At 69.8% G+C, this 57,671-nt stretch carries 41 protein-coding genes and 3 rRNA genes (1 of these 44 only partly in view); 16 read left to right on the top strand and 28 right to left on the bottom strand.

Annotated features, from left to right (window positions below; genetic code table 11):
• The 3 genes from trmB to ACOKM3_RS20880 form a co-directional block, all read right to left on the bottom strand.
• A protein-coding gene (trmB, locus tag ACOKM3_RS20890) for a tRNA (guanosine(46)-N7)-methyltransferase TrmB (protein ID WP_426902544.1) crosses the window boundary here: on the bottom strand, positions 1 to 674 show its 5' portion. It extends 94 nt beyond the left edge of the window; the window shows 674 of its 768 coding nt (coding positions 1-674); its start codon is at positions 672 to 674; its stop codon lies beyond the left edge, outside the window.
• Positions 675 to 814: 140 nt separating this feature from the next.
• The gene (gene lhgO, locus ACOKM3_RS20885; protein ID WP_426906856.1) at positions 815 to 2,047 is read right to left on the bottom strand and encodes an L-2-hydroxyglutarate oxidase; all 1,233 of its coding nucleotides are present in this window, start codon (positions 2,045 to 2,047) and stop codon (positions 815 to 817) included.
• Positions 2,048 to 2,140: 93 nt separating this feature from the next.
• The gene (locus tag ACOKM3_RS20880; protein ID WP_426902542.1) at positions 2,141 to 3,562 is read right to left on the bottom strand and encodes an MFS transporter; all 1,422 of its coding nucleotides are present in this window, start codon (positions 3,560 to 3,562) and stop codon (positions 2,141 to 2,143) included.
• A 618-nt stretch (positions 3,563 to 4,180) separates the two neighbouring features.
• Here ACOKM3_RS20880 and ACOKM3_RS20875 point away from each other — a divergent pair.
• Complete coding sequence (locus tag ACOKM3_RS20875; RefSeq protein ID WP_426902540.1) at positions 4,181 to 6,274, top strand: asparagine synthase-related protein; 2,094 nt, start codon at positions 4,181 to 4,183, stop codon at positions 6,272 to 6,274.
• Positions 6,275 to 6,411: 137 nt separating this feature from the next.
• The gene (locus ACOKM3_RS20870) at positions 6,412 to 9,711 is read left to right on the top strand and encodes an ATP-binding protein (protein WP_426902538.1); all 3,300 of its coding nucleotides are present in this window, start codon (positions 6,412 to 6,414) and stop codon (positions 9,709 to 9,711) included.
• Between the two features lie 10 nt (positions 9,712 to 9,721).
• On the opposite strand, the gene ACOKM3_RS20865 is transcribed toward ACOKM3_RS20870, so the two are convergent.
• Both ACOKM3_RS20865 and ACOKM3_RS20860 read right to left on the bottom strand, forming a co-directional pair.
• Positions 9,722 to 11,635, bottom strand: coding sequence for a sigma-70 family RNA polymerase sigma factor (locus tag ACOKM3_RS20865; RefSeq protein WP_426902536.1), 1,914 nt, complete (start codon positions 11,633 to 11,635; stop codon positions 9,722 to 9,724).
• Between the two features lie 239 nt (positions 11,636 to 11,874).
• Positions 11,875 to 12,648, bottom strand: a complete 774-nt coding sequence (locus ACOKM3_RS20860; RefSeq protein WP_426902534.1) for a TetR/AcrR family transcriptional regulator — start codon at positions 12,646 to 12,648, stop codon at positions 11,875 to 11,877.
• 376 nt (positions 12,649 to 13,024) lie between these two features.
• Here ACOKM3_RS20860 and ACOKM3_RS20855 point away from each other — a divergent pair, with 376 nt between their 5' ends.
• Entirely contained in the window at positions 13,025 to 14,482 is a 1,458-nt protein-coding gene (locus ACOKM3_RS20855; RefSeq protein ID WP_371591149.1) for an NAD(P)/FAD-dependent oxidoreductase, read from the top strand.
• 157 nt (positions 14,483 to 14,639) lie between these two features.
• Positions 14,640 to 16,325: an ATP-binding SpoIIE family protein phosphatase gene (locus ACOKM3_RS20850; RefSeq protein WP_426902532.1), complete on the top strand. Its 1,686-nt coding sequence runs from the start codon at positions 14,640 to 14,642 to the stop codon at positions 16,323 to 16,325.
• A gap of 4 nt (positions 16,326 to 16,329) precedes the next feature.
• Here the strand turns inward: ACOKM3_RS20850 and ACOKM3_RS20845 are convergent, their stop codons facing one another.
• Positions 16,330 to 17,604: an MFS transporter gene (locus ACOKM3_RS20845; RefSeq protein ID WP_426906855.1), complete on the bottom strand. Its 1,275-nt coding sequence runs from the start codon at positions 17,602 to 17,604 to the stop codon at positions 16,330 to 16,332.
• Positions 17,605 to 17,739: 135 nt separating this feature from the next.
• On the opposite strand from ACOKM3_RS20845, the gene ACOKM3_RS20840 reads away from it, so the two are divergent.
• The 4 genes from ACOKM3_RS20840 (at position 17,740) to rrf (ending at position 24,120) form a co-directional block, all read left to right on the top strand.
• The gene (locus ACOKM3_RS20840) at positions 17,740 to 18,294 is read left to right on the top strand and encodes a MarR family winged helix-turn-helix transcriptional regulator (RefSeq protein ID WP_426902530.1); all 555 of its coding nucleotides are present in this window, start codon (positions 17,740 to 17,742) and stop codon (positions 18,292 to 18,294) included.
• 667 nt (positions 18,295 to 18,961) lie between these two features.
• Positions 18,962 to 20,487: ribosomal RNA gene (locus ACOKM3_RS20835) — 16S ribosomal RNA — on the top strand.
• A 303-nt stretch (positions 20,488 to 20,790) separates the two neighbouring features.
• Positions 20,791 to 23,914: ribosomal RNA gene (locus tag ACOKM3_RS20830) — 23S ribosomal RNA — on the top strand.
• Positions 23,915 to 24,003: 89 nt separating this feature from the next.
• Positions 24,004 to 24,120, top strand: a 5S ribosomal RNA gene (rrf, locus tag ACOKM3_RS20825).
• The 16S, 23S and 5S rRNA genes sit together here, the layout of an rRNA operon.
• Positions 24,121 to 24,185: 65 nt before the next feature.
• Here the strand turns inward: rrf and ACOKM3_RS20820 are convergent.
• Genes ACOKM3_RS20820 through ACOKM3_RS20805 form a run of 4 tightly spaced genes read right to left on the bottom strand, consistent with a single transcriptional unit; the run spans position 24,186 to position 27,909 of the window.
• A complete protein-coding gene (locus tag ACOKM3_RS20820) occupies positions 24,186 to 24,854 on the bottom strand; it encodes a response regulator (RefSeq protein ID WP_426902528.1) in 669 nt (222 codons plus the stop codon).
• Positions 24,851 to 26,134, bottom strand: coding sequence for a sensor histidine kinase (locus ACOKM3_RS20815; protein ID WP_426902526.1), 1,284 nt, complete (start codon positions 26,132 to 26,134; stop codon positions 24,851 to 24,853). The genes ACOKM3_RS20820 and ACOKM3_RS20815 overlap by 4 nt, the downstream gene beginning before the upstream one ends.
• Before the next feature lie 30 nt (positions 26,135 to 26,164).
• Positions 26,165 to 26,950, bottom strand: a complete 786-nt coding sequence (locus tag ACOKM3_RS20810; RefSeq protein WP_426902524.1) for an ABC transporter permease — start codon at positions 26,948 to 26,950, stop codon at positions 26,165 to 26,167.
• Positions 26,947 to 27,909 carry an ATP-binding cassette domain-containing protein gene (locus ACOKM3_RS20805; RefSeq protein ID WP_426902522.1) on the bottom strand — a complete coding sequence of 321 codons (963 nt, stop codon included), beginning with the start codon at positions 27,907 to 27,909 and terminating at the stop codon, positions 26,947 to 26,949. The genes ACOKM3_RS20810 and ACOKM3_RS20805 overlap by 4 nt, the downstream gene beginning before the upstream one ends.
• A gap of 105 nt (positions 27,910 to 28,014) precedes the next feature.
• On the opposite strand from ACOKM3_RS20805, the gene ACOKM3_RS20800 reads away from it, so the two are divergent.
• Positions 28,015 to 28,566, top strand: a complete 552-nt coding sequence (locus ACOKM3_RS20800) for a GNAT family N-acetyltransferase (protein WP_426902520.1) — start codon at positions 28,015 to 28,017, stop codon at positions 28,564 to 28,566.
• Here ACOKM3_RS20800 and ACOKM3_RS20795 read toward each other — a convergent pair.
• Positions 28,563 to 29,165: an NADPH-dependent FMN reductase gene (locus ACOKM3_RS20795; RefSeq protein ID WP_426902518.1), complete on the bottom strand. Its 603-nt coding sequence runs from the start codon at positions 29,163 to 29,165 to the stop codon at positions 28,563 to 28,565. The genes ACOKM3_RS20800 and ACOKM3_RS20795 overlap by 4 nt on opposite strands.
• Before the next feature lie 17 nt (positions 29,166 to 29,182).
• Positions 29,183 to 30,841 (bottom strand): MFS transporter, encoded by a 1,659-nt coding sequence (locus ACOKM3_RS20790; RefSeq protein WP_426902516.1) that lies wholly within the window; start codon positions 30,839 to 30,841, stop codon positions 29,183 to 29,185.
• Positions 30,842 to 30,938: 97 nt separating this feature from the next.
• On the opposite strand from ACOKM3_RS20790, the gene ACOKM3_RS20785 reads away from it, so the two are divergent.
• Positions 30,939 to 31,589, top strand: a complete 651-nt coding sequence (locus tag ACOKM3_RS20785) for a TetR/AcrR family transcriptional regulator (protein ID WP_426902514.1) — start codon at positions 30,939 to 30,941, stop codon at positions 31,587 to 31,589.
• 3 nt (positions 31,590 to 31,592) lie between these two features.
• On the opposite strand, the gene ACOKM3_RS20780 is transcribed toward ACOKM3_RS20785, so the two are convergent.
• The 6 genes from ACOKM3_RS20780 to ACOKM3_RS20755 form a co-directional block, all read right to left on the bottom strand.
• The gene (locus ACOKM3_RS20780) at positions 31,593 to 33,194 is read right to left on the bottom strand and encodes a type IV secretory system conjugative DNA transfer family protein (protein ID WP_426906854.1); all 1,602 of its coding nucleotides are present in this window, start codon (positions 33,192 to 33,194) and stop codon (positions 31,593 to 31,595) included.
• A 17-nt stretch (positions 33,195 to 33,211) separates the two neighbouring features.
• Positions 33,212 to 34,624: an ATP-binding protein gene (locus tag ACOKM3_RS20775; RefSeq protein WP_426902512.1), complete on the bottom strand. Its 1,413-nt coding sequence runs from the start codon at positions 34,622 to 34,624 to the stop codon at positions 33,212 to 33,214.
• A 105-nt stretch (positions 34,625 to 34,729) separates the two neighbouring features.
• Entirely contained in the window at positions 34,730 to 36,289 is a 1,560-nt protein-coding gene (locus ACOKM3_RS20770) for an SCO6880 family protein (protein ID WP_426902510.1), read from the bottom strand.
• Positions 36,286 to 37,644 carry an energy-coupling factor transporter transmembrane component T family protein gene (locus ACOKM3_RS20765; protein WP_426902508.1) on the bottom strand — a complete coding sequence of 453 codons (1,359 nt, stop codon included), beginning with the start codon at positions 37,642 to 37,644 and terminating at the stop codon, positions 36,286 to 36,288. The genes ACOKM3_RS20770 and ACOKM3_RS20765 overlap by 4 nt, the downstream gene beginning before the upstream one ends.
• Positions 37,634 to 38,428 carry a hypothetical protein gene (locus ACOKM3_RS20760; RefSeq protein ID WP_426902506.1) on the bottom strand — a complete coding sequence of 265 codons (795 nt, stop codon included), beginning with the start codon at positions 38,426 to 38,428 and terminating at the stop codon, positions 37,634 to 37,636. The genes ACOKM3_RS20765 and ACOKM3_RS20760 overlap by 11 nt, the downstream gene beginning before the upstream one ends.
• Positions 38,429 to 38,546: 118 nt before the next feature.
• Positions 38,547 to 38,855, bottom strand: a complete 309-nt coding sequence (locus tag ACOKM3_RS20755; protein WP_327662290.1) for a hypothetical protein — start codon at positions 38,853 to 38,855, stop codon at positions 38,547 to 38,549.
• Positions 38,856 to 39,195: 340 nt separating this feature from the next.
• On the opposite strand from ACOKM3_RS20755, the gene ACOKM3_RS20750 reads away from it, so the two are divergent.
• Positions 39,196 to 40,212 carry a C40 family peptidase gene (locus ACOKM3_RS20750; RefSeq protein ID WP_426902504.1) on the top strand — a complete coding sequence of 339 codons (1,017 nt, stop codon included), beginning with the start codon at positions 39,196 to 39,198 and terminating at the stop codon, positions 40,210 to 40,212.
• 197 nt (positions 40,213 to 40,409) lie between these two features.
• Positions 40,410 to 41,135: a phosphatase PAP2 family protein gene (locus ACOKM3_RS20745; RefSeq protein WP_426902502.1), complete on the top strand. Its 726-nt coding sequence runs from the start codon at positions 40,410 to 40,412 to the stop codon at positions 41,133 to 41,135.
• 731 nt (positions 41,136 to 41,866) lie between these two features.
• On the opposite strand, the gene ACOKM3_RS20740 is transcribed toward ACOKM3_RS20745, so the two are convergent.
• Positions 41,867 to 43,456, bottom strand: coding sequence for an FAD-binding oxidoreductase (locus tag ACOKM3_RS20740; RefSeq protein ID WP_426902500.1), 1,590 nt, complete (start codon positions 43,454 to 43,456; stop codon positions 41,867 to 41,869).
• A 361-nt stretch (positions 43,457 to 43,817) separates the two neighbouring features.
• Between ACOKM3_RS20740 and ACOKM3_RS20735 the strand changes: the two genes are divergently transcribed.
• The gene (locus tag ACOKM3_RS20735; protein ID WP_426906853.1) at positions 43,818 to 44,663 is read left to right on the top strand and encodes an SCO4651 family lipoprotein; all 846 of its coding nucleotides are present in this window, start codon (positions 43,818 to 43,820) and stop codon (positions 44,661 to 44,663) included.
• A 161-nt stretch (positions 44,664 to 44,824) separates the two neighbouring features.
• Positions 44,825 to 45,013, top strand: coding sequence for a hypothetical protein (locus ACOKM3_RS20730; protein WP_422408569.1), 189 nt, complete (start codon positions 44,825 to 44,827; stop codon positions 45,011 to 45,013).
• 105 nt (positions 45,014 to 45,118) lie between these two features.
• Here the strand turns inward: ACOKM3_RS20730 and ACOKM3_RS20725 are convergent, their stop codons facing one another.
• Positions 45,119 to 45,478, bottom strand: coding sequence for a metal-sensitive transcriptional regulator (locus ACOKM3_RS20725; protein WP_426902498.1), 360 nt, complete (start codon positions 45,476 to 45,478; stop codon positions 45,119 to 45,121).
• Between the two features lie 208 nt (positions 45,479 to 45,686).
• Here ACOKM3_RS20725 and ACOKM3_RS20720 point away from each other — a divergent pair, with 208 nt between their 5' ends.
• Both ACOKM3_RS20720 and ACOKM3_RS20715 read left to right on the top strand, forming a co-directional pair.
• Positions 45,687 to 46,307, top strand: coding sequence for a DUF47 domain-containing protein (locus tag ACOKM3_RS20720; RefSeq protein WP_266712456.1), 621 nt, complete (start codon positions 45,687 to 45,689; stop codon positions 46,305 to 46,307).
• 7 nt (positions 46,308 to 46,314) lie between these two features.
• Complete coding sequence (locus ACOKM3_RS20715) at positions 46,315 to 47,313, top strand: inorganic phosphate transporter (RefSeq protein WP_426902496.1); 999 nt, start codon at positions 46,315 to 46,317, stop codon at positions 47,311 to 47,313.
• A gap of 207 nt (positions 47,314 to 47,520) precedes the next feature.
• Here the strand turns inward: ACOKM3_RS20715 and pstB are convergent, their stop codons facing one another.
• From pstB to ACOKM3_RS20675, 8 genes are all read right to left on the bottom strand, one after another.
• A complete protein-coding gene (gene pstB / locus ACOKM3_RS20710) occupies positions 47,521 to 48,297 on the bottom strand; it encodes a phosphate ABC transporter ATP-binding protein PstB (RefSeq protein ID WP_426902494.1) in 777 nt (258 codons plus the stop codon).
• A 53-nt stretch (positions 48,298 to 48,350) separates the two neighbouring features.
• Positions 48,351 to 49,427, bottom strand: coding sequence for a phosphate ABC transporter permease PstA (gene pstA, locus ACOKM3_RS20705; protein WP_426902492.1), 1,077 nt, complete (start codon positions 49,425 to 49,427; stop codon positions 48,351 to 48,353).
• The gene (gene pstC / locus ACOKM3_RS20700; protein WP_426902490.1) at positions 49,424 to 50,434 is read right to left on the bottom strand and encodes a phosphate ABC transporter permease subunit PstC; all 1,011 of its coding nucleotides are present in this window, start codon (positions 50,432 to 50,434) and stop codon (positions 49,424 to 49,426) included. Before pstC ends, pstA begins: the two co-directional genes overlap by 4 nt.
• Before the next feature lie 126 nt (positions 50,435 to 50,560).
• On the bottom strand, positions 50,561 to 51,688 hold the full coding sequence (gene pstS / locus ACOKM3_RS20695) for a phosphate ABC transporter substrate-binding protein PstS (protein WP_426902488.1): 1,128 nt from the start codon (positions 51,686 to 51,688) through the stop codon (positions 50,561 to 50,563).
• Between the two features lie 246 nt (positions 51,689 to 51,934).
• Positions 51,935 to 52,384, bottom strand: a complete 450-nt coding sequence (locus ACOKM3_RS20690; RefSeq protein ID WP_426902486.1) for an NUDIX hydrolase — start codon at positions 52,382 to 52,384, stop codon at positions 51,935 to 51,937.
• Complete coding sequence (locus tag ACOKM3_RS20685; protein ID WP_426902484.1) at positions 52,381 to 53,544, bottom strand: CHAD domain-containing protein; 1,164 nt, start codon at positions 53,542 to 53,544, stop codon at positions 52,381 to 52,383. The genes ACOKM3_RS20690 and ACOKM3_RS20685 overlap by 4 nt, the downstream gene beginning before the upstream one ends.
• Positions 53,525 to 55,942, bottom strand: a complete 2,418-nt coding sequence (locus ACOKM3_RS20680; RefSeq protein WP_426902482.1) for an RNA degradosome polyphosphate kinase — start codon at positions 55,940 to 55,942, stop codon at positions 53,525 to 53,527. Before ACOKM3_RS20680 ends, ACOKM3_RS20685 begins: the two co-directional genes overlap by 20 nt.
• Positions 55,943 to 57,060: 1,118 nt before the next feature.
• Positions 57,061 to 57,549 carry a DinB family protein gene (locus tag ACOKM3_RS20675; RefSeq protein ID WP_426902480.1) on the bottom strand — a complete coding sequence of 163 codons (489 nt, stop codon included), beginning with the start codon at positions 57,547 to 57,549 and terminating at the stop codon, positions 57,061 to 57,063.
• Between the last annotated feature and the right edge of the window lie 122 nt (positions 57,550 to 57,671).

Genomic DNA, 57,671 nt, shown 5'->3' with positions numbered 1-57,671 from the left:
GCGTAGCCGCCGTCCTCGATGGTGTTCTCGTAATCGGGGTGGGCGGTGAGGACCTCGAGCATCTGCTCGGCGTAGTCCTCCCAGTCGGTCGCGCAGTGCACGAGGGCGCCCTGCTTGAGCGGCCCGGCCACCAGGGACAGAAATTCGGCCTGGATCAGTCGCCGCTTGTTGTGGCGCTTCTTGGGCCAGGGATCGGGGAAGTACACCCGCAGCCCGTCGAGGCAGTCGTCCGGGAGCATGTCGCGCAGCAGCACGATCGCGTCCCCGTTCGCCACCCGTACGTTGTCGATCCCGGCGCGCTCCGCCAGGTTCAGCAGATTGCCCTGGCCGGGCGTGTGCACGTCGACCGCGAGGATGCCGGTCGTCGGGTCGTCCTCTGCCATCTGCGCCGTGGCCTCGCCCATGCCGAAGCCGATCTCCAGGACGACGCGCTCGACGCCGGGGAACAGCTCCGCGAGGTCGAGCCTGCGCTGCCCGTCGATGTCCAGGCCCCACTTGGGCCACAGCCGGTGCAGGGCGTCACCCTGCGCGTCGGTGACCCGGCCGCGGCGGGGCTGAAAGCTGCGGATGCGGCGCTCGTAGTGCGACTGCGCGGGGTCGGGCCGGGGCCCGTCGGGAAACCGCGGCTCGTTGGGGCGGGCGGTGGACGCGGGGATTTCAGACGACTCAGACACAGTGGGCTCAATTTTACGGCCACTGTGAGCGCCTGCGATCGACGCTTGAGCAGCCGGTGCGGCAATTCAAGCCCCTGCGGCGTTTGAGCAGCGGGGTCCGGGGCGAAGCCCCGAGGCGTCGACCCCGGTGCCGGCCGAGGTCACACCAGTGCAAGCACGCGCCGCGCAATCTCCCGCCCGATCGGCAGAGACGCCGTCGCCGCCGGCGAGGGCGCGTTCAACACGTGAACCGCCCGCGCCCCCTCCCGTATGAGGAAGTCGTCGACCAACGTCCCGTCCCGCAGCACCGCCTGCGCCCGCACCCCCGCCGCCACCGGCACCATGTCCTCCGCGTCGACCCCGGGCACAAGCCTCCGCACAGCCTTCGTGAACGCCGCCTTCGACAACGACCGGTGGATCTCCCCCGCCCCGTAACGCCAGTGCCGCCCCGCCATCCGCCAGGCCCCCGGCCAGGCCAACGTCCCGCCCACCTCGCGGGGCCGCACGACCCCCCACCCGTACCCCTCACGCGCGAGCGCCGGCACCGCGTTGGGCCCCACATGAACGCCGCCGTCGATCCCCCGCGTCAGATGCACCCCGAGGAACGGGAACGCCGGATCCGGCACGGGGTAGACGAGCCCGCGCACCAGGTCGGGCCGCCCGAGCTCGAAGTACTCGCCGCGGAACGGCACGATCCGCATCTCCGGATCGTCCCCGGTCAGCCGCGCCACCTCGTCGCACCGCAGCCCCGCGCAGTTGACGAGCACCCGCCCGCGCACCACGTCGCCCGCTCTCGTCCGCACGGCGACACCCCGGTCCGGGCGCCGGTCGACCTGCACGACGTCCGCCCCGTACCGGATCTCGGCCCCGGACGCCTCGGCGAACCGCTCGGCGACCGCGCTGTAGTCGACGATCCCCGTCGTCCCCACGTGGATCGCGGCGAGGCCGCGCACCTCCGGCTCGTACTCCTGGATCTGCGCGGGGCCGAGCTCGCGCACCGGAATCCCGTTCTCCCGGCCGCGCTGGACGAGCGCGTGCAGGCGGGGCAGCTCCTCGCGCTCCGTGGCGACGATCAGCTTTCCGGTGACCTCGTGCGGGATCCCGTACTCCGCGCAGAACTTGACCATCTCGGCGGCGCCGCGCACCGCGAACCGCGCCTTGAGCGAGCCGGGCCGGTAGTAGACCCCGCTGTGGATGACCCCGCTGTTCCGCCCCGTCTGGTGCCGGGCCGGGCCTTCTTCCTTCTCGAGGACGACGACCCGCGTCCCCGGCGCCGCCCGCGACACGGCATACGCGGTGGAGAGCCCGACGATCCCCCCGCCGACCACCAGCACGTCCCCGTCATACGCAGCCGCCCCCACGGGCCTCACCTCCACTCCCGACACACCCAGCATCTTGCCCGACCCCACTGACAATTCATGCGGATGGAGGGCAGCGAGAAGCCACCCCCTGCGCGACGCAACGGTTGCACGGCCCCCGGCCCCGGCCTACGCCGGAGCCATCAGCAACGGCCTGGCCCGCTCCCGCAGCTCCACCACCCGCGGCTCGTCCCCGTACGGCTCGAGCCGGTGCAGCAGATCCTTCACGTACTCCGTGGTCCGCGCGGACGAGATCCGCCCGGCCACCTCCAGCGCCCGGGTGCCCTGCTCGCACGCGGCGTCCAGGTTCCCCGACTCCAGCTCCGCCACCGCCGACACCACGAGACGTAAGCCGTGCGAGCGCACGAACTCCTCCGTGGGCTTCGACAGCGCCTGCTCCGTGAAGCGCCGCACCTGACGGGGCGCCTTCAGGTCGCGATAGCACTCGGCCGCGTCCGCCGCGAACCGGTCGTACGAGTAGAAGCCGAGCCACGAAGGGTCGGTGTCGCCGTCCCTGGCCCGCTCGAGCCACCCCTCGGCGGCCCGCAGCGCGCCCCCGGCCGCGTGCCCGTCACCGGTGCGCGCGTGCGCGCGTGCCTCGATGAGCCGGAAGAAGCTCATGGTCCGGGCCGTCGCGAGCCCCCGGTTGCGCTCGATGGCGGCCTGCGCGAGGTCGACGCCCTCGTCGCCGAACCCGCGGTAGGTGGCCTGAAGCGACATGGAGGCGAGGACATAGCCGCCGAGCGGCACGTCCGCCGCCGCGCGCGCGAGCCTGAGCGCCTGGATGTAGTACCGCTGCGCCGCCTCCTGCTGCCCGGTGTCGAACGCCATCCACCCGGCCAGGCGCGTCAGTTCGGCCGCGGCCCCGAACAGGGAGCGCCCCACCTCGTCCGAGTACGAGCCGAGCAGCAGCGGCGCCGCCTCCACCCGCAGGCACTCGGGCACCATCGACGAACGCCAGTCGCCGCCCCCGTACTTGGAGTCCCAGCGCCGCGCGTCCTCGGCCGCCTCACGCAGCTTCTGCACGTCGCTGTGGCCGACCTTCTGCGGCGCCTCCTCCTCCACATGGTGGGCCTCCCGCGCCACCGAGGAGTCGGCCGGGGTTATCAGCCACCGGGACGCCGGCGTCGCGTACGCGCTCACCGCGAACGACCCGGCCAGCGACTGCCAGATCCCGCCGCTGCCCGCCCGCCTCCCGGCGAGGTCGAGCCGGTACAGCTCCGTCGCCGACTTCACCGCCGCCCGTACGTCGCGCGGGAAGGCCAGGCCCACCTCGGGCGCGGGATCCGCGTCGGCCAGGCCGATCTCGTGCAGCGGCACCGGCCGGCCGAGCTTCTGGCCTATCGCGGCGGCGATGAGGTGCGGGGCGGCGCCCTGCGGCACCATGCCCTTCGACACCCAGCGCGCCACCGACGTCTTGTCGTAGCGGAGCGTCAACCCACGTTGTGAACCGAGGTCGTTGACGCGGCGGGCGAGCCCTGCGTTGCTGATTCCCGCGAGGGCGAGAACGGCGCCGAGCTTTTCGTTCGGCCCGCGTTGCTCCCTGGACATGAGCCACCCCTCGACACAGACGGCTGCCGCGCCGGGCACCACACCGACTTTTTCGGCCTGGCATAACCGCGCGGCATTCGTACACCCAGCGTAGTTCGCCGCATCCCAAGCGTTAAGGGTCGTCATTCCGGATGGCGGGATTGTTGTCCGTACTGAAGTACGGCGCAGGCCACGCCGTGTGACCGTGTGCTCCGGGCGTGGTGCCGTGCGCCCGTGCGTGCGCTCTTACCGGGGCCACAGGGCGGCGGTTGCATGGGACCTGCGTGGGTCGGCCCGCTGTACTGGATCCAGCGGGCTGGGGGACACCGCCGCCTACATCCCCGCGGGCGGCGGACCGGTCCGGGAGGCGAACTGCGCCTCCCGGACTGTGCGTTGCGCGCTGTGGCCGAAGCGGGGTGTTCAGCTCCGGCCATCAACGGCCGATTTGGCCGAATCTCGCCCCCGACATCCGAACTGAACCGGGTCGTACCACGGTTCAACCACGGCTCAAAAGGGGCGCATTAGGGGGAGCGTACGTCAATTTTCGCTCGCTCCTTCCCTTCGCCGTGTCCCCTCCTTGAGGCCGCCTTCGTGGCAGCATGGGGAACCCTTGGTTGTCCACAGCCTGTGGAGGCGGCGATGCGCTGGTTGGTGGGGTGGAGCAGTGCCGCCTCCGGGCCCGTTGCCCTCGGTTCCGCGGGTGCCATGGGAACAGAGGGCGAAACGGTACACCCGGTGGGTTCCCAACTCCTGTGGGGCGACCCGGATCCGCTGTGGGCGGTCGGTGACTGGCGCCCCGACGAAGTACGCATCGTGAAGGCCGACGACCACACACGGATCGCGGTCCTCGGCGTGTGCGGCGCCTCCGACGAGCAGCTGAGGGTGGGCCTGTTCGCGGCGCGCGGCGGCGCCCTGCGTCACCTCACGGCCTGGCCCGGCAGCTACACGGCCGTCGTCCAAGCAGGCCGCCGCGTCACGGTGGTGGGCGATCTCGCGGGCGCGCGCCCCGTGTTCCACACCCCCTGGGCGGGCGGCACCGCGTACGCGACGGCGGCGCTCCCGCTCGCCGACCTCATCGAAGCCAACCTGGACGTGGGGCACTTGGCCGCACTCCTCGCGGCGCCCGACGTCCCGGAGGCGCTGCACGACTCGACGCCCTACCAGGGCGTGCACCGCATCCCGCCGGGCCACGCGCTGATCCTGCGCGCCGGGTCCCGCGAGATCGCCGGCTACGAGCCCGTGGCGTCGCTCGCCGTGGGCGCGGGTGCCGTCGACCCCGAGAGCGCCGTGGACGACGTCAGGGACGCCCTCGTGGAGGCGGTACGGACCCGCCTCGCGGCGCCCCGGCACGTGCCCGGCACCGACCTGGACCCCGGACCCGTGCCCGGCATGGGCCCCGCCGAGCGCCGGGCCGCCCGCGGTATGCCCGTGCCCGGCATCGGCGCCGACGTCTCCGGCGGACCGGCGTCCGGCACCCTCGCGCTCCTCGCGGCGGGCCTGCCCGGCATGCCGGGCACGGTCCTCGGGCACGGCACGGGCGCGGGCGAGCGCCTTCTGGCGGTCACCTTCAACGACCGCTCGTCGCGGGCGGACCAGCACGAGTCGGAGCTCGAGAGAGCCGGGGCGCTCGCCGCGAACCCACGCCTCCACCACGTAGTGGTGGCGGCAGGCGAAGAGGCGCTTCCGTACGCCGAGTTGGACGGGCCGCTCACCGACGAGCCGAGCTCGTCCCTCGTCACGGCCGCACGCCACCGCGCGCGCCTCGTCTCCGGCAGCGCCGACCACTTCACCGGCTACGGGGCCCGCCAGGTCCTGGACGCCCATCCGGCGCGCCTGGCCGACCTGTTGATGGACCGGCGCCGGCGCCACATGGTGCGCCCCGTCGCGGCGCTCACGAAGGCGGACGGCTCCCTCGCGGTGCCGGCGCGCGTCTACGGAGCGGCCAGAAAACTCGCCCGTACGCCCTACAAGGCGGGCCTCGAAGGTCTCTCCAGCAGACTTCTTCAGCGCAGTTTCGAGGAGCCGGGCGGCGCCGTCGGGGCCTCGCTCGCCGCTCTCGCGTGGGCCAGACCGGGGCCCGCCGCGCGCTGGCTGACCGGGGAGGCGCTCGCAGAAGTATCGGTTCGCCTCCACGACGGGAAGACCCGTCCGGGCCCTGGGCCCGGCCAGCGCCCCGGAGAGTTCCGGGCCCGCGCGAGCCTCGCCCGGCACGCGGCCGACCTGCGCATCCTCGAACAGGCCGCGGAGGTCCGCTTCCAGCGCCTGCACGCCCCCTTCCTCGACAACCAGGTCGTCCGCGCCTGCCGCGCCCTGCCCGAGGCGCTGCGCGTCCAGCCGGGGGCCCGGGCCGACATCCTGCGCCGGGTCCTCGAAGGCGCGGGCGTCAGCGAACTGCCGCCCGGCTGGGGCGCCCCCTCCCACGCCTCGTCGTCCGCCGCGACCCGCGCCGGGCTCCGCCTCGCCGCGGACCACCTCATCGGGCTCTTCGACACACCCCTGCTCGCACAGACCGGCCTGATCGAGGCCCGCGTGGTCCGCAAGGCCCTGCGCGCAGCGGCCGACGGCGAACCCCTGCCGCTCGACGGCCTGGCGGACCTGGTCGCCCTCGAACTGTGGCTGCGCCGCCTCCTCTCCCGCCGCGGCACCTGCTGGACCGGCACCCCGGCACGCGCGCGTGCGGTGCCGACGGGAAGCGTCGTCCCGGAACGCGCCCTGGGAGCGGGGCCGAGGTAACCGGCCGAGGGCGGCGAGCGGCTGGGCACCAGCGCCGGTAGCTGGCCGACGGCGGCGAGCGGCACCGGTAGCCGTGAAGGCAGCCGCGCCGGGGAAAAGACTGGGACCTCGTGCCACGCAGCGGCGACAATGCCTCAGTGCAGTACAAGATCCTGGGCACCACACAGGCATACGACGACGAGGGCACACCCGTGCCCGTGGGCGGCCCGCGGCTGCGCGCCCTGCTCACGTCCCTGGCCCTGCACACCCCGCACACCGCGCCCACCGACGCGCTCATCGACGACGTCTGGGCCGACGACCCGCCCGCCGACGCCCCGGCCGCCCTCCAGGCGCTGGTCGGCCGGCTCCGCCGCGCGCTCGGCAAGGAGGCCGTCACCTCCGAGGCCGGCGGCTACCGCCTCGCCGCGAGCCGCGGGGACATCGACCTGTACGTCTTCGAGCGCCTGACCCGTGAGGGCGTCGATGCCCTCGCCGCGGACGACCCGGAGACCGCCGCCCGCACGCTGCGGGACGCGCTCGCGCTGTGGCGCGGACCGGCCCTCGCCGACCTCCCCGACCAGGCGGCCGCCACCCGCCACGAGGCCCGCCGTCAGGACGCCACCCGCGCCCGCGTGGAGGCGGACCTGCGCCTCGGCCGCGCCCTCGACCTCGTACCGGAGCTGCGGGAGCTCACCACCGCGTATCCGTACGACGAGTCGCTGCGCGCCCTGCTGATCCGCGCGTTGCGCGATGCGGGGCGCGGGGCGGATGCGCTGGCGGCGTACGAGGAGGCCCGGCGTACGTTGGCCGAGGGTCTTGGGACGGACCCGGGCCCCGAACTGGCGTCCCTGTACGCGGAGTTGCTGACACCTCCCGACCCGACCGCCCACCCGTGGGTGGCGTCTCGGGGCTCTGCCCCGGACCCCGCCGGCTCTCGTCCAACAGCGGGGCTGTATTCGACCGCCCCGCGGCCCCGGAACGGCAATCTCCGGCCACGGCTCAATTCGTTCGTCGGGCGGGAACCCGAACTCGCCGCCATCCGTTCCCACTTGCGAGGAGCACGTCTGGTCACCCTCACGGGCCCGGGCGGTTCCGGCAAGACCCGCCTCGCGGAGGAAGCCGCAGCGCCGCTCCCGCACGCCTGGCTGGTCGAGCTGGCGCCGCTCGACGATCCGCTGGCGGTGCCGGGCGCGGTGGTCAGCGCACTGGACCTGCGTGAGACGGTCCTGATGACGAACGAGTTGTCGGGCCCGCAGACCGATCCGACCAGCCTCCTCGTAGAGCACTGCGCCCACCGCAGCCTGCTCCTGATCCTTGACAACTGTGAACATGTCATCGGCGCAGCGGCCCAGCTCGCCGAGACCCTCCTCACGCGCTGCCCCGGCCTCACGATCCTCGCCACCAGCCGCGAACCCCTCGGCGTCCCGGGGGAGTCCGTGCGCCCCGTCGAGCCGCTGCCTCCGGACCCCGCCCACCGCCTGTTCGCCGAACGGGCCGCCGCGGTCCGCCCCGGCTTCGACCCCAGCCAGGACCGTGCGGCCATCGCCGAGATCTGCCGCCGCCTCGACGGGCTGCCGCTGGCCATCGAGCTGGCCGCGGCCCGCCTCAGACTGCTCACGCCCCGCCAGATCGCGGACCGGCTCGACGACCGCTTCCGCCTGCTGACCGGCGGCAGCCGCACCGTGCTGCCCCGCCAGCAGACCCTCCGCGCGGTCGTCGACTGGTCCTGGGACCTGCTCGACGAGCGGGAGCGCAGCACCCTGTGCGAGCTCTCGGTCTTCGCCGGCGGCTGGGACCTGGAGGCGGCGGAGGCCGTGTGCTCCGCCGGCGAGGTCGCCGACGTCATCGGCTCCCTCCTGGACAAGTCGCTGCTCGTCGCCGCGCCCCACCAGGAGCAGCACGGCGCGGGCATGCGCTACCGGATGCTGGAGACCATCCACGAGTACGCCACGGAGCGTGCCGCGCAGGCACCCGAGCTCCTGGCGGAGGCCGAGCGGCGGCACATCGCCCACCTGCGCGCGCTGGTCGAGGCGGCCGACCCCAAGCTGCGCTCCGCCGAGCAACTCCCGTGGATCCAGCGTCTGGAGGCGGAGCTTGACAACATCCGCGCGGCGCTGACCCGCGTCGCCTCAGGGTCGGGACCCGTGGACCTGGAGTCGGCGATCGCCCTGGCGCTGCACATGGGCTGGTTCTGGTGGCTGCGCAACTACCGCCACGAGGGCTCGAACTGGGTCGAGCGCATCATGAGGCTGCTGCCGGACGGCGTGCTCCCCGAGGACACCGAGGACCCGATGTACTGGCCGCAGATGAACCTGCGGCTGCTCTCCCTGTTCCTCCTCTCGGAGATCTACCCGCACAGGGCCGTCGCCGACGAGGAGCAGCGCGCGTACGCGCTGCGCGTGCAGTCCGTCTTCGCGCCGCCCAACCCGCAGGGAGCCCGCTTCCCCGGCATCATCTGGCCGTTCACGCTGTTCCTGCTCGAAGGCCGCGACGTGCGCGCCGACCTGGACGCCGCCGTCGCCAACTGCCGCCGCTTCGGCGGCGATTGGGAGCTCGGCGTCACCCTGATGTTCCGCGCGCACATGGCGGTCGACATGCCGGGCAACATGAGCGGCGTCGACGACGACCTGGCCGAACTGCGGGGCCTGAGCCGCCGGGTGGGCGACCGCTGGATGCGGGCCCAGGTGTGCAGCGCGGCAGGCGAGGCCGCCATGGGGCGAGGCCTGTACGAGGAGGCCAAGGGCGAGTATGAGGAGGCGCTGCTGCTCGCCTACGAAGTGGGGGCGTACGCCGAGTCGCCCTTCCTCATGGCGCGCCTCGCGGAGATCTCCTTCCGCGCGGGCGACCGGGACGCCGCGCAGAAGACGCTCGACATGGCGACCGCCGAGGCGGAGCGCTACGGGGTGGTGGACACCGCGGCCTTCGCCCGGCTGCTGCGGGCCTACCTCGCCCTGTCGGAGGGTGACGTGGCCACCGCGCGCGAGCACCTGGACGTCTCGCGCGCGGTGGCCGAGGGCGGCACCCCGCCACCGCAGTTCGTCGCGGCCCTCGGCGTGGTCGACGCCCGCGTCACCGCGGCGGAGTCGGGCCCCCGGGCCGGCCTCGGGAAGGTGGTCGGTCTGCTGCGCGACGAGGTCCTGGGGCAGACGGCCGAGTCGGTGACCGCGGACCTCGTCGACGTCGGAGCCGCACTGCACGCGAGCGCGGGCGACGTGGCACGCGCCGTGCGCATCTTCGCGGCGGCCGACGTGATGCGTGCCGGTCTGCCGAGGTCGATGCCGGAGCGCGAGGAGTACGAGGCCGCGGAGTCCCGCGCGCGGGCCGAGCTCGGCGACGCACGGTACGAGGCGGAGCGCGCGGCGGGCGCCGCGCTCACGCACGAGCGGCTCCTGGCGGAGCTGGAGGCCGGCGCCGACACCGATACGGGCGCCGACACCGATACCGATACGGGCGGCTGACGCCGACCGATCAGCTACAGGTGAAGCGGGACTCCGCCCAGTCGGCGACCGCCACCGAGTCGGTCGGGCTGTTCGGTTCGGTCACGAGCCGGATCGACTTCGCCCCGGCCACGTTCACATGCACCGGCACGGCGGGATCACGGCCCTTGACGACGGACGAGCTCCAGGCCCGCGCCCCGTCGACGTAGACGGAGAACCGGACGGCGCCGAGACCGAGCGTCATGTCGTCGACACCGGCAAAGGCGTCGTACGTCGTGCAGCTCCGGTTGAGGTCGATGGTGACGGAGGACCGGGAGTGCACCGACACCCCGTTCGCGTACTGCTTGCCGGCGATCGACATGCCGTAGCGCTGCCACACCCAGCTGCTCTCGCCGAGCCGGATCTCCGGCTGCGAGTCGTCCCCGAGGGTGTCGTACTGCAGCTTGTTCACCTGGTAGACGGTCGGGGCGGGCGGCGGCGGCGGCTTCGGGGTCGGCTTGGGCGGCGTCGGCTTGGGAGCCGGCGGCTTCGGCTTCGGTGGCGTCGGCTTGGGCGTGGGCTTCGGGGTCGGCTTGGGGGAGGGCTTGGGCGGCGTCGGCGTCGGCTTGGGGGCCGGCGGCTTCGGCTTCGGCGCCGGCGGCTTGGGCTCGGGCTTCGGCTTCTTCGGCTCGATCGGCTGTGAGGCGGGCGGCGGCGCCTTCTCGCGGGCCTCCGGCTTCGGCTTCGGGTCGCCGCCCGTGAGCGCCATCGCCAGCGCGACGGCGGTTCCGGCGGCCACGACACCGGCCGCGATCCCCGCCTTCGCGGGGGCACCGAGTCCTTCGGAGGCCGCGCCACCCGCGGCGCCGCCGCTCGTGGAACCGCCGCCCGACGCCGCGGCCGCACCGGCCCCGGCCGCGCCCGCCGCACCCGCGGCGCCACCGCCGATGAACGCCGCGGCCTTCGCGTACCCGGCGGCGCCGAACCAGCCGATGACCGCGATCGGTACGACACCGGGGATGCCGCTGGCGACTTCCTTGATCTGGCCGGCCGCGAGCCGGCACTTGGCGCACTCCTCCATGTGCTTGCGCAGGCCCCGCTCCGCCCGCGTGCGCAGGCTGCCGCGCGCGTAGGCGCCGAGCCGGTCCGCGTAGCGGGCGCACTCCTCGGACTGCGTGAGCGTGCTCGACACATGGGCCTGGAGGTAGGCCTCCTTCAGGCCCTCGCGGGCGCGCTTGGCGAGCACGCGCGTGCCGTTGGCATCGAGCCCGAACAGCGTCGCGACCTCGCTGGGCGACTCCTCCTCGACCTCCGTGTGCCACAGCACGGCCTGCCAGCGCTCGGGCAGCGAGCGGAAGGCCTGCATGGCCATCGACTGCTCCGCCTCGTGCATCGCGAGGACGTCGGCGCCCAGGTCGAGCGTGTCGTCGTCGCTGGCCTCCCGCGAGCGGGCGTCCTGCGTGGCGAACACGGCGAAGTCGTCGACGAGGTGCTCGCGCTTCGCCGACTTCGTCCAGCTCGCGGCCACGCGGCGCACCGTGGTCAGCAGATAGGCGCGCACCGCATGCTCGGGACCGCTGCCGCTGCGCACCGCCTGAAGCGTGCGGGCGAACACCTCGGCCGTGAGGTCGTCGGCGGTGTGCCCGTCGCGGCAGCAGGTGCGGGCGTAGCGGCGCACGGCGGCGGAGTGGCGGCGGTACAGCTCTTCGTAGGCGCTGTCGTCGCCCGCGCGCATGCGGCCGATCAGGTCGGCGTCGGAGGACGGCACCTCGCCGTCGCCGCCGCCGGACGAACCGCTCTCGCGCTGAGGCGGCACCGATGTCTGCAGATCCGGTGCCTGCAGGTCCGGCTGCTCTGCGGGCGTGCGCCCCGGACCGCCCTGGTTCGGCACCTGCCGCGAGGGCGGGCTCCCGGCGCTCGTCCCACCGCCCTCGGGCCGCTGCTCGTCCCGCCCGTCAACACTCATTGCGGAATGCCCCCGACCGCCCACTCTGACCCGATCACCGGGAAAGAGTGCCACACGCAAGGGCCCCCGAAGTGGTTGCTGCACGGCAACCACTCATCCGTGGAGATTTCGCGTGCGCGACCCCTAAGGATCACCCGTTCGGGGAAGCCTCAACCACCGTCCCGTAAACGAGAGTTGACCGCGAGTGACCATGTGGTCGACCCGCGGTCACCCCCTCGGTTCGGTGAGGATCCGACCGGTCACGCCGGCCGTGACCGCAGCCCTTCGAGCAGGATGTCGAGCAGCCGGGCGGAGGCCGCCTCCTGCTGCACCGCGTCCGGAAGCGACGGGGCCGCCGTCGCGATGACCAGCAGCACGTCCGACACGGTGACGTCGGCGCGCAGCTCACCGGCCTCCCGGGCGCGGTCCACGAGCCGGCCCACGACCTCGAGGAGCGCCGCGGCCCCCGTGTCGTCCGCGGGCAGGCCCTCGCCGCCGGCCATCGGCTGCTGCTCGTGCTGCTCGACGAGTCGCAGCTCCGGCGTCGCCGCACGCTGCTCGGGCACGCGCAGTTCGTCGCGCACACCCTCCTCGGAGTCGGCGACCCCGACCCGCAGTACCTGCGGGGGCAGCAACCGGCCCGCCCCCGAGGCGACCGAGGTCCGCAGGAAGCGCGAGAGCGCCGACCACGGTTCGTTCTCCTGACCGAGCGCCGTGCGCGCCTGGTCGGTCAGCCGCGAGGTCTCCTCCTCGGCTATCCGCCGCACCAGTACGTCCTTGCTGGGAAAGCGCCGGTACACCGTGCCCACCCCGACGCGAGCGCGGCGCGCCACGTCTTCCATGGGCGCCCCGTACCCCAGCTCGCCGAAGACCTCCCTAGCCGCACGCAGCACATGCTCAAGATTGCGCTGTGCGTCCACCCGCAGCGGCGTGGAGCGCGAACTGTCGCCCGCCCCCCGTCCGTTGGCCCCCATGGTCGCGCCCGAGGGCGCGACGGCAGAGGCTGAGGTCCAATGAGAGTCCTGAATGTGCATATGTGTTCCCCCGGTAATGACGTCTCCCCCCGGAGACACTCCCCGCCATTGTCTGTCGGAGCCAGAGGAACAGACAGCGGTTTCCGGGACCTCTTCCCGATCCCGTCCGCGTATCCCCCCAGACACCCCGACAAGAGACGAACATAGTTGAGCCGGGAGCAATTCAGAAGAGGCAGGTTCCGCACCGGGCGCCCCTCGAAAGGAGCATGTACGGGATTTCGCCATGACGGCCCCGTCGCCCTCCACCCCGGCCCAGGGCCCCACTTCGGACGCTGACCTGGGAACCTCCCCCGAACGCGGGTCGATCGCCGGGCGGCGAGGGGTACTTCTGGTCGTCATACAAATGGTCGGGGCTGTGGACAAACGCATGGGCCCGATGCGTCATGGGAGGGTGAGGACTGCAATCTTCCGGGGGTCGACCCCCGTGCCCCCGACGTGTACGCGCATTGTTGTAGTCGGCGGCGGTTACGTCGGGATGTACACGGCTCTGCGGCTCCAGAAGAAGCTCAAACCGGAGCTCAAGAGCGGTGCCGTGGAGATCGTTCTGATCACCCCCGACCCGTACATGACCTATCAGCCTTTCCTGCCGGAGGCCGCCGCCGGATCGATCTCGCCGCGCCATGTCGTCGTCGCGCTGCGCCGCGCGCTCGACCTCTGCCAAGTGATCGTCGGCGAGGCGCAGTCCATCGACCACGGCAAGCGCACGGTCACGTACACCACGCTGGCCAGCGAGGAAGAGGGCACGGGCGCCGCCACCCTCACCTACGACGAACTGGTCCTGGCGCCGGGCTCGGTCTCCCGCACGCTCCCCGTCCCCGGGCTCGCCGACTTCGGCATCGGGTTCAAGACCGTCGAGGAGGCCATCGGCCTGCGCAACCACGTCATCGAACAGCTCGACATCGCCTCGTCCACGCGCGACCCGGCGATCCGCGACGCGGCGCTCACCTTCGTCTTCGTAGGAGGCGGGTACGCGGGCGTGGAGGCGCTCGGCGAACTGGAGGACATGGCCCGGTACGCGGCGAAGTACTACCACAACGTCAAGGCCGAGGACCTGAAGTGGATCCTCGTGGAGGCCTCGGACCGGATCCTGCCCGAAGTGGGCCCGGAAATGGGCCAGTACACGATCCGCGAACTGCGCGGCCGCAACATCGACGTACGCCTGGAGACCCGGCTCGAATCCTGCGAGCACCGCGTAGCGGTGCTCAGCGACGGCTCGCGCTTCCCCACCCGCACGGTCGTGTGGACGGCAGGCGTCAAGCCGAGTCCGCTGCTCGCCGCCACGGACCTGCCGCTGAACGAACGCGGGCGCCTCAAGTGCACCGCCACGCTCGCCGTCGACGGCGCCCCGCACGCGTGGGGAGCCGGCGACGCCGCCGCCGTCCCGGACATCACCGCGCCCGGCAAGGAGTGCGCGCCCAACGCCCAGCACGCGGTACGCCAGGCCCGGACCCTCGGCGACAACATCGCGGCCTCCGTACACGGCGAACCGCTCACCGACTACGAGCACGCGTACGCCGGTTCGGTGGCCTCCCTCGGCCTCCACAAAGGCGTCGCACACGTCTACGGCCGCAAACTGAAGGGCTACCCTGCCTGGTTCATGCACCGCGTCTACCACCTCAGCAGGGTGCCCACCGTGAACCGCAAGGCCCGCGTCCTGACCGAATGGACGCTCTCCGGCCTGTTCAAGCGAGAGATCGTCTCGCTGGGCTCGCTGGAACAGCCCCGCGCCGAGTTCGAACTCGCGGCCGGAGCGGTCCCTCCTACGGACCCATCTGGAGGACCCTCCCGCGACACCCCGCAAGGGCCTCCGGAAAATCCGAAGGGGTCGCCCTGAGCGCGCTGTTGACGCCCCCGACGCAGCACTGGTGACCGGAGCGCGGAACTCCCGCCCGCGGACCGGCGTCTGACGATTGTCAGTACGGTCGGCCAGACTGGTCCACGACCCTGGGCGGGCCCCTCGCCCGCCCTCGAACCCACGAGGCTTTTCCCCTGTGAACTTCACGCGCTGGAGCGCCCGGCTCCCCGGAACGCAGCGTCGCGCCGCCGCGCGGGCCGACCACGGCGGTCCCCAGCGGCCCGACCACGGCGGACCCCCGCGGCCCGACGGCGCGGTCCCCGCCGCCCGCGCCGAGCACCTGTCCCAAGAGGCGCCAGGCGAGGAGGGCGGCGTCGACGAGCTGCCCGTACGCGAGGTCCTCGACCGCATCCCCGCCCTCGTCGCCCTGGTGCACGGCCCCGAGCACCGCATCGCGTACGTCAACGACGCCTACGTAGCTGCCTTTGGCGAGCGCACCACCGGCGAGCCCGCCCACGAGGAGCTGCCCGAGCTCGACGAGCTGAGCCTGCTCCCGTTCCTCGACCAGGTGCTGCGCAGCGGCAAGCCCCGCACGGTCAAGTCCCGCAAGACGTCCGGCGGCCGCTCGTACACCGTCACCTGCACCCCGCTGGAGACCGCGGACGGCCCCGGCGTACTGATCTTCGCGGCCGATGTCACGGACCACGCGGAGGCGGCGGAGCGCCTGCGCACCAGCGAGCGCGAACAGCGCGAGACGGCGGTGACGCTCCAACGCTCGCTCCTGCCACAGGAGTTGGAGGAGCCCGACGATCTGCGGATCGCGGCCACCTACCAGCCCGGCGGCACCGAGGCCGCGGTCGGCGGCGACTGGTACGACGTCATCACCCTGGGCGGTGGCCGCACGGCCCTGGTGATCGGCGACGTCATGGGCCGCGGCGTCCGGGCGGCGGCCGTCATGGGCCAGCTCCGCACGGCGGTCCGCGCCTACGCGCGCCTGGACCTGCCCCCGCACGAGGTACTCCAACTACTGGACGGCCTCGCCACGGAGATCGACCCGCACCAGATCGCCACCTGCGTCTACGCCGTCCACGACCCGAACGAGGGCCGCCTCGTCTACGCGTCCGCGGGCCATCTGCCGATCCTCGTACGCGACGAGAACGGCACGATCCACCGCGGCGACGAGCCCACGGGCCCGCCGCTCGGCACCGGCGGCTGGCTGCACGCCTCGGGCTCGGTGCCGCTCGGCGCCGGATCCACCGCCGTCATGTACACCGACGGCCTGGTGGAGCGGCGCGACGAGGACATCGACGAAGGGGTAGCCGCGCTCGAGAACGCCCTGGCGGGCGCGACCGGCACGCCCCAAGTGGTCTGCGACCGTCTGATCCGCGCGGCCGGAGTGACGGCCGATCACGACGACGACGTCGCGGTCCTGGTCCTCCAGCACCCGGCCCGCAAGGGCACCGACGGCGAGCGCTTCCGCAACGCGGCGCTCGAACTGCTCGGCGGCGTGGAGGCGGCCCCACGCGCGCGTGCCTTCGCGTCCGGCGTCCTCACCAGCTGGCGGTTCGCCGACGAACTCCACGACCTGGGCGTCCTCGCGGCCAGCGAACTCGTCGCCAACTCCCTCCAGCACGGCACCCCGCCGATGCGCCTGCGTCTGCGCCGCACGGACCGCCGCCTGATCATCGAGGTGACCGACGGCGACGACCACCTGCCGCGCCGCCGCCGCGCGGAACCGGCGGACGAGGCGGGGCGTGGCATCGCGATCGTCGCCACGATCGCCTCGAACTGGGGCTCGCGGCGCACACCGGACGGCGGCAAGGCGGTGTGGTGCGAGTTCGTGCTCCCACCGGGCAAGGCCCAGGCAGCGCCCCCGGCGTGACGTCTCAGCCGGACGTCGCGGTGGCGGGCTCCGGCGAGCTCTGCATCACCACACGGCTGCCGGCCAGCGACGGCTGGTCCTGCACCGGCGTGAGCCGCTTGCCGAGCCGCAGCGCCAGAACGGTGACGGCCAGCGAGAACAGCACGAACGTCACGATGTAGGGACCGTGCAGCGCGGCCCCCATCGGCCCGCCCACGGCAGGCCCGACCGCCAGCGCGAGCTGCTTCACCAGCGCGAAGGCCGAGTTGTACGAGCCGACCATCCCGGCCGGAGCGAGATCGGCGACCAGCGGTGCCACGGTCGGCGACAGCATCGCCTCACCGAGACCGAACAGCGCGTACGTGGAGATGAACGCGGCGGTCGCCATCGCCTGGCTCCCGTGCCCGATCCCCGCGTACCCGGCGAACAGCCACGCGACGGTCCAGATGAGCCCCACCGTGGCGATCGCCCGCGAGCGCTTGCGGCGCTCGACCAGCTTGAGCACGGCGAACTGGGCGATCACGATCATCGCCGTGTTGGCGGCGAGCGCGATCCCGAGCGTGGACGCCGAGATCCCGGCCGCCTCGACACCGTAGGCACTCAGCCCCGACTCGAACTGCCCGTAGCAGGCGAAGAACAGTACGAACCCGAGCACGCACAGCTGCACCATCGCCCGGTGCCCGAGCAGCGCCCGCATGCCGCCCTTGCCCTCGTCCTTCGGCATGGCCTCACCGAGCGCGGGCGCCTGCGGCATCCGCACGGTCAGCACGATCCCGGCGAGCACCAGGAACATCACGGCCTCGATGGAGAAGAGCAGCAGGAAGCTGTCCGGCCTGGACTCGTCGACGATCTGGCCGCCGATGAGGCCGCCGATGCCGAGCCCCAGGTTCTGAAGGAAGAACTGCGTCGCGAACGAACGCGTGCGCGTCTCCGGCGCGGAGCACCACACGATCATGGTGGCGAGCGCCGGCTGCAGCACCGCCGTCCCGGCACCCAGTACCGCGGCGGCCACGATGGCGGCCGGTTCGTACGTGGCGAACCCGAGCCCGACCGCTCCGACGGACGCCACGACCGAGGCCGCGACGAGCACGGGCAGCGGACCGCGCCGGTCGATCGCGCGACCGGTGAAGGGCAGGACGACCAGGGCGGCCATGGCGAAGGCGGCCAGCACGATCCCCGCCGCACTGGCCCCGAGCCCCCGGACCTCCGCCACGTACACGTAGAGGAACGGAACCGTGAAGCCGATGCCGAACGCGCTCAGCGCGCTGCCCACCTGAATTCGGCGCATCGCGGCGCCCATCGCCCTGGTCACTTTCACCTGCCCTTTCACTGCTTCGGGGCCTTAACCCTGAAGACTTCGAAGCTAAAGTTAGAAGCTAAAGAGTACACACCCAAGGACTTTAACGCCAACCACTCCCGTGCCATACTGCGCGGCATGGCGGACACCCCAGGCGCACCGGCGGCCGAGCCGACGCTCGAAGAGCAGATCGCCGCGTACCAGCGCGAGTTCCAGGCCCTCGACCCCCAGGTCGAGCAGATCGTCTCGGCGCTCGGCAGACTCAACCGCCGCATGAACGTGGCCTACGGACGCCAGACCGCCGAGATAGGGATCAGCAACACCGACTGGGAGGTCCTCAAGGCCCTCGTCCTCTCCGGCGCCCCCTACCGGATGGGCCCCGGCGACCTCGCCAAGCGCCTCGGCCTGACCCCCGCCGCGATGACCCACCGCATCGACCGCATGGTCCAGGAGGGCCTGGTCACCCGCGACCGCGACGAGAACAACCGCGTCCGCGTCATCGTGGAGCTGACCGCGGAGGGCCGCGAGAAGTGGCTGGAGGCGATGCGCCTCGCGTCGGTCTTCGAGGAGGACCTGCTCCAGGACCTCAACCCGAAGGAGCGCAGCGCGCTGGGCGAGGTCCTCACCCGTCTTCTACGTCGCGTGGAAGACGCCCAGCCGGACGCCGGCGGGCGCCTCAACGACCTCAGCTGAAGTCGGCCAGAGGGGAGGGTTGACACGGCCTTCCCCGGTCCGTAAGGTACCTCGGGTTGCCACGGAGCCGTAACGGTTCTTCGGCAGCACATCCGCCGCTCAAGCGGCACCCAATCTCAGCACGATCTCCCAACCGGGATTCTATTCGGCGTGCCCGAATTCAATTCCGAACCCCCGATTCGCTCGGGGACGGGGAATCCGCTAAAGTTTGGAACGTCGGAACGGCCCAACAGCCGCGAAGACGCAGCAACAATCTCCGCTAACGCGGGGGCCTCTGACTGAGAATCAGGCCCGAAAGGATCTGATAGAGTCGGACTCGCCGGAAAGCCGAAAGGCCGGAAAGCGAAGCGGGACCGAGGAAAACGGATCGGAAAACGATCTGATAGAGTCGGAAACGCAAAACAGCAAGACCGAAGGGAAGCGCCCGGAGGAAAGCCCGAGAGGGTGAGTACAAAGGAAGCGTCCGTTCCTTGAGAACTCAACAGCGTGCCAAAAATCAACGCCAGATATGTTGATACCCCGTCTCCAGCATCTGCTGGGGCGAGGTTCCTTTGAAAAGTCCTGCAGGCCTTCGGGTCGGCAGGCGCACAGCGAGGACGCTGTGAACGGTCGGATTATTCCTCCGACTGTTCCGCTCTCGTGGTGTCACCCCGATTACGGGGAAACATTCACGGAGAGTTTGATCCTGGCTCAGGACGAACGCTGGCGGCGTGCTTAACACATGCAAGTCGAACGATGAAGCCCTTCGGGGTGGATTAGTGGCGAACGGGTGAGTAACACGTGGGCAATCTGCCCTTCACTCTGGGACAAGCCTTGGAAACGAGGTCTAATACCGGATAACACTCCCATTCTCCTGGATGGGGGTTAAAAGCTCCGGCGGTGAAGGATGAGCCCGCGGCCTATCAGCTTGTTGGTGAGGTAATGGCTCACCAAGGCGACGACGGGTAGCCGGCCTGAGAGGGCGACCGGCCACACTGGGACTGAGACACGGCCCAGACTCCTACGGGAGGCAGCAGTGGGGAATATTGCACAATGGGCGAAAGCCTGATGCAGCGACGCCGCGTGAGGGATGACGGCCTTCGGGTTGTAAACCTCTTTCAGCAGGGAAGAAGCGAAAGTGACGGTACCTGCAGAAGAAGCGCCGGCTAACTACGTGCCAGCAGCCGCGGTAATACGTAGGGCGCAAGCGTTGTCCGGAATTATTGGGCGTAAAGAGCTCGTAGGCGGCTTGTCACGTCGATTGTGAAAGCTCGGGGCTTAACCCCGAGTCTGCAGTCGATACGGGCTAGCTAGAGTGTGGTAGGGGAGATCGGAATTCCTGGTGTAGCGGTGAAATGCGCAGATATCAGGAGGAACACCGGTGGCGAAGGCGGATCTCTGGGCCATTACTGACGCTGAGGAGCGAAAGCGTGGGGAGCGAACAGGATTAGATACCCTGGTAGTCCACGCCGTAAACGGTGGGCACTAGGTGTGGGCAACATTCCACGTTGTCCGCGCCGCAGCTAACGCATTAAGTGCCCCGCCTGGGGAGTACGGCCGCAAGGCTAAAACTCAAAGGAATTGACGGGGGCCCGCACAAGCAGCGGAGCATGTGGCTTAATTCGACGCAACGCGAAGAACCTTACCAAGGCTTGACATACACCGGAAACGTCCAGAGATGGGCGCCCCCTTGTGGTCGGTGTACAGGTGGTGCATGGCTGTCGTCAGCTCGTGTCGTGAGATGTTGGGTTAAGTCCCGCAACGAGCGCAACCCTTGTTCTGTGTTGCCAGCATGCCCTTCGGGGTGATGGGGACTCACAGGAGACCGCCGGGGTCAACTCGGAGGAAGGTGGGGACGACGTCAAGTCATCATGCCCCTTATGTCTTGGGCTGCACACGTGCTACAATGGCCGATACAATGAGCTGCGATACCGCAAGGTGGAGCGAATCTCAAAAAGTCGGTCTCAGTTCGGATTGGGGTCTGCAACTCGACCCCATGAAGTTGGAGTTGCTAGTAATCGCAGATCAGCATTGCTGCGGTGAATACGTTCCCGGGCCTTGTACACACCGCCCGTCACGTCACGAAAGTCGGTAACACCCGAAGCCGGTGGCCCAACCCCTTGTGGGAGGGAGCTGTCGAAGGTGGGACTGGCGATTGGGACGAAGTCGTAACAAGGTAGCCGTACCGGAAGGTGCGGCTGGATCACCTCCTTTCTAAGGAGCATCTAGGCCGCCAAACGTTGTTTGGTGGTCCAGGGCCATTACGTCGGCAAACGTTCGACGGTGGTTGCTCATGGGTGGAACGTTGATTATTCGGCACGATCGGTTGGCTTCACTAGTACTGCTTCGGCGTGGAATGTGAGAGTGAACAGGTCGGGCCGGGCACGCTGTTGGGTATCTGAAGGTACGGCCGTATGGTCGCCTTCAGTGCCGGCCCCGGTGAAGCGCCAAGGTTCTTGGTGTGTGACGGGTGGTTGGTCGTTGTTTGAGAACTGCACAGTGGACGCGAGCATCTGTGGCCAAGTTTTTAAGGGCGCACGGTGGATGCCTTGGCACCAGGAACCGATGAAGGACGTGGGAGGCCACGATAGTCCCCGGGGAGTCGTCAACCAGGCTTTGATCCGGGGGTTTCCGAATGGGGAAACCCGGCAGTCGTCATGGGCTGTCACCCGCTGCTGAATATATAGGCAGTGTGGAGGGAACGCGGGGAAGTGAAACATCTCAGTACCCGCAGGAAGAGAAAACAACCGTGATTCCGGGAGTAGTGGCGAGCGAAACTGGATGAGGCCAAACCGTATACGTGTGAGACCCGGCAGGGGTTGCGTGTACGGGGTTGTGGGATCTCTCTTGACCAATCTGCCGGTTGGTCGACGAGTAAGAAACCGTTGATGTAGGCGAAGGACATGCGAAAGGTCCGGCGTAGAGGGTAAGACCCCCGTAGTCGAAACATTAGCGGCTCGTTTGAGAGACACCCAAGTAGCACGGGGCCCGAGAAATCCTGTGTGAATCTGGCGGGACCACCCGTTAAGCCTAAATATTCCCTGGTGACCGATAGCGGATAGTACCGTGAGGGAATGGTGAAAAGTACCGCGGGAGCGGAGTGAAATAGTACCTGAAACCGTGTGCCTACAAGCCGTGGGAGCGTCGCGCATTGAGTTTACTCAATGCGTCGTGACTGCGTGCCTTTTGAAGAATGAGCCTGCGAGTTTGCGGTGTGTTGCGAGGTTAACCCGTGTGGGGAAGCCGTAGCGAAAGCGAGTCCGAATAGGGCGACATAGTAGCGCGCTCAAGACCCGAAGCGGAGTGATCTAGCCATGGGCAGGTTGAAGCGGAGGTAAGACTTCGTGGAGGACCGAACCCACCAGGGTTGAAAACCTGGGGGATGACCTGTGGTTAGGGGTGAAAGGCCAATCAAACTCCGTGATAGCTGGTTCTCCCCGAAATGCATTTAGGTGCAGCGTCGTGTGTTTCTTGCCGGAGGTAGAGCACTGGATAGGCGATGGGCCCTACCGGGTTACTGACCTTAGCCAAACTCCGAATGCCGGTAAGTGAGAGCACGGCAGTGAGACTGTGGGGGATAAGCTCCATGGTCGAGAGGGAAACAGCCCAGAGCATCGACTAAGGCCCCTAAGCGTACGCTAAGTGGGAAAGGATGTGGAGTCGCAGAGACAACCAGGAGGTTGGCTTAGAAGCAGCCACCCTTGAAAGAGTGCGTAATAGCTCACTGGTCAAGTGATTCCGCGCCGACAATGTAGCGGGGCTCAAGCGTACCGCCGAAGTCGTGTCATTCATACACATAGGGCCAACGCCTGTATGGATGGGTAGGGGAGCGTCGTGTGCCGGGTGAAGCAGCACCGGAAGGTAGTTGTGGACGGTTCACGAGTGAGAATGCAGGCATGAGTAGCGATACACACGTGAGAAACGTGTGCGCCGATTGACTAAGGGTTCCTGGGTCAAGCTGATCTGCCCAGGGTAAGTCGGGACCTAAGGCGAGGCCGACAGGCGTAGTCGATGGATAACCGGTTGATATTCCGGTACCCGCTGTGAAGCGAAAGACATCGAATCCAGTGATGCTAAGGCCGTGAAGCCGTTCCGGACCCTTCGGGGAATGGAAAGTGGTGGAGCCGCCGGCCCAAGCTGGTAGTAGGTGAGCGATGGGGTGACGCAGGAAGGTAGTCCAGCCCGGGCGATGGTAGTCCCGGGGTAAGGGTGTAGGCCGTGCGGTAGGTAAATCCGTCGCACACAAGGCTGAGACCTGATGCCGAGCCGATTGTGGTGAAGTGGATGATCCTATGCTGTCGAGAAAAGCCTCTAGCGAGTTTCATGGCGGCCCGTACCCTAAACCGACTCAGGTGGTCAGGTAGAGAATACCGAGGCGTTCGGGTGAACTATGGTTAAGGAACTCGGCAAAATGCCCCCGTAACTTCGGGAGAAGGGGGGCCATCACTGGTGATGAGTCTTGCACTCTGAGCTGGGGGTGGCCGCAGAGACCAGCGAGAAGCGACTGTTTACTAAAAACACAGGTCCGTGCGAAGCCGTAAGGCGATGTATACGGACTGACGCCTGCCCGGTGCTGGAACGTTAAGGGGACCGGTTAGTCACATTTCGGTGTGGCGAAGCTGAGAACTTAAGCGCCAGTAAACGGCGGTGGTAACTATAACCATCCTAAGGTAGCGAAATTCCTTGTCGGGTAAGTTCCGACCTGCACGAATGGCGTAACGACTTCTCGACTGTCTCAACCATAGGCCCGGTGAAATTGCACTACGAGTAAAGATGCTCGTTTCGCGCAGAAGGACGGAAAGACCCCGGGACCTTTACTACAGTTTGATATTGGTGTTCGGTTCGGCTTGTGTAGGATAGGTGGGAGACTTTGAAGCGGCCACGCCAGTGGTTGTGGAGTCGTCGTTGAAATACCACTCTGGTCGTGCTGGATGTCTAACCTGGGTCCGTGATCCGGATCAGGGACAGTGTCTGATGGGTAGTTTAACTGGGGCGGTTGCCTCCCAAAGAGTAACGGAGGCGCCCAAAGGTTCCCTCAGCCTGGTTGGTAATCAGGTGTTGAGTGTAAGTGCACAAGGGAGCTTGACTGTGAGACCGACGGGTCGAGCAGGGACGAAAGTCGGGACTAGTGATCCGGCGGTGGCTTGTGGAAGCGCCGTCGCTCAACGGATAAAAGGTACCCCGGGGATAACAGGCTGATCTTCCCCAAGAGTCCATATCGACGGGATGGTTTGGCACCTCGATGTCGGCTCGTCGCATCCTGGGGCTGGAGTCGGTCCCAAGGGTTGGGCTGTTCGCCCATTAAAGCGGTACGCGAGCTGGGTTTAGAACGTCGTGAGACAGTTCGGTCCCTATCCTCTGTGCGCGTAGGAATATTGAGAAGGGCTGTCCCTAGTACGAGAGGACCGGGACGGACGAACCTCTGGTGTGCCAGTTGTCCTGCCAAGGGCATGGCTGGTTGGCTACGTTCGGAAAGGATAACCGCTGAAAGCATCTAAGCGGGAAGCCTGCTTCGAGATGAGTATTCCCACCCCCTTTGAGGGGTTAAGGCTCCCAGTAGACGACTGGGTTGATAGGCCGGATCTGGAAGCACCGTAAGGTGTGGAGGTGACCGGTACTAATAGGCCGAGGGCTTGTCCTCAGTTGCTCGCGTCCACTGTGTTGGTTCTGAAACCACGAACAACCGTCGAAGCCGATTGGCTACGGCTCCGGTTGACAGTTTCATAGTGTTTCGGTGGTCATAGCGTGAGGGAAACGCCCGGTTACATTCCGAACCCGGAAGCTAAGCCTCACAGCGCCGATGGTACTGCAGGGGGGACCCTGTGGGAGAGTAGGACGCCGCCGAACTATTTTTAGAGAAAAGCCCCGGACCGGGATACGGTCCGGGGCTTTTCTGCGTTTCAGGAGCGTTTTCAGGCCGGCTCCACAAGTTTCGCGTCGTACGCCACGATCACCGCCTGCACTCTGTCCCGCACCCCCGTTTTCGCGAGGATGCGGGAGACATGGGTCTTCACCGTCGATTCGGCGAGGTGCAGGCGTTCGGCGATCTCGGCGTTGCTCCAGCCCTGGGCGATGACCGTGAGGATCTCGCGTTCGCGGTCCGTGAGGGAGGCGATGCGTGGATCGGCGGCCGGGGCAGTGCCCGCGGCCGCCGGGAGATGGTGGACGTACGCGTCGAGGAGGCGGCGGGTGAGGCTGGGGGCGACGATCGCGTCGCCGGCGGCCACCGCGCGGATGCCTGCCAGGAGTTCCTCGGGGAGCGCGTCCTTGATGAGGAAGCCGGAAGCGCCCGCGCGCAGGCCCGCGTACGCGTACTCGTCCATGTCGAATGTCGTGAGGATGAGGATGCGCGGGCCCTCGGGGTCCGAGGCGATGATGCGGCGCGTGGCCTCGATGCCGTCCATGCCGGGCATGCGGATGTCCATCAGGACCACATCGGGGGTGAGCTCGGCCGCGAGGCGGACCGCCTCCGTGCCCGTGCCGGCCTCGCCCGCGACCCGTAGGTCGTCCTGGCTCTCCAGGAGCATGCGGAAGCCGAAGCGCTGCATGGGCTGGTCGTCGACGATGAGGACGGTGGTCACGCAGTGGGCCCTTCCGGGATCGGGATGCGGAGGTGTACCCGCCAGCCTCCGGCCGGTCGTGGTCCGGCCTCAAGTGTGCCTCGGTAGAGGGCCGTTCGCTCTCTCATACCGGCGATGCCGCGGCCGACCCCGCGGTCGTCGGTGCGGGGGCTGTCCATGGGGGCGCCGCGGCCGGTGTCCGTGACGGTCACGGTCACCGCGTCGGTCGCGTACGAGACGAGCAGTTCGGAGGTCGCCGAAGGGCCGCCGTGCTTCAGGGTGTTGGTGAGGGCCTCCTGGACCACTCGGTACACCGTGAGTTCCAGGCCCGCCGGCAGCGGTATCGGTTCACCCTCGACCTTCTTGAGGACCGGGAGCCCTGCCGAACGTACGCCTTCGATCAGGGAGTCGAGGTCGTCGAGCGCGGGTGCCGGGGTCAGCTCCGCCGTGGGTGAGGGGGCTTCCTCGCCCAGTACGTCGAGGAGGCGGCGGAGTTCCGTCAGGGCGTGGCGGCTGGTGGTGGCGATGGCGGTGAGGGCCTGGCCCGCGCGTTCCGGGTTGCGGGCGGCAGCGTAGGAACCGCCGTCGGCGAGGCCGGTGATGACGGAGAGGTTGTGGCCGATGATGTCGTGCATCTCGCGGGCGATGCGGGCGCGTTCGGAGGCGGCCGCGAGCTGGGACTGCTGGTCGCGTTCGACTTCGAGCCGGCGGGCCCGTTCGACCAGGGCCTGGGTGTAGTCCTGGCGGGAGCGGACGGCGATGCCCGCGAGCGCGACCAGCGCGAAGCTCCAGAGCTGCGGCACGATCAGCTGGTCCCAGCTGCCCGCCGGGTAGCGGATGAAGGTGGCCGTCATGGGCACCGTGGTCAGCACGGCTGCCCGGCCGAGGGTCTTCAGGGGCAGCCGCAGCGCGATGTTGAACACCACGACGAACTGGATGAGAGCGGCCTGCAGCCAGGCGCCCGTCCAGTTGTTGACGAGGCTGACCACCGCCATCGCCGTGAGGGCCGCGAGCGGGTGGCGGCGGCGCCACAGCACCGGCACGGACAGGCCCAGGCTCATCAGGAGGACCAGCCACTCGGGCGCCCCGGGATCGGCCGCGGTGTTGCGCCAGCCGCCGGTCCCGTCGGCGAGGGCCGCGCTCACGAAGAACGCCGTCACCAGCACGTCCCAGACCAGCGGGCGGCGCCGGTCGAAGGCGCGCACCCGCTCGGTGATCCGCTGTGCGTACCCGGTGAGCGGTTGGGGTTCGCGGGGCTGCTCGTGATCCGTCACCTGGTCATCATCCTCGTACGTCCTCATCCTCGTACGTTCCTCGATGTACCGCGGGGTTCAGACGTCGCGGCGCTTGAGGAGGAGGGCCGTGGTGACCAGGGCCGCCGCCGCCCACAGGCAGAGGCTGAGCAGGGCCGCCGCCGGGGAGACGGCGTCACCGGTCTGTGTGATCGAGCCGAGGGACTCGGACGCCTTGGTGGGGAAGAAGCGCAGGGCGTCCTGGACGAAGTCCGCCGAGATCATGGCGAGCACTTCCGGCAGGATCAGGACGAGGCCGACGAAGGCTCCGATGCCCGCCGGGACCGAGCGCAGCAGTGCGCCGAGGCCGAGGGCGACCAGGCTCAGCAGGGTGACGGCCGCCGCGTTGCCCGCGAGGGCGCCGAGGACGCCGGAGTCGGCGAGGGAGAGCGCCTTGTCGGTGTCGGAGAGCCAGATCTGGGCCAGCAGGAAGGTGACGATGTTCGTCACGAAGGTGAGGGTGAAGGCGAGCGTCGCGAAGACCGTGGCCTTGGACCACAGCACGGGCAGGCGGCGCGGCACCGCCGTGAGCGAGGCGCGGATCATGCCCGTCGAGTACTCGCCGGCGGTGACCAGGATGCCGAGCACGGCGACGCAGATCTGGGAGAGCTGGGTGCCGAGGAGGACGAAGGTGACCGTGTCGATCTCCGAGTCGTCGCCGTCGTAGGTGGCGCCCATCGTGATGCCGACGGCGATCACCAGGGCGCAGGCGACCGCGAGGGTGACCCAAGTGGAGCGCAGCGTACGGAGTTTGTGCCATTCAGAGTGCAGGACGCGGCGCGGGGTCACCGCGTACGTGGCAGGGGGTGTGGTCGTCGTCGTCATCGTGCTGCTCCTGTCAGGGCCGTGGCCGTCGTGCCCGTCGTCGCCTGGTACTCGACGGCGTCGTGGGTGAGGTCCATGAAGGCCTGCTCCAACGAAGCCGTCTTCGGGGTGAGTTCGTAGAGGGGGAGGCCGCTCGCGGCGGCGATCCTGCCGATGTCGGGGGCGTCGAGGCCCCGTACGTGGAGGGTGTCGGGCGTCTCGCCTGCCGGGAGGTCGATGGCGATGTCGGCGGAGTTCAGGAGGGCGCGCAGGCGATCCGCCTCTGGCGTCACCACCTTCACGTAGGCCGCTCCTGACTCACGTACGAGATCGGTGACCGTCGTGTCCGCGAGGAGGCGGCCGCGGCCGATCACGACCAGGTGCTCGGCGGTCAGCGCCATCTCCGACATGAGGTGGGAGGAGACCAGGACCGTACGGCCTTGCTGGGCAAGGGACTTGAGGAGGGTGCGGATCCAGAGGACGCCCTCGGGGTCGAGGCCGTTGACCGGTTCGTCGAGGATGATCGTGGCGGGGTCGCCGAGGAGCGCCGCCGCGATGCCGAGGCGCTGGCCCATGCCGAGGGAGAAGCCCTTGACCCGCTTGTCCGCCACCTCGGTGAGGCCCGCGAGGTCGAGGACCGTCTCGACGCGGGAGCGCGGGATGCCGTGCGTGAGGGCGAGCGACGTGAGGTGGTGGAAGGCGGTGCGGCCGGGGTGCACGGCCTTCGCCTCCAGGAGCGCGCCGACCTCGGTGAGCGGGGCCGGGTGGGTGGCGTAGGCACGGCCGCCGATCGTGGCGCGGCCCGCGGTCGGGGTGTCGAGGCCGAGCAGCATGCGCATGGTCGTGGACTTGCCCGCGCCGTTGGGGCCGAGGAAGCCGGTGACCGTGCCGGGCTCGACCGTGAAGGTGAGGTCCTGGACGACTGTCTTTCCGGACTTGCCGCCGTAGCGTTTTGTGAGGCCGTGGGCTCGGATCGTCATGTGAGTACGGTGCCGTGGGCGGGGCCGTGCGGGCGTCGGACCGGGGCATCGAGCTGCGGAAATGCCGTAGTACCCGGGTACTACGCGCCCTTAGGGTGCGGATGTATGGACTACGTGATCAGACCCGTGCTGGCCGACGAGTGGCGTGCGGCGAGGGAGCTGCGGCTCGCGGCGCTGCGGGATCCGGCGGCACCCCTCGCGTATTTGGAGACGTACGAGGACGCGCTGGCGCAGCCGGACGAGTTCTGGCGGGGGCGGGTCGAGCGGGCCGCGCACGGGACGACGGCGCTGCAGTTCGTCGCCGAGGCCGATGGTGCGGGCGGGCGCTGGGACGGCAGCGTGGTGGTGCTCGTGGAGGAGGCGGGTGCCTCGGACTTCTTCGGTGAGGCCGTCGAGCGGCGGCAGGCGCAGCTCGTCGCGGTGTACGTGCGGCCGGAGGCGCGGGGGAGCGGGGTGGCGGAGGCGCTGTTCTCCGCGGCCGTGGAGTGGGCTTTCGGTCTTGAGGGCGTCACGCGGGTGCGGCTGTACGTCCATGAGGACAACCGGCGGGCCGAGGGGTTCTACCGGAAGTTCGGCTTCGTCCACACGGGAGGGGCCGTCCCGAATCCGGGCGACCCCTCCAAGCGTGATCGTGAGATGGAGCTCAAGCGGCTTTAGCCGTACGGGTGTTCCGCGCGGGCCGTGCGCAGGGCGTGGGCCCACCAGGCCAGCTGGTCGAGCATGACCTTCGCGGCGCCGGCCGCGCCCTCTTCGTCGTGGGCCGGCCCTTCCTCGGCGAAGAGGCCGTCGTGGGCTCCGTGGAAGCTGACGCCGTCGCGGATCGTCGCGCAGTGCAACTCGGCGAAGACCAGGCGGAGTTGTTCCACGGCGCGGAGGCCGCCGCCCACGCCGCCGTACGAGACGAAGCCGACGGGCTTGGCCTTCCACTCGTCGCGGTGCAGGTCGATGAAGTGCTTCAGGTGGGCCGGGAAGCTGTGGTTGTACTCGGGGGTGATCACGACGTAGGCGTCGGCGGCGTTCACGCGGGAGGCCAAGTCGGCCTGGGCCGGGGTGGGTTCGTGGCCCCAGCCGGGGTGGTTTCCGGGGAGGTCCAGGTCGGTCAGGTCGATGACGTCGAAGTGGGTTTCGGGGGTGTGGCGTTCGGCCTGGGTCGTGAACCAGGCGCTGACGGTGGGGGCGAGGCGGCCGGTGCGGGTGGACCCGACGACAATCGCTACGCGGAGGGGGCGGGTGGGCGTGGTTGTGGTCGTGGTCATGGTGCGGTCCTCCGTGGTTATCGGGTTGACTCGGTGTGCGTGGTCGTTTCGTTGCGCTCAGCCGGGGGCTGTGCCCACCCTTCCCCAAGCTCTCGGCTTCGCTCGAGCAGGGGAGACCCCATTCGCCGTGCGGGACGCCTGCCCACAGCGGGGGCGGAGTGGCTGTCCGCAGCGGGGGCGGGCGGGCTGCCCGCGGTGGGGGTGGTGTGTGTGCCCACAGCGGGGTGCAGAAGCCGGTTCACGGTGAGGGCCAGGGCTGTCATCAGGGCCGTTATCAACCAGAGCGTCACTCGCCAGGCCTCCGTGAATTCCTCGGCGTGGCCGCCCGTGCCCGACGTGATTTTTGCCGCCAGGGCAGGTGAGCCCACCCGGGGGTCGAGGGCCGCGAGGAGGAGGGCGCCGAAGACCGTGAGCATGATGGCGCCCGTGCCGCCGCGGACCGTGTTGAGGAAGCCGGAGGCCATGCCGACCTCGGACGGGGCGACCATCGACATGGCCTGGGCGTCGATGATGCCGATGGAGAGGCCCTGGCCGGCGCCGATGGTGAGCAGGGGGCCCGCCAGCGATGTCACCGGGATGCCGGGGTGGAGTGTGGTGAGCCATGCGTTGCCCGCCGCCAGCAGGAGCAGGGACAGGACCAGGATGTGGCGGGCCCGCACGCCCCGGTTGACCAGGCGCGCGCCGAGCGGGGGCAGGGCCAGGATCGGCACCGTCATCAGCAGCAGCGTGAGGCCGGCCGCGCGGGCCGTCGTGCCGTTCGCGCCCTGGAGGTAGGTCGGCAGGTAGGTGAGGACGCCGGTGGTGCCCGCGCCGAGCCCGAAGGAGCCGACCGCCCAGCCGAGGAACGCGGGGTTGCGGGCGAGCCGCAGGTCGAGGATCGGGCGGCCTTCGCCGGTGCGGACGAGGCGGCGTTCGACGCGTACGAAGGTGAGGAGGAGGGCGAGGGACAGGGCCGCGGGGATGAGCGTCGGGGGCGCCGTCCAGCCGGACTTGGAGCCCTGCGTGATCGCGTAGAGGGCCAGGGCGAGGCCGGCGATGAAGGTGGCCGCGCCCGCCTTGTCGACGCGCGGGCCGGTGTCCGCCCGGGACTCCGGCATCAGGCGGGTACCGACGACGATGACCGTGCCCACGGCGACGTACGACAGGAAGGTGGCGCGCCAGCCGACCGCGTCCACGAGCCAGCCGGAGAACGTCGGGCCGAAGGCGAGGCCGAGGCCCGCCGTGGTGCCGAGGGAGGCGAAGACGCGGGTGCGGGCGGGGCCCGTGAACGTCGCGGCGAGCAGCGAGCTGCCGCTGGCCATCACGCCCGCGGCGCCGATGCCGGACAGGATCCGGGCCGCGTCGAGGAGCAGGATGCTCTGGGCGAGGGCCGAGGCGAGGGTGCCCGCCGTGTAGAGCGCGGCGCCCGCCGTGAGGATCCGGCGGCGGCCGTACAGGTCGCCGAGCGAGCCCGCGACCAGCATGAACGAGGACGCGGCGAGGAAGTAGCCGACGACCACCCACTGGAGCGCGGCGCCCGTGGCGTCGAGGTCGGCGCCGATGCGCGGGAGCGCGACCGTGGTGCCGGACATGGCCATCGGCAGGGTGAGCATGCCGAGGAGGACGACGAGGAGAGTGAACGTGGAGCGGCTGCCGCCGACTTCGCGGGCCGCCGAAGCCTGGGGTTCGGTTGCCATGCCGGTAAAGTACAACCGTGGTTGTAAGAAGTGCAACCGTCGTTGTACCTAGGTCTCTGTGCCTAGGCTGGGCGTGGACGGCGGAGGACGGAGTGGCATGGCACAGGAGTCGGGCGGGCGGGCGCCGCGGAAGGGCACCGTCGAGAAGCGGCAGGCGCTGATGCGCGGGGCGCGGACGGTCTTCGGCCGCGAGGGGTACGCGCGCGCGGGCATCGACGAGATCGCCGCCGAGGCGGGCGTCTCCACGCGCACGCTCTACAACCACTTCGGTGGCAAGGAGAACCTCTTCCGTGAGGTTCTGATCGACAGTGCCAAGAATGTGACTGCTGCTCATGTCGCACTGATCGAGCGGCATTTGGGCAAGGTCATGGACGTGGAGGAGGATCTGCTCGCGCTCGCGCGGGAGTGGATGGGGCGGCGCGGCGACCACGAGCCGCACATGCTTCTCGTACGGCACATCATCTCGGAGGGCGCGCATCTGCCCGCCGACGTCATCGAGGAGTGGCAGCGGATCGGGCCGCGGGCGACGGCGGACGCGGTGCGCGCGGCGCTGCTCCGGCTCGGCGAGCAGGGGTGTCTGGCGGTCGACGAGGCCAACTCCGCGGAGGCCGGGCGGCACTTCCTGCTGCTGATCCCCGGGTCGGTCACGGTGGACACGTTCTTCGGGGTGGTGCCGATGTCCGACGCCGAGGTCGACGCCCGGGTGTCCAGCGGGCTCGCGGTGTTCCTGAAGCTGTACGGCCGGTAGGCCTCAGTTCAGGGGGAGTTCCGCGTCCGGCCAGCGGGTGCGGCCCTGTTCCCTGGACCGGAGCAGGGCCAGGGTGACCAGACCCCGGTCCGCTCCGGTGGCCAGCAGCTCCGGCAGTTGGGGAAGCGGAGCCACCGCCGCGACGTCGTCGAGGACGAGCGTCATTGGTGGGTCGAGCCGGCCGGCGGGTGACCGTGCGGCCACGCGGCGGCCGTGCTCGACCACGCTCGAGGCGAGGGCCGTGAGCAGGGGCATCGCACCGGGCTGCCCCTTCGGGTCCTCGATGGGTTCACCGACCACATAAAGCGTGCCCCCTTCGTTCACGAAGGAATCCAGAGTGAGCGCATCCGTTCGGTTGGGCGTGCAGGCCTCGCGGATGTGCACCGAGAAGAGGGAGGACAGTGCGCGTGCGGTCAACTCCTGTGCCATGTCGCGGCGTTCGGGGTGCGAGGTGAGGGCCGCCTCGAGTTCGCCCGCGGTGCCGGCGGCCGCCTTCGGGTTCGTACGGAGGATGCGTACGGCGTCCTGGACCTGGGTGCCCTGGGCCCAGCGGTGGACGTGGCGAAACGGTTTGCCGTCGACGGCGGCGGCGTGCAGGTAGCTGCGCAGCAGGGTGGTGGCGGCTTCGGCGAGGGCCGAGTCCAGTTTGGCCGTGGGCCTTATCGGGGCGAGCAGGGCGGTGGCGCGGGCCGCGGCGGTCTCCTTGTCGGTGCAGCCGGCGGCCGGGTTCCAGTGCATGCGGGCGGGGGTGTCGCAGCGGTGGGTGGGGTCGTAGAGGAGGACGGGGCCGAGTTTGGCGCGGGCGTCCTTGGTTTCCGCCCAGACGTCGGCGGACGACGTGATCACGAGGGCCGGGCCCTCGGCGTCCTGGATGGCCTCTATGGCGAGGGGGTGGCGGGCGGCCGGGGGGCCGAGGTGGATGGGTCCGCGTTGGGCCGGTACGGGTGTGGGTGCGGGAGGCGTGGTTGACGTCTCGGGGCTCTGCCCCGGGCCCCGCGCCTCAAACGCCGGCGGGGCTGAAATGTCGGGGCTCCGCCCCGGATCCCGCGCCTCAATCGCCGGCGGGGCTGAAATGTCGGGGCTCTGCCCCGGACCCCGCGCCTCAATCGCCGGCGGGGCTGAAAGATCGGGGCTCCACCCCGGACCCCGCGCCTCAAACGCCGGCGGGGCCTGATTTGCCGGCGCCGCTTGGTTGGCCTGGGTGCGACGCTTCTTCCGGACCGCGCGCCACCGCGCCACCGTTCCCGCCACGAACACCGTCAGGACCACCAGGATCATCAGCTGGCCGATGAACAGGCCCCAGAAGAGGCCGTAGCCGGAGAGTTCGGTGGCGGGGGTGGCGGGCCAGGCGCCGGGGATGTCGTGCGGGCGGGCGATCAAGGAGCGCATGGCGAGCGGCGTGTTCGCGAAGGTCACGGCCGTCGGCCACGCGCCCTTCGTGAAGAGGCCCGCGAGGCCCGTCGCCGTCCACGCCAGGATCGTCATGCCCAGGAGGAACGCCAGGACCCCGACCAACAGCCCGTCGGGCACACCGCCCCGGCCGCGCCCCTCCCGGTCGTCCCGGTGGTAGTCCCGCTCCATCCGGCGCCCCCGCTCGTCCCGCATTCCTGTCATGCCACCGTTCACGCCACCGTCGACTCGGAGCCGCCCAGGCGCTGCTCCACGAACGCGGCCGCCCGTTCCTCGGCCTCCAGCTCGGCCGCCTCCAGGGCATCGTCCACGAACTGCTCGGCGGACGATTCCGTCATGGCGCGGTCGGTGAACACCAGTGGGCGTTCGGTCTCGGTGACCAGGTGTTTGACCACCTGCACGTTGCCGTTGACGTCCCATACGGCGATGCCGGGGGAGAGCGTCGGGATGATCTCCACCGCCCAGCGGGGCAGGCCGAGGACCCGGCCCGTGGCCCGTGCCTCGTCCGCTTTCTGGGCGTAGATCGTTCTCGTGGAGGCCATCTTGAGGATCGCCGCCGCTTCCTTGGCGGCCGCGCCGTCGACCACGTCGCTCAGGTGGTGGACGACCGCCACGAAGGACAGGCCGAGGCGGCGGCCGAACTTCAGCAGCCGCTGGAAGAGCTGGGCCACGAAGGGGCTGTTGATGATGTGCCAGGCCTCCTCGACCAGGAAGATGCGCTTCTTCCGGTCGGGGCGGATCCACGTGTGCTCCAGCCACACGCCCACGATCGCCATCAGGATCGGCATCGCGATCGAGTTCCGGTCGATGTGGGACAGGTCGAAGACGATCAGCGGGGCGTCGAGGTCGATGCCGACCGTCGTCGGCCCGTCGAACATGCCGCGCAGGTCGCCGTCGACGAGCCGGTCGATGACGAGCGCCACGTCGAGACCCCAGGCCCGGACGTCCTCAAGGGCCACGTTCATGGCCTCCGCCGACTCCGGCTCCGGGTGGCGGAGCTGCTCGACGATGTCGGGCAGGACCGGCTGCCGGTCGACGATCGTCTCGTTCACGTACGCGTGCGCGACCTTCAGCGCGAAGCCGGAGCGCTCGTCGAGGCCGTGCCCGAGCGCGACCTCGATGATGGTGCGCAGCAGCGCCAGCTGGCCTGTCGTGGTGATCGCCGGGTCCAGCGGGTTGAGCCGGATGCCCATGTCCAGGGCGGCCGTCGGGTCGAGCCGGATGGGAGTTATGCCCAGCTCCTCGGCGATGAGGTTCCACTCGCCGACGCCGTCCTCGCCCTGTGCGTCGAGGACCACGACCTGGCGGTCCTTGAACCTCAACTGCCGCAGTACGTACGTCTTCTCCAGCGCCGACTTGCCGTTGCCGGACTCGCCGAGGACGAGCCAGTGGGGGGCCGGGAGCTGCTGACCGTAGAGCTGGAAGGGGTCGTAGATGTAGCCCTTGCCGGAGTACACCTCGCGGCCGATGATCACGCCGGAGTCGCCGAGGCCGGGCGCGGCCGTCGGCAGATAGACGGCCTGCGCCTGCCCCGTCGACGTACGCACCGGAAGCCGGGTCGTCTCCACCTTCCCGAACAGGAACGCGGTGAAGGCATCGGTGAGAGCGGTCAGCGGATCCCGCATAGTGCAGCGCCTACCTTCCGGCCGTGTCGGCGGACATCAGGAACATCGGGATCGTCGGGGGAGTCGGGGGCGTGGGGATCATCGGGCTCGTGGGGACCATCGGCGTCACCGGCGGATGCCGGTGGCGAACGGCAGCGTGTTCACGAACGCCCGGTGGTGTTCGCGGTCGCACCACTCCAGCTTCAGGTACGACTTGCCCGCCGAGGCGCGGATGGTGCGCTTGTCGCGGGCGAGCGCGTCGGGGTTGCGGGAGGAGACCGTGATGTAGCCGACGAGATTGACGCCGGCCGCGCCGCTCGCCAGGTCCTCGCCGCGCTGGTCGAGGCGGCCGTGGGCGGCGATGTCGCGGGGGTCGACGGTCCGGTTCATCTTGGCGGCGCGGGACGCCTCCGCCTCGTCGTTGGTCTTCTCCGTCAGCATCCGCTCGATGGCGACCTCGGTGGGTTCCAGGTCCATCGTCACGGCGACGGTCCTGATCACATCCGGGGTGTGCACCAGGAGCGGCGCCAGGAAGTTCACGCCCACCGGCGTCATCGGCCACTCCTTGACCCACGCCGTGGCGTGGCACCAGGGCGCGCGGGTCGCCGACTCACGCGTCTTGGCCTGCAAGTACGTCGGCTCCATGGCGTCGAGCTCGGCCGGCCAGGCGTTGCGCTTCGACATCGCCTGGATGTGGTCGATGGGGTGGTCCGGGTCGTACATGGAGTGGATCAGGGACGCGAGCCGACCCTGGCCGAGCGGCTGCCGGACGCGGATGTCCGCCTCCTGCAACCGCGAGCAGATGTCGGTCAGTTCGCGCGCCATGACGACGGCGAGCCCGGCGTCCCTGTCGACCTTCTTGCCGCCCTTCGGGCGGGTGGCGCGGGCCATCGCGTTGGCCTCGGCGGCCAGGTCGCGTGTGAAGTGCATGCAGGCCACGAGGTACGCACGGTGCTGCTCGCTGCTCGTCGAGACCATGGACTGCAGCTGGTCGTACGACTTCTGCAGCCAGCCGAGCGAGCGGTCGTCGCCGCGCTGGGCGACGTCCTTGTTGTGTGCGTCGGGGTCGGCGGGGAGGGTGCGGGCCAGCATCTGGAGCCGGGTCACGAACCCGTCGCCGTTGGCCACGTGCTTGAGGAGCGTGCCGAACCGGTCGACCAGCGCCTCCTGGTCCTCCGAGTCGCGCAGCCCCACACCGGGGCCCTCGATCTCGATGGCGGCGGTGACGGTGCGCCGGTCGGCGTGGAGCAGCACGGCGATCTCGTCGGGCCCGAACGGCGCGGCCAGCCACGTGAGCCTGCCGATGCCGGGGGGCGGGCCGATCTCGACCTCACGCCCGTCGAGCCGGGTGCCGGCCTCCATGGTGGGCGAGCGGTAGGCGGTGCCGCGCTTGAGGGAGCGCTTGTAACTGCGGTTGATTTCGAACCACTTGTAGAAGGTGCGGCCCTTGTACGGGACGTAGACCGCGGCCAGCGCGAGCATCGGGAAGCCGGTGAGCAGCACGATGCGCAGCGACAGCACGGGGACGAGCAGTCCGCACATCATGCCGAGGAAGGCACCCACGACGATCATCGCGATCTCGCCGGACTCACGATTCTTGCCGACGATCGCGTTCGGCCGGGCGCGACCGATCAGATATGTACGGCGGGGCGTGACCGGAGGGGACACGTGGGACTGGGTCGTCAACGCCCTGCACCTCCTTGCCAGTTGCCGTTCTTGCCGGTGTTACCGCTGTTGCTCCCGCGGTCGTTGCTCGCGTGCGGGGACTTCGACGGGCTCGTACGGGGCGGGGGTGCGGCGGAGGGGACAGTTCCGCCGCCTCCCCCTGACGCGGCCGGGCGTGAACTGTGCGCGGCCACACCGCCGGACGCGGGGTTGGCGGGACGGGCCTGGGAGGCTCCGCCACCGCCTGAACCCCCGCTGTCCTGACGGCTGCTGTGGGTCTTGATGCCCTGCGAGACGAGCGCGGCGGGGGAGGAGATGACGGCGGCCGCCTTGCCCTCGGCGCCCTGCATGAGCCGGTTCTTCCTTACGTTGGCCATCTCGTCGCCGAAGCCGGGCACGAAGCGGTAGATCATGCCGCTCGCGAAGATGGCGAGCAGCACGATGGCGAGGCCGGAGACGACCGCGGCGAGGGAGTCGGGCCCCTTGTCGCCGGTGGACAGCGCGCCCGCGAGGCCGAGCACGATCACGATGACCGGCTTCACGAGGATGACCGCGATCATGACGCCGACCCAGCGGCGGACGTGGCCCCACAGGTTCTCGTCGACGAGCCCCGCGTAGACGACGACGCCGAGCAGCGCGCCCACATAGAGCAGGACGGCGCGCAGGTACAGCTCCAGGTAGAGCACGCCCGCCGCGACGATCGACACCAGCGAGACGACGATCAGCATGATCGGTCCGCCGCCGATGTCGTCGCCCTTCTTCAGGGCTTCGGAGAACGTCCCGAAGAACGCGTCGGTCTGATTGCCGGTGGCTTTCGCCAGGACGTCGGAGACCCCGTCGGCCGCGGAGACGACCGTGTAGAGGATCAGCGGCGTGAAGGCCGACGCGAGCACGGTGAGCCAGAGGAAACCCACGGCCTCCGAGATCGCGGTCATCAGCGGTACGCCGCGCACGGCGCGCTTGGCCACGGCGAGCAGCCACAGCACGAGCGTGAGGATCGTCGACGCGGCGAACACGACGGCGTACTGCTGGAGGAACTTCGGGTTGGTGAAGTCGACGTTGGCCGTCTTCTGCACGGCGTCGCTGAGCTGGTCGACGGTCCACGAGGCGGCCTCCGCGCAGCCCTTGGCGAGGCTGGAGAGGGGGTCGAGGGGGTTGGAGACGTCGGGCGTCCCGCCAGTGCCACCTCCGGTGCCGCCACCGGTGGCGTCGTTGCCGCGCTCGCAGTAGTCCTTGGCGCGCCCGGGGATCAGGCGGCAGGGATCGTCGGTCGGTTCGGGCGCCGCGAACGCACGGGTGGCTGTCAGGACGGCCGTGGCCTGTACGGCGGCGACGAGACCGGTGAGCTTGAGCGCACGGCGTGGGTTACCGGGCATACGAGAACCCTCCGTACTCCTCGATGGCCTTGCTGATGTCGTCGGAGTCGGAGGCGCGGTCGTCGCCGGGGACGGGCGTCGGACCGTTCTTCTGCGAGTCGGAGGTGATCTTCCAGTCGCCGTCGGTCCACTGCAGCTGGAACGTCCAGGTCTGCCACGACGTGGCGACCGGGTTGGTCGAGTTCGTGCCGGAGATGCCGAGGAGCCCCATGTACCAGACCGACACCTTGGCGGTGTCGCCCTCGTACCGGAGCGTCTTGGTGCCGACCGGAATGGTGCGGGAGACGAACGTGCTGCCCTTGGGCGCCTTCCCGTCCGCGTCGAGGCCCAGCTTGGTCAGGAACTCCGTGGAGTACGCCTTGTCCATCGGGCCCTTGAGCTTGGTGGCCGCCGAGGACGTATAGAGCTCGTCCACGATGCCGTGCCGCCGGTCGGCGTTGAACATGCCGTCGCCGCCGAGCCGCACCGCATAGTTGGCGGCAGCCGACTGCGCGCCCTGCTCGTCGTGGGCGAAGCCGGAGGCTACCGGCTTGGAGCCGGTCGGGGCCGTGGGAGCCGCCGCAGGCTTCGTACCGGAGGAGTCGGACCCGTCGGCGGAGCCGTCCGTACCGCGGTTCGCGAACGCGATCGCCGCGATGAGCAACACCACCACGCCGACCACGGTCACCAGGGACCGGGACGGTGACCGCGCCGGTCTGCGGGCGCCGGAACCCCCCGGGAGCCGCGTCCGGGTCTGCCCGGAGCCTCCGTAGAGCTCGTCGTCCTGTGGACCGTCAGGACTCATTGCGCGCACGCCCCCTCAACCTTTCGCCGAACCACCGCATACGACGGTAGCCGTGCTGGTTTCCGCGCGGGCGCGGTGTGGTGACTCGACATCAGGGAGACGCAACCTCAGCCGGGAGCTAGACGGCCATGCCGTACACGATGGTGAACAGCGTGCCTAGTGAGCCGATGATGAACACCCCGGTCAGGCCCGCGATGATCAGGCCCTTGCCCTGTTCGGCGCTGAAGGTGTCCCGCAGGGCCGTGGCCCCGATCCGTTGCTTGGCAGCGCCCCAGATCGCGATGCCGAGGCACAGCAGGATGGCGACCGCCATCACGACCTCGATCATCACCCGTGCCTCGTTGCCCAGGCTCCCGAACGGGCCCCAGTCCGGGGCGATCCCGCCGATGATGGTGGAGATGTCGCCCTTTTCGGCTGCCAGCAGCATGTGTAACTCACCGCCCCATGTGGGTAGTTCTGTCGCCTCTGACGCAGCGCAGAGGTCAGACCCATTCTTGCCCAGATTGGCTCCGATGCCTGCACACTTGGCGCCATTCCTTGGCCGAGTTCCTACGGTCCCATGCCTGCGGGACCGCCCCGGAGGGACGGTTCCGGATGCGAAGGAACGTACGGTTACTCTGTGTATCATGCCTGGTCACGCCGGGCAATGAAGGCTGGTCGTGGATAGTTCGGCGCAGTCGCCGACGGGGTGGGGTGCCCGCCCGTAAACTGAGCGCTCGTGTGTCCGGCCGTGGGTCGTGCCCGGACTCCCCCGTGGCGAAGGGCGGTTGACGGTGCGTAAGGCGTGGATGCTCGCGGGTTCGGCCGTCGCCGGGGGAACCGCGTTCGTGGCGCTGCTCGTTTTCGGGACGTACATGGCGGCGGGGAGCCTGAGCAGCGGGGTCGGGCAGGGGGCCGTGGGGCTCGCGAAGGGCGCCGTGCCCGCCGCGTATCAGCCACTCGTACAGAAGTGGGGCAATCTGTGCCCCGCCATCAACCCGGCGCTGTTGGCCGCGCAGCTGTACCAGGAGAGCGGGTTCAACCCGAAGGCCACGTCGCCGGCGAAGGCGTACGGCATCGCGCAGTTCATCAGCGGCACCTGGGCCGCGCACGGGGTCGACGGGGACGGGGACGGCGACCGCGACATCTGGGACCCCAACGACGCGATCCCCTCGGCCGCTTCGTACGACTGCAAGCTCGCCTCGTACGTGAAGGACGCGCCCGGCGACAAGACGAAGAACATGCTCGCCGCCTACAACGCGGGCTCGTACGCCGTCATCAAGTACGGCGGAGTGCCCCCGTACCGCGAGACGCAGAACTACGTGAAGGTCATCACGACGCTCGAGAAGTCCTTCGCGAAGCCGGTCGGGCGCGTGCAGCCCTCGCAGCAGGCCGCGGCCGCCATCTACTTCGCGCAGAAGAAGCTCGGCACCCCTTACTTGTGGGGTGGCAACGGCACGGCGGACCAAGATGGCCGATTTGATTGCTCGGGGCTGACCAAGGCCGCGTACGAGACGGTGGACATCGAGCTGCCGCGCGTGGCCAACGATCAGTACAACGCCGGGCCGCATCCGAAGCGGGACGAGCTGCTTCCCGGGGACCTCGTGTTCTTCTCCCACGACCTCAGCAACAGCCGGGCCATCCATCACGTGGGCATTTACGTGGGCGGCGGCTACATGATCGACGCGCCGCGGACCGGTGCCGTCATTCGCTTCGACCCCATCGACACCGCCGACTACTTCGGGGCGACCCGCGTCACGGAGGACGGTGCGAAGGCGCTGCCGAGTGCCTCGCCGGAGGTCTGAGCGGGGCGATGCGGACTGTGGGTTGGCTGGAACTCTCTGTTAGGTCGTGGCCCTGAGCTGCGGCTTTGTGTCTCTCTTCGATAACGTCTGGGTGATCGTTCGGTGGATTGTGGAACGTAGAGGGTGGGACCGTGCGTTCCTCTACCTGAATCGAAAACAACCACGGGGGTGGCTGAAGACGAAGGGGCCGCTGAACTATGGCTGGACTCGTGGCACTCGAAGCGCCCGCGACATCCGGATCCAACCCCGACGTCTCGCTGCTCTACGACATCAACGGCCTGGCCGATGACGCTCCGCGCTGGTTCGACCGGACCATGGAGTTCGTGGGGGAGTACGGGATCCTGATCGCGCTCGTGCTCGTCGTGCTGTGGTGCTGGTGGGGTGCGAGGAAGCGTGCGTCGCTCGACGACGCGGCGTCCTCCGTGGCCGCCGTGGTGTGGGCGCCGCTCGCCGCCGGGGTCGCCGTTCTCGTGAACGTGCCGATCCGGTCCTTCGTCGAGCGGCCGCGGCCCTTCATGGACCACGACGGGCTCGAGGTCCTGGTCAAGGGCAAGACCGACTTCTCGTTCGTCAGCGATCACGCGACGTTGGCGATGGCCATCGGGGCGGGGCTGTTCATCGCCCACCGCAAGCTCGGGCTCGCCGCCATAGGGCTCGCCGTGCTCGAAGGGTTCTGCCGGGTCTTCATGGGCGTGCACTATCCGACGGACGTCGTGGGCGGGTTCGCGCTCGGCACGGCGGTCGCGCTGCTGCTCTCGCCGCTGGCCTCGGCGCTGCTGACTCCGCTGGCGCGGGGCATCGGGCGGGCGTCCGGGTGGGTGTCCCGGCTCGTGTGGGCGCCCGGCGCGGTGGCGCCCGCGGTGGAGCTTTCCGAGTCCCGGGATGCGGCGGAGGCCGCTGGGGAGCGGGATTTGGCGGCGTAGTGCTCCGCGGTGGGGCGGGGTCGTTCGTTTCGGTGGGCGGTGTCGTCGGGGCCGGGCCGGGGTGGGGCCGTTCGTTGCGGCGGGCGGTGTCGTCGGGGGCGGGGCCGGGGCGTTCGTTTCGGCGTGCGGCACCTGGGCGGCTGAGGGTTTTGCCGGGGTGGCGCCTGTGTGCCGGTGTACGGCGTCGTGCCGTGTTTGGCTGCGCCGGTCCTGGCTCGTCTCCCACCCGCCCGCCCCCTCCGGGGGCTCCGGCTCGACCGGGGCCGGGGCCGGGGCCGGGCCTGGGCCGGGGGTGGGGCCCGTTGGGCTCGGTGCCTGGAACCCGGGCCGGGGCGGTGGTGGCGTTGGGCCCGTTGGGCTCGGTGTGTGGCATCCGGGCCGGGGCCGTGCCGTGGTCGGCGTCTGTCGTGATGGGTGCGCTGCACCGGGGTGCCGCCTTGCCCACCCTGCCGCCCCAGGCGGCAGATTGCCCAAGGCGGGTGCGGTTGGCCGCAGTGGGTGGGGAGTCGTGCTTGCGGCGGATTGCTCAAGGTGGTGGCGGTTGCCTGCGGGTGGGCGGGGCAGTTCAAGCCCCGTGCTGGGACGAGACTCGCGGGGGCCGTGGCTGGCGACGGGTTGCCCGAGGCGGCTGGCGGCACTCCGTCGGGCCGACGCCCCCGGAGGGGGGCGGGTGGTGGGAGATGGGCGGGAGCCCGTGGAGCCCCGGGGCGTAGGGGCGGCGTACGGCTCCGTTACAGGGACTGGGGGAAGGTGAAGAAGTCGGATGGGTCGTACGTGTGTTTTACCTTGGTCAGGCGGGGGGCCGCGTCCCCGTAGTACGCCTGCTTCCAGTTCTTCAACGACGCGTCCGCGTAGTTCTGGTACGCCGCGCCGGAGGCGTGTGGGCGCATCGACGTGTGGGTCGAGGACAGCCAGGCGCGGGCCGCCGAGCCGGACGTGGTGGGCTGCCACGACACGATGTACTGCGCCAGCATCCGCGCCCGCCGGTGGACGAACGCCGTCGCCGTCGGGTCCACCCGGTTGATCGCGCCGCCGAGCGCCGTGAGGGCCACCGATCCCGCCCCGGACGTCACGTTCTCCAGCTGCTTCAGGAGCGTGCGGACGCCCGCGTCGGAGAGGTTCCGGTCGAAGAAGTCGGAGGCCGCGGCGTATGTCTCGCGTTGCAGGGCGCCCGACGAGTCACGGCCGGGCGTCGCACCGGGGAGGTGGCACTGGGAGTCCTCCGCGAAGGCCGAGCAGCCCGCGTACACCTCCATCGACTCCTCGTACGAGCGTCGCTTGAGGGAGACCGAGGTGGCCGGCCCTGGACCGCCGGGTCCGTCGGCGAGGCGGTCGACCGCGTTCTGGAGCTCGGTGTACGTGCCGAGGGAGAACGCCGCGACCGAGACCGTCGGCCTGCCGCCTGCCGCGCCCGCGATGTGCAGCGAGGACCAGATCTCGTCGGCCTGGTCCGGGCCCCACTTCTGCCAGGCCTTGAGCACGGTCGCCGCCTTCGACCACGGCCAGGACATGTACGCGGAGACGGCTTGCGGCGCCGGGTGGGTCTTGAAGCGGAGCTCCGTCACCACGCCGAACTGGCCGTTGCCCGCGCCCCGTAGCGCCCAGAAGAGGTCCTTGTGCGACGTCTTGTTCGCGGTGAGTTCCTTGCCGTCGGCCGTGATGAGTGTGGCCTGCGTGAGGCTGTCGCAGGTGAGGCCGTAGGCCCGCGAGACGACGCCGTGGCCGCCGCCGAGCGTGAGGCCCGAGACGCCGACCGTGGGGCAGGAACCCGCCGGTATCGTCACGCCCTTGGCGGCCAGCGACCGGTAGACGTCGATGAGCTTCGCGCCCGCGCCGACCACCGCCTCGCCCCCCGAAGCGCGGACGGACTTCATCCGGGAGACGTCGAGTATCAGGTGGCCGTTGCCCGAGGACCAACCCGCGTACGAGTGGCCGCCGTTGCGTATGGAGAGCGGGACCTTGTGCGCGCGGGCGTACGCGAGGGTCGTGCGGATGTCGTCGGGACCCGATACGTACGCGACGGCGCTCGGCTTCAACGTGTCGAAGCGGGTGTTGTAGAGCTGGTGGGCCGCCGCCCAGGAGGACTCTCCGGGGCGGACCAGGGAGCCGTCGAGATCCTTGGCGAGGCCGGCGAGGTTCGCCGCGGCCCGCACCGTGCTCGACGCGCTCGCGCTCGTGGAGCGGACCGGGGCCGAGGAGCCGGCGGAGGTCCCGCCCGTGGAGCCGGAGCCGGACCCGGAACCGGAGCCGGAGCAGGCGCTCACCGCGCCGCCGGCCGTGAGTGCCGCGGCCGATGCCGTGATGAACGTGCGGCGTTCCATGCGGTTGTCTCCCTCGGCCACCTGTTCGCTTCCCGAGATACGAGACGTCATACGGGAGCCGTGGGTTCCGTCAGGCGTCCGGGCCCGCCGAGCCGAGATGGTCGTCCGCGTCCGAACGGGCCTTGCTCCGCGCCCTCCTGGCCGGTCCCCGCCAGCCGCAGCTGCAACGGGCCAGACAGAAACGTCCCTGTTCCACGACGGTGGTCGTATGCGAGTGCTGCTGTTGCGCCACGCCGCCACGGTACCGACTCCATGTAAACCCCCCGTTCGCGTGACGGTCGACCCTACTCGTCGTTAACCCCGACGACAGGGGTGGCCGCACACGCACGGAGCACGGACAGGCATGGGGGTCGGACCAGCGATGGTGGCGCAGCAGCACGGGAGCGCGGCCGCTTCGGCACGGGTGGCGGTGACGGCTGCCGCGGTGGCGTCGGTGGTGGTGGGCGTCGGCGGATGCGGTGGCGGCGCCGCGGGCGGCGAGCGGAACGCGGATCCGACGGGGACCGTGCGCGGGGCGGCCGACCGGCTGGTCCGCGAGGGCAGTTCACAGGCGCGTACGTCGATGGAGATGGCCAGCGGCGGGACCCGCGTCACCATCCACGGCGACGGGGTCTACGACTACCGCAAGGGCCTCGGCGAGCTGCGGGTGCGGCTTCCGCAGGACGCGGCGGGCGACGAGGAACACCGGCCGATCACCGAACTGCTCGCGCCCGGCGCCCTGTACATGAAGAACCGGGGCGCCGGAGTCCCCGCCGACAAGTGGGTGCGCGTCGACGTCACGACGTTGACGGACGGAAATCTGGTCACCGGCGGCGCCACCGATCCGCTCGTGGCGGCCGAACTGCTGCGCGGCGCGCGGAATGTGACGGAGCGGGGCGAGACCGACATCGCGGGCGTACGCACCCGGCACTACAAGGGGGACGTGCAGCTGAGCGTCGCCGCGAAGGCCGCGTCCGCGGGGCAGAAGAAGGCGCTCGCGGCGGCGGCGAAAGGGTTCCGCAAGGGGCGGGTGCCGTTCGACGTCTACGTCGACGACGAGGGGCTGATCCGCAAGGTCGTCCACCGGTTCAGCTTCGCCAACGGTCCTGAGAAGGACGTGGCCGTGCGGTCGACGACCCTGTACCGGGGGTTCGGGAAGCCGGTGAAGGTACGGCTTCCGGCCAAGGGGGACATCTTCGCGGGGAAGGTCGCCGAGCCCGGCCCGTAGGGCCTGCCGCCCGATCCGCCGCCCGTCCCGGCGCCCGGCCATAGGCCCCTCGGGGGCCGGAAATGGTTCTTCCGTGCCATGCGCGGGGCGTGAGCCGGTCCCTACTCTAGGAAGTCGGCCATTGCGGCCATCGGCTGTAGGTCACGCGGCAGGAAGAGGTGATGAACGTGGCTCCCGTGGGCGGTACGGCGGTTCAGGACCACGTCGCCCTCGCCGAGATCGAGCTGTGCGGTGAGTTGATCATCGCGGCGTCCGCCGTCTCCGAGGGACGGCTCAGCGTGGACCGGATCGACGAGGTGCTGCGGGTCGCTGAGGTGTTGCCCGGCGGGCCGGAGGGCGACCGGGACTGAACGAGAAGACCGGGACTGAACGAGAAGAACGAAGAGGTGGGGGCGCCGGGTTCGGCGCCCCCACCTCTTCGTAGAACCAGTAGAGCCACAGGTGCAAGCAGGAAGTCAGGTGCGCAGCAGGCGGGCGATCGCCTTCGTGGCCTCTTCGACCTTCTCGTCGATCTCTTCCCCGCCCTTGAGCGCGGCGTCGGCGACGCAGTGCCGCAGGTGCTCCTCCAGGAGCTGGAGCGCGAAGGACTGCAGCCCCTTCGTGGAGGCCGACACCTGCGTGAGTATGTCGATGCAGTAGACGTCCTCGTCCACCATCCGCTGCAGGCCGCGGATCTGGCCCTCGATCCGGCGCAGCCGCTTGAGGTGCTCTTCCTTCTGGTGGTGGTACCCGTGAATGCCGCGGTCGTGGTCGGTCACGATCTCGGCCTTTTCCGGCACAGCCGGCTGTTCCGTCTGCGTCGCGTCAGTCGTCATCGTGTCCGTCCTCCCGTGATTTCCTATACCCCCTGTGGGTATATGGTACCGGATTTTCCAAGGATCGTGCCGGTTCGTCCCGCCTCGGCCGGGCCCAGTGCTGATCACTGTGCCTGATGGGCGACACTGGGGAGACGCCGGTTAGCCGTGGCCGGATGATGCGCCTAGCATCAGCCTGACCGAATCCAAAGCACCCCGAGGACCCCACGTGCGCTTTCGTCTGACCCCCAGGGAGACGAGCTTCTACGACATGTTCGCCGCGTCCGCGGACAACATCGTCACGGGCTCGAAGCTCCTGATGGAACTGCTCGGGGCGGATTCCTCCGCCCGGGCCGAGATCGCGGAGCGGATGCGGGCAGCCGAACACGCCGGTGACGACGCCACCCACGCGATCTTCCACCAGCTCAACTCCTCGTTCATCACGCCGTTCGACCGCGAGGACATCTACAACCTCGCGTCGTCCCTGGACGACATCATGGACTTCATGGAGGAGGCCGTCGACCTGGTCGTCCTGTACCAGGTCGAGGAGCTTCCCAAGGGTGTGGAGCAGCAGATCGAGGTGCTGTCGCGCGCGGCCGAGCTGACCGCGGAGGCCATGCCCAACCTGCGCACGATGGACAACCTCACCGAGTACTGGATCGAGGTCAACCGCCTCGAGAACCAGGCCGACCAGATCCACCGCAAGCTGCTCGCCCAGCTCTTCAACGGCAAGTACGACGCCATGGAAGTACTGAAGCTGAAGCAGATCGTCGATGTGCTGGAAGAGGCGGCCGACGCCTTCGAGCACGTGGCCAACACGGTGGAGACCATCGCCGTGAAGGAGTCCTGACCGGCTCATGGACACCTTCTCCCTGATCGTGACGATCGGCGTCGCGCTTGGATTCACGTATACGAACGGTTTCCACGACTCCGCCAATGCCATCGCCACTTCCGTATCCACGCGTGCGCTGACGCCCCGCGCGGCGCTCGCGATGGCCGCGGTGATGAACCTCGCCGGTGCCTTCCTCGGCAGCGGCGTCGCCAAGACGGTGAGTGAGGGGATCATCGCGACCCCCGTCGGCGACAAGGGCATGGGCATTCTGTTCGCCGCCCTCGCCGGCGCGATCGTGTGGAACCTCATCACCTGGTACTTCGGGCTTCCCTCGTCCTCCTCGCACGCCCTGTTCGGTGGAATGGTGGGTGCCGCCCTCGCGGGCGGGACCACCGTCTACTGGTCCGGCGTGTGGGAGAAGATCGTCATCCCGATGTTCACGTCACCCGTGATCGGCCTCGTCGTCGGTTACCTCGTGATGACGCTCATCATGTGGCTGTTCCGGCGGTCCAACCCGCACAAGGCCAAGCGCGGCTTCCGTATCGCGCAGACCGTCTCCGCCGCGGGTATGGCGCTCGGGCACGGTCTCCAGGACGCGCAGAAGACCATGGGCATCGTGGTCATGGCGCTCGTCATCGGCGGCCACGAGTCCTTCGAGGACCCGATTCCGGTCTGGGTCAAGATCGTGTGCGCCGTGATGCTCTCGCTCGGTACGTACGCCGGTGGGTGGCGGATCATGCGGACGCTCGGGCGCAAGATCATTGAGCTGGATCCGCCGCAGGGGTTCGCGGCCGAGACGACCGGTGCGTCGATCATGTTCGGGTCGGCGTTCCTGTTCCACGCGCCGATCTCGACGACGCATGTCATCACGTCGGCGATCATGGGTGTGGGTGCCACGAAGCGGGTCAACGCGGTGCGGTGGGGTGTTGCCAAGAACATCGTCGTGGGCTGGTTCATCACGATGCCGGCGGCGGCGATTGTTGCGGCGGCGGCGTACGGGTGTGTGTACCTGGCGTTCGGTTAGGCGGCGGCGCGGGGGTGGGTGTCGCCCCCGCCGCCCCTTCCCGTCCCGTCCCCGGGGGCTGCGCCCCCGGACCCCCAAAAGATTGCGCAGTTCCCCGCGCCCCCAAAAACAAAAGACACGTGAAAAGGCCCGCCCCTTTCGGGGCGGGCCTTTTCCTTGTCCCCGTGGTGGCACCGCCATGCAGCACCGCGGGGAGTCGGGGGTGGGTCAGCCGAAGCGGCCTGAGATGTAGTCCTCCGTCGCCTGGACGGACGGGTTGGAGAAGATGCGCTCCGTCTCGTCGATCTCGACCAGCTTGCCGGGCTGGCCGACCGCCGCGAGGTTGAAGAACGCGGTGCGGTCCGAGACTCGGGCCGCCTGCTGCATGTTGTGCGTCACGATGACGATCGTGAACTGCTCCTTGAGCTCGCCGATCAGGTCCTCGATCGCGAGGGTCGAGATCGGGTCGAGGGCGGAGCAGGGCTCGTCCATGAGGAGGACGTCGGGCTCGACCGCGATGGCGCGGGCGATGCACAGGCGCTGCTGCTGACCGCCGGAGAGGCCCGAGCCGGGCTTGTTCAGGCGGTCCTTGACCTCGTTCCAGAGGTTGGCGCCCTTGAGGGACTTCTCGACGATGTCCGCGAGCTGGGACTTCTTGTAGTTGCCGTTCAGGCGCAGGCCCGCCGCCACGTTGTCGAAGATCGACATGGTGGGGAACGGGTTGGGGCGCTGGAACACCATGCCGACCGTGCGGCGCACGGCCACCGGGTCGACGTGGGAGCCGTACAGGTCCTCGTCGTCCAGGAGCACCTTGCCCTCGACGCGGCCGCCGGGGGTGACCTCGTGCATCCGGTTGAGGGTGCGCAGGAAGGTCGACTTGCCGCAGCCGGACGGGCCGATGAAGGCCGTCACCGAACGGGGCTCGACGGTCATCGAGATGTCTTCGATCGCCTTGTGGGCGCTGTAGTAGGCGGTAAGTCCGCTTACGTCGATTCGCTTGGCCATGACTGGTTACTTCACTTCCGAAGTTCGGATGGTCGCTGAGTGGGGTTGCCGCGTCAGCGGCCGGCCTTCGGGGCCTTCCAGCGGGCTACGCCGCGGGCCGCGAGGTTGAGGATCATGATGAAGGCGATGAGGACGAGGGCCGCGGCCCAGGCGCGGTCGTACGCCGCCTGGCTGCCGCCGCTGCTCGCGTACTGCTGGTAGATGTACAGCGGCAGCGAGGCCTGCGGGCCTTCGAACGGGTTGCCGTTGATCAGCGGGTTGCCGAAGACCAGCAGCAGCACCGGGGCGGTCTCGCCTGCGATGCGGGCGACGGCCAGCATGACGCCGGTCGTGATGCCGCCGATCGACGTCGGCAGGACGACCTTGAGGATCGTGCGCCACTTCGGGACACCGAGGGCGAGCGAGGCCTCGCGCAGCTCGTTCGGGACGAGCTTGAGCATCTCCTCGGTGGAGCGGACCACGACCGGGATCATCAGGATGGTCAGGGCCATCGCGCCGGCGAAGCCGGAGAAGCCGAAGCCGAGGATCAGGATCCAGAAGGACAGGATGAACAGGCCCGCCACGATGGAGGGGATGCCGGTCATCACGTCGACGAAGAACGTGACGGCCTTCGCGAGCTTGCCGCGCCCGTACTCGACCAGGTAGATCGCCGTGAGGATGCCGATGGGCACCGAGATCACGGTGGCGATGCCGACCTGTTCCAGCGTGCCGAGGATGGCGTGGTAGATGCCGCCGCCCTCCTGGTACGAGGTGACGAAGCCCATCGAGTGGGACAGGAAGTACGGGTCGAGGACCTTGATGCCGCGCGCGATCGTCTCGTAGACGAGGGACGCGAGGGGGACCACGGCGAGGATGAAGGCGACCCAGACGACGCTGGTCGCGAGGCGGTCCTTGGCCTGGCGGCCGCCCTCGACCTTGGCGGCGAGCGCGTACGAGACGAGGACGAAGAGGAGGGCCGCGATCAGGCCCCACTGGATGCGGCTGGTGAGCCCGGCGCCGAGGCCGATGGCGCAGCCCGCGGCGATGGAGCCGACGGCGACGGCCCAGGGCGCCCAGCGGGGCAGGCGCGCGGCGCTCAGCGTGCTCGGCGCCTTCTTGGGGGCCTGGGCGGGAACGGTTGCGTTGCTCATGCGTTGGCCCCCGAGTACTCCTTGCGGCGGGCGATGATCATGCGGGCCGCGCCGTTCACCAGGAGGGTGATGACGAAGAGGACGAGGCCGGAGGCGATGAGGGCGTCGCGGCCCTGGTCGTTGGCCTCGGAGAACTTCGCGGCGATGTTCTGCGCGAAGGTGCCGCCGCCCGGGTCGAGCAGGCTGGTGTGGATCAGGAAGTCGGGGGAGAGGACCGTGGCGACGGCCATCGTCTCGCCGAGCGCGCGGCCGAGGCCCAGCATCGATGCGGAGATGATGCCGGAGCGGCCGAAGGGGATCACCGACATCCGGATGACCTCCCAGCGGGTCGCGCCGAGGGCGAGGGCCGCCTCCTGGTGCATCAGGGGGGCCTGCCGGAAGACCTCGCGGGAGACGTTGGTGATGATCGGCAGGATCATGATCGCCAGCAGGATGCCCACGGTGAGCAGGGTGCGCGGGGCGCCGCCCTGGTAGTCGAGGACGCCGGTCCAGCCGAAGTAGTCGTCGAGCCAGTGGAACAGGCCGGTCATGTGCGGCACGAGGAAGAGCGCGCCCCACAGGCCGTAGACGATGGACGGCACGGCGGCCAGCAGGTCGATGACGTAGGCGATGATCCCGCTCAGCTTCTTCGGCGCGTAGTGCGTCAGGAAGAGCGCGATGCCGACGGCGATCGGGACCGCGATCACCATGGCGATGATCGAGGTGACGATCGTGCCGAAGGCGAGGACGGCGATGCCGAAGACGGGCGGGCTCGCGGTCGCGTTCCACTCGAAGGTGGTGAGGAAGTTGCCCTCGTTCTTCGAGAGGACCAGCGAGGCGCGGTAGGTCAGGAAGACCGCGATCGCGGCCATGATCACCAGGAGCAGGATGCCCGAGCCGCGCGAGAGGCCGAGGAAGACCCGGTCTCCGGGACGGGTGGCGCCGCGGGCGGCGCGCTTCTGCTGGGCGGCCGAGGGGCGATCGGTGGGCGCCGGTGGTGGCGGTGGTGCTTGAGTGGTTATGTCCATGGGGTTCTCCGGTCTGCGAAGACCCGTCCCTGGTAAGGGCGTTGAGAGCTACGGGGCTTCTGGCGGCGGTGCACCGGACGGTGCGGGCCGACGGCCTTTGAGGACCACCGACCCGCACGGCTTAAGTCAGCTGATGCCCGCGACGGTCTCGCGGACCTTCTTGTTGATCTCGGTGGGGATCGGGGCGTAGCCCAGGTCGGCGAGGGCGGCCTGGCCCTCGTCGGAGGCCGTGTAGCCCAGGAAGGACTTGGTGGCGGCCAGGCTGTCCGCCTTGTTGCCCTTGTCGCAGACGATCTCGTACGTGACCAGGGTGATCGGGTAGGCGCCCGCGGCCTTGGTCGCGTAGTTCAGCTCCAGGGCGAGGTCCTTGCCGGTGCCCACGACCTTGGCGTCGGCGATCGCCTTCGTGGCGTTCTCCGTGGTGGCCTTGACGGGCTCGCCGGCGCCGGTGTCGATGTCGACGGTCTTCACGCCGTCCTTGGCGTAGGACAGCTCGACGTACGTGATGGCGCCGTCGGTCTGCTTCACCTGCTGGGCGAGGCCGGAGGAGCCCTGCGCGGACTGGCCGCCCTTGGCCTGCCAGGCCTTGCCGCCCTCGTACTTCCAGTCGCCCGGAGCGGCGGCCTTCAGGTACTTGGTGAAGTTGTCCGTGGTGCCGGACTCGTCGGAGCGGTGGAAGGCCTGGATCTTGGTGGACGGCAGCTTGGCGTCCGGGTTCAGCTTCTTGATCGCCGGGTCGTTCCACTTGCTGATCTTCGAGTCGAAGATCTGGGCCAGCGTCTTGGCGTCCAGCGTCAGGTTGTCGACGCCCTGGACGTTGAACGCGACGGCGATCGGGCCGCCGACCATCGGCAGGTCGATGCCCTGGCCGCCCTTGCAGACCTTCTTCGAGGCGGCGACCTCTTCGGGCTTGAGCGCCGAGTCGGAACCGGCGAAGGCGACCTGGCCCTGGTTGAAGGCGGTGACGCCGGCGCCGGAACCGTCGGGCTTGTAGTTGAGCTGCACGTCGGAGCAGGCCTGCGCGTAGGCCTGGCGCCAGGCGTCTATGGCGTTGGCCTGCGCGGACGAGCCGATGCCGAGGAGCTGGCCCTTGGCGTCGTCGCACTTGATGTTGCCCGCCTTGGCGGAGGCGCTGTTGCCGCCGGAGCCGCCGCTCGTGTCGTCGGAGCCGCACGCCGTCAGCGCCAGGGCGCCGGAGACGGCGAGTGCACCGAGGGAGAGGGCACGGAGCCGGTTCTTGCGCTGAAGCTTCACCTTCGGATGTTCCTTCCAGGAGCCGCCGGCCTTCGCTGTCTCTGTGGCGGCGTGCGATCTGCGGAGGGTTCGTTCTTGGTTCTCAGTTCTCAGTCGAGCGGTGGGCGGTTCCCGGAGGCCGGGGGCTCACCGCGTCGTAAGGCTGAAATTAGGCAGATCAGGTGAAGCGGCCGATGGGCGTGAGTGAACGCGGGGTGAACCTAAGCGGGCGGTGCGGTTAGGTCACGGTGCGGCTACGGAGGGTGATCATCCGGGGGTGTGGAGGGAGTCGAGGGCGTCGAGCAGGGCGTCGACGAGGATGCGGTCCCTGGGCTGGGTGAGACGGGCGCGGGCCTCGGGGGGTGTGAGCCAGGCGATGCGGTCGACTTCGCGGTTCGGCGTGAATGCGCCGGTGGTCGCCTCCGCGGCCCAGTAACCGACCTGCTTGGGGCGGCCGTTCGCGAGGTAGCGGACCGTGGGGAGCGCGGCGCCGGGTGTGCAGTCGTGGCCGGTCTCCTCGCGCACCTCGCGCAGGGCGCCGGCGAGCGCGTCCTCGCCGCGTTTCAGCTTTCCCTTCGGGTGCGACCAGTCGTCGTACTTGGGCCGGTGGACCAGGCAGATCTCAATTCCCTGGCCACTGTGGTGAGTTGGCGTACGCCGCCACAGGATGCAGCCTGCCGCGAGGATCGTGTGGGGGTCGTCCTGATGCACGGTCATGGGGTGCCCACCGTCTGTCGTTGCCATGCCTGTCCGAACGCGAGTCTGGCGGCCGCGACCTCGTGGCGCTGGTCGGCGTGGAGCACGCCGAGGGCGTACGCGGTCGTGGGGGCGATGCGGGGGGTGCGGGCGGCGTGGGCCGCGGCGGCGGCGGCCTCCGCGGCGTCCCGGTGGGCGTTCAGGGCGTCGGCCGCTTCGAGGAGGCGGGCGTCGACGGGGGCGCTGGAGACGACCTCGCGCGCGTAGCGGTGCAGGCGCAGCAGGAGGCGTACGTGGTGCCAGGCGGCGTCGGCGTCCGGGCTGTACGGGTGGCTGGTGTGGTGGAGGGTGGTGGCCGCTTCGGCGAGGCGGGAGCCGGCTTCCGCGGCGAGCTTCTCCAGGCCGGTGTCGGCGGTGGTGAGGGGGACGTCGCTGGCGAGCACGGCGACGTTGTCCGCGACCGCGTGGAAGCGGGCGGAGCCGAGGGCCTGGAGGGCGGTGCTGTGGGCCCTCGTGCGGGCGAGGGTGAGCTGGCGCTCCAGAAGGGCGGATGCCTTGGCGGCGCCGAGGGTGAGGGTTTCCCTTGCGGGGGGCGGGGTGTCGGCGTGCGGCGCCGGGGCGGGGGCCGTCGAATCGGCGCGCGGCGCCGGGGGCCGCCTTGCCCACCCTGCCGCCCGATGGGGTCTCCCCTGCTCGGAGCTTGTCGAAGAGCTTGGGGAAGGCAGATTGCCCAAGGCGGGGTCGGCACCTTCACGCCCCTGCGGCGGGTGGGTCAAATTGAGCCCCTGCGGCGATTGAGCAGCGGGGTCCGGGGCGGAGCCCCGTGGCGTGGGGGACGGGGGTGACGTCAGGGTGTGGAGGGCCGAGGTCAGCTGGTCCAGGCGGGACGCGTACGCGTGTTCGCGGGCCAACGTGCCGGACAGCCACGCCAGTTCGGGCCGCAGCGCGTCCGACCAGTCCGTGTCGAGGAGCGGCCGAAACGTGTGCAACGTACCGCTGATGCGGCGCGCAGCGCGTCGCAGCGCACGGGCCGCGTCCGCCGTGTCGTCCGCCGCCCCGCTCTCGCGATGCTGCCGCAGCGAACGCAGGAACTCGGTGGCCTGGGAGCGGAGATAGCACCCCAGGACATCGACATCGTTCCCGCTCAGCCGCTCGCTGGACTCAAGGTGTCGCTGTGCCACGCCGGCGCCTCCGGGCGTCTATGAGCATCTCCTGTACGTTGCGCAGGGGACGGCCGTCCGCGTCGGCGGAGTGCCGGGTCCAGTCGCCGTCCGGGCCCAGGTGCCAGGAGGCGGTGCCGTCGGACATCCCCGTTTCGAGCAGTCGGCCGAGCGCCGCGCGATGGGCCGGGTCCTCCACGCGGACCAGGGCCTCGATGCGGCGGTCGAGGTTGCGGTGCATCATGTCGGCGCTGCCGATCCAGACCTCCGGTTCGCCGCCGTTGCCGAAGGCGAAGACGCGGGAGTGCTCCAGGAAGCGGCCGAGGACCGAGCGGACCCGGATGTTCTCGGAAAGGCCCGCGACGCCGGGGCGGACGGCGCAGATGCCGCGCACCCAGATGTCGACGGGGACGCCGGCCTGCGAGGCCCGGTAGAGCGCGTCGATGACGGCCTCGTCGACCATCGAGTTGACCTTGATGCGGACGTGCGCGGGGCGGCCCGCACGGTGGTGCTGGACCTCCTTCTCGATCCGCGTGATCAGGCCCGTACGAAGGGACTTGGGGGCGACGAGGAGGCGGCGGTAGGTCTCGCGGCGCGAGTAGCCGGACAGCCGGTTGAAGAGGTCGGAGAGGTCGGCGCCGACTTCCTGATTGGCCGTCAACAGGCCCAGGTCCTCGTACAGTCGGGCCGTCTTGGGGTGGTAGTTGCCCGTGCCGACGTGGCTGTACCTGACGAGCTGCTCGCCCTCCTGGCGTACGACGAGCGACAGCTTGCAGTGCGTCTTCAGGCCGACGAGACCGTAGACGACATGGCAGCCGGACTCCTCCAGCTTGCGGGCCCACTTGATGTTGGCCTGCTCGTCGAAGCGGGCCTTGATCTCGACCAGGACGAGCACCTGCTTGCCGGCCTCCGCGGCCTCTATCAGCGCGTCCACGATCGGCGAGTCGCCCGAGGTCCGGTACAGCGTCTGCTTGATGGCGAGCACGTCCGGGTCCGCGGCTGCCTGCTCCAGGAAGGCCTGTACGGAGGTGGAGAACGAGTCGTACGGGTGGTGGAGCAGCACGTCGTGGCTGCGCAGCGCGGCGAAGACGTCGGGGGCCGAGGCCGATTCCACCTCGGCGAGGTCGCGGTGGGTGCCCGCCACGAACTTGGGGTACTTCAGCTCGGGGCGGTCGATGCCCGAGAGGGAGAAGAGGCCGGTGAGGTCCAGGGGGCCGGGCAGCGGGTAGACCTCGGCCTCGCTGATCTTCAGCTCCTTCACGAGGAGGCTGAGTATGTCCGAGTCGATGGTCTCCTCGACCTCGAGGCGCACCGGGGGCCCGAAGCGGCGCCGCATCAGCTCCTTCTCCAGGGCCTGGAGCAGGTTCTCGGTGTCGTCCTCCTCCACTTCGAGGTCCTCGTTCCGGGTCAGGCGGAACATGTGGTGCTCCTCGACCTTCATGCCGGGGAACAGCTCGCCCAGGTGCCGGGGCGCGGCGATGACGTCCTCGATGGGGACGTAGCGCTGGGGCGAGGCCTCCAGGAAGCGGGAGAGCAGCGGAGGAACCTTTACCCGGGCGAAGTGGCGGTGGCCGGAGACGGGGTTCGAGACGACGACGGCGAGGTTGAGGGAGAGCCCCGAGATGTACGGGAAGGGGTGCGCGGGGTCGACGGCCAGCGGGGTGAGCACCGGGAAGATCTGCTGCATGAACAGCGTGTAGAGCCGGGCCTGCTCCTTCTCCGTGAGCTCGTTCCAGCGCACGACGTGGATGCCCTCGTCGGCGAGGGCCGGGGCGACCTCGTCCTGGTAGCAGGCGGCGTGCCGGGCCATGAGCTCGCGGGAGCGGTTCCAGATCAGCTCCAGGACCTCGCGGGGCTGCAGGCCCGAGGCGGAGCGGGTGGCGACGCCGGTCGCGATGCGGCGCTTCAGGCCCGCCACCCGGACCATGAAGAACTCGTCCAGGTTCGAGGCGAAGATCGCCAGGAAGTTCGCGCGTTCCAGGAGGGGGGTGCTCGGGTCCTCGGCGAGCTCCAGGACGCGTTCGTTGAACGCGAGCCAGCTGCGCTCGCGGTCCAGGAAGCGGCCCTGCGGGAGCTCCGCGCCCTCCTGGTTCGCGTAGTCCTCTTCGTAGTCGTCCGGGTCCGCGTCGATATCGGCGACGATGCCGGCGAGCTTCGCGGCGGCCAGGTCGTACTCGCCGCCGGCCACGGGGTGTGGCCGGTGCGCGGCGAGGGACCCCACGGACGGCTGGGGCTGCGTGGCCGAGGGGGCCGGAGCAGTGTCGGTCGTCTGGTCCTGTGCGGCGTTCGGCTGGCTCATGGCCCCATTCTTCCGCGTGGACGCCGTCCGGGGCGCGCCGACGGCGTCGGAGTACGCGGGCGCGAGCGTCAGGCCGCCTCGGCGGGCGGGGTCGGCGGGTTCGGGGGCGGGGGGCTGCATTCACCGAGCGTCGCAAGGTCGTCTGAATCGACGGTTACGGCGACATGACGTACGGGCTATGGCCGTGCGGCCCGCCGGGGGGTTGGCGGGTGGGTGGTTGATGTCGTGGGGTGGGGTGGCGGTGCCGGGGGGTTGGCGTGGGCCGGGGTTGGCGTTGCCGGTCTGGGGTTCGGGATGAGCCGGGGGCCTGAGGTGGGGTTGGCGCTGCCGTTGTGGGGTTCGGGCTGAGCCGGGGTTGGTGCTTGGCGTTGTGGGGTGTGGCTGAGCCGAGGGTTGGCGTTCGCCGGTGTGGGGGTCGGGGTGGCGGGTGTCGTTGTGGTTGCGCGGGGCCGTGGGTGATGTGCGCCGGGGCGGGGTGCTTCGTCATTGTTGCGCGGCGTTGGGGGTGGGCTTTGTCGGGGGTGGTGTGGGTGGTGTTGGGCGCGCCGGGGCGGGGTTTTGGGGCTGTGCCGGGTGGTGCCCCAGGTCTACGGTGTGCGGCGCCGTGCCCTCCGCGGCTGCACCGGTGCCCGGTCACCTCCCACCCGCCCGCCCCCTCCGGGGGCTTCGGCCCCCGGCGCCTTGGCCGGGGTCGGCGCGCATGGTGGTGGGTGTGCGTACCGGGGCTTCGAGGCTGTGCCGTGGTCGGCGCCTGTCGTTCTCATTGCGCGGCACCGGGGTCCCACCGTGCCGTGGTCGGCGTCTGTCGTGATGGGTGCGCTGCACCGGGGTGCCGCCTTGCCCACCCTGCCGCCCCAGGCGGCAGATTGCCCAAGGCGGTGGCGGCTGACCGCCGGGATGGGGAGCCGTGCTTGCGGTGGATTGCCCTAGGCAGGGTGGCGTTGACCGCCACGGGTGGGGAGCCGTGCCCGCGGTGGATTGCCCAAGGCGGGGGTGGCGCTTGTCGTCTCGGGTGGGCAGCTGGCTCGGGCGGCGGGTTACCCAAGGCGGGTGCGGCTGACCGTCTCGGGTGGGGAGTCGTGGCTGGCGGTGGGTTGCCCAAGGCGGGGTGGCGTTGACCGCCATGGGCGGGGAGCCGTGCTTGGGCGGGTTGCACAAGGCGGGCGGCGTCGGCCGGTATGGGGTGGAGTCGTGGCTGGTGGTTCTGGGTGGGTGTCGAAAGTGGGGCCGGGCGGGGCTCAGCGAGGTCCAAGTCCCGTTCGGCCATCAAGGAGTTCGCGGACGACGTCCAGATGGCCGGCGTGCCGTGCGGTCTCTTCGACAACATGCAGGATGATCCCGCGCAGGTCGGCGATTTCGTCCCCCAGGGGCTCGGGGTGCCGGCCCCGCGGCAGTGCCGACAACGGGGTGCGGGCGATGACGGCGTCGGAACGGCGGCACTGGTCGTCGTAGAAGGCGAACACCGCCTCCGGCGCTCGCGGTGTCGTGAGCGGCGCATGGTCATCGGGCCACGGCAACGGCTCGGCCGCTCCGCTGACGACCTCCTGGAACCAGTGCCTCTCCGCGTGCCCCAGGTGTTCTATGAGTCCGAGGGGCGTCCAGCCGGAGGGCAGGACCGGCGTGGTCAGCGCCTGCGCGTCGAGCCCGTCGACAATGGCCAGCACGCTGGCTCGCTGCGCCGCGAGGAACGCCGACAGCGTCTCCTTCTCCTTGCTCTCCGTGCTCATGCGCGCATGGTGCCAGGAGCCACTGACAAGCGCGGCAGCAATCTGACCGCGAGCTGTCTCTTGAGGCTTGAGGCTTGAGGTGGTTGATCCTGCACTCGACCGCATGGCGCCGGCGGTGGTCC

This window comes from Streptomyces nidicola (assembly GCF_050106155.1).
GTDB lineage: Bacteria > Actinomycetota > Actinomycetes > Streptomycetales > Streptomycetaceae > Streptomyces.
This window is presented reverse-complemented; position numbering and strand designations above follow the sequence as displayed.

Bases quoted from the DNA above. Each gene is read 5' to 3' on its own strand.
- lhgO (WP_426906856.1), bottom strand. From the start codon at position 2,047: ATGCTGGGTGTGTCGGGAGTGGAGGTGAGGCCCGTGGGGGCGGCTGCG.
- ACOKM3_RS20880 (WP_426902542.1), bottom strand. From the start codon at position 3,562: ATGTCCAGGGAGCAACGCGGGCCGAACGAAAAGCTCGGCGCCGTTCTC.
- ACOKM3_RS20875 (WP_426902540.1), top strand. From the start codon at position 4,181: ATGCGCTGGTTGGTGGGGTGGAGCAGTGCCGCCTCCGGGCCCGTTGCC.
- ACOKM3_RS20865 (WP_426902536.1), bottom strand. From the start codon at position 11,635: ATGAGTGTTGACGGGCGGGACGAGCAGCGGCCCGAGGGCGGTGGGACG.
- ACOKM3_RS20860 (WP_426902534.1), bottom strand. From the start codon at position 12,648: ATGCACATTCAGGACTCTCATTGGACCTCAGCCTCTGCCGTCGCGCCC.
- ACOKM3_RS20855 (WP_371591149.1), top strand. From the start codon at position 13,025: ATGCGTCATGGGAGGGTGAGGACTGCAATCTTCCGGGGGTCGACCCCC.
- ACOKM3_RS20845 (WP_426906855.1), bottom strand. From the start codon at position 17,604: ATGGGCGCCGCGATGCGCCGAATTCAGGTGGGCAGCGCGCTGAGCGCG.
- ACOKM3_RS20840 (WP_426902530.1), top strand. From the start codon at position 17,740: ATGGCGGACACCCCAGGCGCACCGGCGGCCGAGCCGACGCTCGAAGAG.
- ACOKM3_RS20815 (WP_426902526.1), bottom strand. From the start codon at position 26,134: ATGAGGACGTACGAGGATGATGACCAGGTGACGGATCACGAGCAGCCC.
- ACOKM3_RS20810 (WP_426902524.1), bottom strand. From the start codon at position 26,950: ATGACGACGACGACCACACCCCCTGCCACGTACGCGGTGACCCCGCGC.
- ACOKM3_RS20805 (WP_426902522.1), bottom strand. From the start codon at position 27,909: ATGACGATCCGAGCCCACGGCCTCACAAAACGCTACGGCGGCAAGTCC.
- ACOKM3_RS20800 (WP_426902520.1), top strand. From the start codon at position 28,015: ATGGACTACGTGATCAGACCCGTGCTGGCCGACGAGTGGCGTGCGGCG.
- ACOKM3_RS20795 (WP_426902518.1), bottom strand. From the start codon at position 29,165: ATGACCACGACCACAACCACGCCCACCCGCCCCCTCCGCGTAGCGATT.
- ACOKM3_RS20790 (WP_426902516.1), bottom strand. From the start codon at position 30,841: ATGGCAACCGAACCCCAGGCTTCGGCGGCCCGCGAAGTCGGCGGCAGC.
- ACOKM3_RS20785 (WP_426902514.1), top strand. From the start codon at position 30,939: ATGGCACAGGAGTCGGGCGGGCGGGCGCCGCGGAAGGGCACCGTCGAG.
- ACOKM3_RS20780 (WP_426906854.1), bottom strand. From the start codon at position 33,194: ATGCGGGACGAGCGGGGGCGCCGGATGGAGCGGGACTACCACCGGGAC.
- ACOKM3_RS20775 (WP_426902512.1), bottom strand. From the start codon at position 34,624: ATGCGGGATCCGCTGACCGCTCTCACCGATGCCTTCACCGCGTTCCTG.
- ACOKM3_RS20765 (WP_426902508.1), bottom strand. From the start codon at position 37,644: ATGCCCGGTAACCCACGCCGTGCGCTCAAGCTCACCGGTCTCGTCGCC.
- ACOKM3_RS20760 (WP_426902506.1), bottom strand. From the start codon at position 38,428: ATGAGTCCTGACGGTCCACAGGACGACGAGCTCTACGGAGGCTCCGGG.
- ACOKM3_RS20755 (WP_327662290.1), bottom strand. From the start codon at position 38,855: ATGCTGCTGGCAGCCGAAAAGGGCGACATCTCCACCATCATCGGCGGG.
- ACOKM3_RS20745 (WP_426902502.1), top strand. From the start codon at position 40,410: ATGGCTGGACTCGTGGCACTCGAAGCGCCCGCGACATCCGGATCCAAC.
- ACOKM3_RS20740 (WP_426902500.1), bottom strand. From the start codon at position 43,456: ATGGAACGCCGCACGTTCATCACGGCATCGGCCGCGGCACTCACGGCC.
- ACOKM3_RS20735 (WP_426906853.1), top strand. From the start codon at position 43,818: ATGGTGGCGCAGCAGCACGGGAGCGCGGCCGCTTCGGCACGGGTGGCG.
- ACOKM3_RS20730 (WP_422408569.1), top strand. From the start codon at position 44,825: ATGAACGTGGCTCCCGTGGGCGGTACGGCGGTTCAGGACCACGTCGCC.
- ACOKM3_RS20725 (WP_426902498.1), bottom strand. From the start codon at position 45,478: ATGACGACTGACGCGACGCAGACGGAACAGCCGGCTGTGCCGGAAAAG.
- ACOKM3_RS20715 (WP_426902496.1), top strand. From the start codon at position 46,315: ATGGACACCTTCTCCCTGATCGTGACGATCGGCGTCGCGCTTGGATTC.
- pstB (WP_426902494.1), bottom strand. From the start codon at position 48,297: ATGGCCAAGCGAATCGACGTAAGCGGACTTACCGCCTACTACAGCGCC.
- pstA (WP_426902492.1), bottom strand. From the start codon at position 49,427: ATGAGCAACGCAACCGTTCCCGCCCAGGCCCCCAAGAAGGCGCCGAGC.
- pstC (WP_426902490.1), bottom strand. From the start codon at position 50,434: ATGGACATAACCACTCAAGCACCACCGCCACCACCGGCGCCCACCGAT.
- ACOKM3_RS20690 (WP_426902486.1), bottom strand. From the start codon at position 52,384: ATGACCGTGCATCAGGACGACCCCCACACGATCCTCGCGGCAGGCTGC.
- ACOKM3_RS20680 (WP_426902482.1), bottom strand. From the start codon at position 55,942: ATGCAGCCCCCCGCCCCCGAACCCGCCGACCCCGCCCGCCGAGGCGGC.
- ACOKM3_RS20675 (WP_426902480.1), bottom strand. From the start codon at position 57,549: ATGAGCACGGAGAGCAAGGAGAAGGAGACGCTGTCGGCGTTCCTCGCG.